Annotated in this window: 40 protein-coding genes, 1 tRNA gene, 1 rRNA gene and 1 pseudogene; 15 read left to right on the forward strand and 28 right to left on the reverse strand. The window is 71.3% G+C overall.

All coding sequences use genetic code 11. The features are described 5' to 3' along the window. Positions 1-126: 126 nt before the first annotated feature. The 6 genes from hflX to miaA all read right to left on the reverse strand — a co-directional run bounded on the left by hflX (position 127) and on the right by miaA (position 8,118). Positions 127-1,620, reverse strand: coding sequence for a GTPase HflX (gene hflX, locus AB0F13_RS26450; protein ID WP_362087249.1), 1,494 nt, complete (start codon positions 1,618-1,620; stop codon positions 127-129). Positions 1,621-1,755: 135 nt separating this feature from the next. Then, the gene (locus tag AB0F13_RS26455) at positions 1,756-3,228 is read right to left on the reverse strand and encodes a M1 family metallopeptidase (protein ID WP_362087252.1); all 1,473 of its coding nucleotides are present in this window, start codon (positions 3,226-3,228) and stop codon (positions 1,756-1,758) included. A 140-nt stretch (positions 3,229-3,368) separates the two neighbouring features. Then, positions 3,369-5,498 carry an HD domain-containing protein gene (locus AB0F13_RS26460; RefSeq protein WP_362087255.1) on the reverse strand — a complete coding sequence of 710 codons (2,130 nt, stop codon included), beginning with the start codon at positions 5,496-5,498 and terminating at the stop codon, positions 3,369-3,371. A gap of 180 nt (positions 5,499-5,678) precedes the next feature. Beyond that, positions 5,679-6,569 carry a diaminopimelate epimerase gene (gene dapF, locus AB0F13_RS26465; protein WP_362087258.1) on the reverse strand — a complete coding sequence of 297 codons (891 nt, stop codon included), beginning with the start codon at positions 6,567-6,569 and terminating at the stop codon, positions 5,679-5,681. Between the two features lie 53 nt (positions 6,570-6,622). Then, a complete protein-coding gene (locus tag AB0F13_RS26470; protein ID WP_362087352.1) occupies positions 6,623-7,072 on the reverse strand; it encodes a hypothetical protein in 450 nt (149 codons plus the stop codon). Positions 7,073-7,179: 107 nt separating this feature from the next. Further along, positions 7,180-8,118 carry a tRNA (adenosine(37)-N6)-dimethylallyltransferase MiaA gene (miaA, locus tag AB0F13_RS26475; protein WP_362087261.1) on the reverse strand — a complete coding sequence of 313 codons (939 nt, stop codon included), beginning with the start codon at positions 8,116-8,118 and terminating at the stop codon, positions 7,180-7,182. 183 nt (positions 8,119-8,301) lie between these two features. Here miaA and AB0F13_RS26480 point away from each other — a divergent pair, with 183 nt between their 5' ends. Then, positions 8,302-8,541: a hypothetical protein gene (locus AB0F13_RS26480; protein WP_362087264.1), complete on the forward strand. Its 240-nt coding sequence runs from the start codon at positions 8,302-8,304 to the stop codon at positions 8,539-8,541. A gap of 32 nt (positions 8,542-8,573) precedes the next feature. Further along, positions 8,574-8,819: an antitoxin gene (locus AB0F13_RS26485; protein WP_362087267.1), complete on the forward strand. Its 246-nt coding sequence runs from the start codon at positions 8,574-8,576 to the stop codon at positions 8,817-8,819. A 145-nt stretch (positions 8,820-8,964) separates the two neighbouring features. Here the strand turns inward: AB0F13_RS26485 and AB0F13_RS26490 are convergent, their stop codons facing one another. Both AB0F13_RS26490 and miaB read right to left on the reverse strand, forming a co-directional pair. Beyond that, on the reverse strand, positions 8,965-9,675 hold the full coding sequence (locus tag AB0F13_RS26490; RefSeq protein WP_362087269.1) for a class III extradiol dioxygenase subunit B-like domain-containing protein: 711 nt from the start codon (positions 9,673-9,675) through the stop codon (positions 8,965-8,967). Between the two features lie 91 nt (positions 9,676-9,766). Beyond that, complete coding sequence (gene miaB, locus AB0F13_RS26495; protein ID WP_362087272.1) at positions 9,767-11,296, reverse strand: tRNA (N6-isopentenyl adenosine(37)-C2)-methylthiotransferase MiaB; 1,530 nt, start codon at positions 11,294-11,296, stop codon at positions 9,767-9,769. A gap of 131 nt (positions 11,297-11,427) precedes the next feature. On the opposite strand from miaB, the gene AB0F13_RS26500 reads away from it, so the two are divergent. After that, a complete protein-coding gene (locus AB0F13_RS26500) occupies positions 11,428-12,426 on the forward strand; it encodes a TAXI family TRAP transporter solute-binding subunit (protein ID WP_362087275.1) in 999 nt (332 codons plus the stop codon). Positions 12,427-12,447: 21 nt separating this feature from the next. Here the strand turns inward: AB0F13_RS26500 and AB0F13_RS26505 are convergent, their stop codons facing one another. Both AB0F13_RS26505 and AB0F13_RS26510 read right to left on the reverse strand, forming a co-directional pair. Then, a complete protein-coding gene (locus AB0F13_RS26505) occupies positions 12,448-13,869 on the reverse strand; it encodes a HAMP domain-containing sensor histidine kinase (RefSeq protein WP_362087278.1) in 1,422 nt (473 codons plus the stop codon). A 14-nt stretch (positions 13,870-13,883) separates the two neighbouring features. Continuing rightward, positions 13,884-14,588: a response regulator transcription factor gene (locus tag AB0F13_RS26510; RefSeq protein ID WP_362087281.1), complete on the reverse strand. Its 705-nt coding sequence runs from the start codon at positions 14,586-14,588 to the stop codon at positions 13,884-13,886. Between the two features lie 255 nt (positions 14,589-14,843). Between AB0F13_RS26510 and AB0F13_RS26515 the strand changes: the two genes are divergently transcribed. The 8 genes from AB0F13_RS26515 to AB0F13_RS26550 all read left to right on the forward strand — a co-directional run bounded on the left by AB0F13_RS26515 (position 14,844) and on the right by AB0F13_RS26550 (position 21,340). Next, positions 14,844-15,620: an amino acid ABC transporter ATP-binding protein gene (locus tag AB0F13_RS26515; protein ID WP_362087284.1), complete on the forward strand. Its 777-nt coding sequence runs from the start codon at positions 14,844-14,846 to the stop codon at positions 15,618-15,620. Between the two features lie 112 nt (positions 15,621-15,732). Next, a complete protein-coding gene (locus AB0F13_RS26520) occupies positions 15,733-16,653 on the forward strand; it encodes a glutamate ABC transporter substrate-binding protein (RefSeq protein WP_362087287.1) in 921 nt (306 codons plus the stop codon). Positions 16,654-16,701: 48 nt separating this feature from the next. Next, complete coding sequence (locus tag AB0F13_RS26525; protein WP_362087290.1) at positions 16,702-17,352, forward strand: amino acid ABC transporter permease; 651 nt, start codon at positions 16,702-16,704, stop codon at positions 17,350-17,352. Continuing rightward, positions 17,349-18,269 carry an amino acid ABC transporter permease gene (locus AB0F13_RS26530; protein WP_362087293.1) on the forward strand — a complete coding sequence of 307 codons (921 nt, stop codon included), beginning with the start codon at positions 17,349-17,351 and terminating at the stop codon, positions 18,267-18,269. Before AB0F13_RS26525 ends, AB0F13_RS26530 begins: the two co-directional genes overlap by 4 nt. 224 nt (positions 18,270-18,493) lie before the next feature. After that, the gene (locus AB0F13_RS26535; RefSeq protein WP_362087296.1) at positions 18,494-20,218 is read left to right on the forward strand and encodes an FAD-dependent monooxygenase; all 1,725 of its coding nucleotides are present in this window, start codon (positions 18,494-18,496) and stop codon (positions 20,216-20,218) included. Between the two features lie 32 nt (positions 20,219-20,250). Continuing rightward, positions 20,251-20,337 (forward strand): putative leader peptide, encoded by an 87-nt coding sequence (locus tag AB0F13_RS26540; protein WP_361520831.1) that lies wholly within the window; start codon positions 20,251-20,253, stop codon positions 20,335-20,337. 89 nt (positions 20,338-20,426) lie between these two features. Continuing rightward, complete coding sequence (locus tag AB0F13_RS26545) at positions 20,427-20,969, forward strand: cysteine dioxygenase (RefSeq protein WP_362087355.1); 543 nt, start codon at positions 20,427-20,429, stop codon at positions 20,967-20,969. Next, positions 20,966-21,340, forward strand: a complete 375-nt coding sequence (locus tag AB0F13_RS26550) for a rhodanese-like domain-containing protein (RefSeq protein WP_362087299.1) — start codon at positions 20,966-20,968, stop codon at positions 21,338-21,340. The genes AB0F13_RS26545 and AB0F13_RS26550 overlap by 4 nt, the downstream gene beginning before the upstream one ends. A 118-nt stretch (positions 21,341-21,458) precedes the next feature. Here AB0F13_RS26550 and recX read toward each other — a convergent pair whose 3' ends face one another. From recX to AB0F13_RS26570, 4 genes are all read right to left on the reverse strand, one after another. Then, the gene (recX, locus tag AB0F13_RS26555) at positions 21,459-22,067 is read right to left on the reverse strand and encodes a recombination regulator RecX (RefSeq protein ID WP_362087302.1); all 609 of its coding nucleotides are present in this window, start codon (positions 22,065-22,067) and stop codon (positions 21,459-21,461) included. 2 nt (positions 22,068-22,069) lie between these two features. Next, on the reverse strand, positions 22,070-23,194 hold the full coding sequence (gene recA / locus AB0F13_RS26560; protein WP_362087305.1) for a recombinase RecA: 1,125 nt from the start codon (positions 23,192-23,194) through the stop codon (positions 22,070-22,072). A 188-nt stretch (positions 23,195-23,382) separates the two neighbouring features. After that, positions 23,383-24,573: an AI-2E family transporter gene (locus AB0F13_RS26565; protein ID WP_362087308.1), complete on the reverse strand. Its 1,191-nt coding sequence runs from the start codon at positions 24,571-24,573 to the stop codon at positions 23,383-23,385. Between the two features lie 68 nt (positions 24,574-24,641). After that, positions 24,642-24,836 carry a DUF3046 domain-containing protein gene (locus AB0F13_RS26570; RefSeq protein ID WP_362087311.1) on the reverse strand — a complete coding sequence of 65 codons (195 nt, stop codon included), beginning with the start codon at positions 24,834-24,836 and terminating at the stop codon, positions 24,642-24,644. An 80-nt stretch (positions 24,837-24,916) separates the two neighbouring features. Between AB0F13_RS26570 and AB0F13_RS26575 the strand changes: the two genes are divergently transcribed. Genes AB0F13_RS26575 through AB0F13_RS26585 form a run of 3 tightly spaced genes read left to right on the forward strand, consistent with a single transcriptional unit; the run spans position 24,917 to position 31,549 of the window. Further along, the gene (locus AB0F13_RS26575; RefSeq protein WP_362087314.1) at positions 24,917-25,855 is read left to right on the forward strand and encodes a hypothetical protein; all 939 of its coding nucleotides are present in this window, start codon (positions 24,917-24,919) and stop codon (positions 25,853-25,855) included. Positions 25,856-25,915: 60 nt separating this feature from the next. Further along, the gene (locus AB0F13_RS26580) at positions 25,916-30,673 is read left to right on the forward strand and encodes an ATP-dependent helicase (RefSeq protein ID WP_362087316.1); all 4,758 of its coding nucleotides are present in this window, start codon (positions 25,916-25,918) and stop codon (positions 30,671-30,673) included. Between the two features lie 42 nt (positions 30,674-30,715). Further along, positions 30,716-31,549, forward strand: coding sequence for a DNA-formamidopyrimidine glycosylase family protein (locus AB0F13_RS26585; RefSeq protein ID WP_362087319.1), 834 nt, complete (start codon positions 30,716-30,718; stop codon positions 31,547-31,549). Positions 31,550-31,706: 157 nt separating this feature from the next. Here the strand turns inward: AB0F13_RS26585 and AB0F13_RS26590 are convergent, their stop codons facing one another. The 11 genes from AB0F13_RS26590 to AB0F13_RS26640 form a co-directional block, all read right to left on the reverse strand. Continuing rightward, a complete protein-coding gene (locus AB0F13_RS26590; RefSeq protein ID WP_362087322.1) occupies positions 31,707-31,988 on the reverse strand; it encodes a hypothetical protein in 282 nt (93 codons plus the stop codon). 57 nt (positions 31,989-32,045) lie between these two features. Beyond that, positions 32,046-32,258: a hypothetical protein gene (locus tag AB0F13_RS26595; RefSeq protein ID WP_362087324.1), complete on the reverse strand. Its 213-nt coding sequence runs from the start codon at positions 32,256-32,258 to the stop codon at positions 32,046-32,048. Positions 32,259-32,376: 118 nt separating this feature from the next. Next, complete coding sequence (locus AB0F13_RS26600; protein ID WP_362087327.1) at positions 32,377-32,847, reverse strand: DNA starvation/stationary phase protection protein; 471 nt, start codon at positions 32,845-32,847, stop codon at positions 32,377-32,379. 173 nt (positions 32,848-33,020) lie between these two features. Next, positions 33,021-33,404 carry a helix-turn-helix transcriptional regulator gene (locus AB0F13_RS26605; protein WP_086566431.1) on the reverse strand — a complete coding sequence of 128 codons (384 nt, stop codon included), beginning with the start codon at positions 33,402-33,404 and terminating at the stop codon, positions 33,021-33,023. A gap of 109 nt (positions 33,405-33,513) precedes the next feature. Continuing rightward, positions 33,514-34,038, reverse strand: a complete 525-nt coding sequence (locus tag AB0F13_RS26610; RefSeq protein ID WP_362087330.1) for a nicotinamide-nucleotide amidohydrolase family protein — start codon at positions 34,036-34,038, stop codon at positions 33,514-33,516. After that, the gene (gene pgsA / locus AB0F13_RS26615; protein ID WP_362087333.1) at positions 34,035-34,661 is read right to left on the reverse strand and encodes a CDP-diacylglycerol--glycerol-3-phosphate 3-phosphatidyltransferase; all 627 of its coding nucleotides are present in this window, start codon (positions 34,659-34,661) and stop codon (positions 34,035-34,037) included. Before pgsA ends, AB0F13_RS26610 begins: the two co-directional genes overlap by 4 nt. Then, on the reverse strand, positions 34,658-36,148 hold the full coding sequence (rimO, locus tag AB0F13_RS26620; RefSeq protein WP_362087336.1) for a 30S ribosomal protein S12 methylthiotransferase RimO: 1,491 nt from the start codon (positions 36,146-36,148) through the stop codon (positions 34,658-34,660). The genes pgsA and rimO overlap by 4 nt, the downstream gene beginning before the upstream one ends. A gap of 127 nt (positions 36,149-36,275) precedes the next feature. Continuing rightward, positions 36,276-37,118, reverse strand: a complete 843-nt coding sequence (locus AB0F13_RS26625) for a RodZ domain-containing protein (RefSeq protein WP_362087338.1) — start codon at positions 37,116-37,118, stop codon at positions 36,276-36,278. A 198-nt stretch (positions 37,119-37,316) separates the two neighbouring features. Beyond that, positions 37,317-40,061, reverse strand: coding sequence for a DNA translocase FtsK (locus AB0F13_RS26630; protein WP_362087341.1), 2,745 nt, complete (start codon positions 40,059-40,061; stop codon positions 37,317-37,319). Positions 40,062-40,167: 106 nt separating this feature from the next. Continuing rightward, positions 40,168-40,857: a response regulator gene (locus AB0F13_RS26635; RefSeq protein ID WP_362087344.1), complete on the reverse strand. Its 690-nt coding sequence runs from the start codon at positions 40,855-40,857 to the stop codon at positions 40,168-40,170. A 244-nt stretch (positions 40,858-41,101) separates the two neighbouring features. Continuing rightward, positions 41,102-46,594: a HAMP domain-containing protein gene (locus AB0F13_RS26640; RefSeq protein ID WP_362087347.1), complete on the reverse strand. Its 5,493-nt coding sequence runs from the start codon at positions 46,592-46,594 to the stop codon at positions 41,102-41,104. Between the two features lie 212 nt (positions 46,595-46,806). Between AB0F13_RS26640 and AB0F13_RS26645 the strand changes: the two genes are divergently transcribed. After that, the gene (locus AB0F13_RS26645) at positions 46,807-49,467 is read left to right on the forward strand and encodes a SpoIIE family protein phosphatase (protein WP_362087350.1); all 2,661 of its coding nucleotides are present in this window, start codon (positions 46,807-46,809) and stop codon (positions 49,465-49,467) included. A gap of 44 nt (positions 49,468-49,511) precedes the next feature. On the opposite strand, the gene AB0F13_RS26650 is transcribed toward AB0F13_RS26645, so the two are convergent. The 3 genes and pseudogenes from AB0F13_RS26650 to rrf all read right to left on the reverse strand — a co-directional run. Beyond that, positions 49,512-49,587: transfer RNA gene (locus AB0F13_RS26650), tRNA-Thr, on the reverse strand. A 47-nt stretch (positions 49,588-49,634) separates the two neighbouring features. Then, positions 49,635-49,775, reverse strand: a pseudogene (locus tag AB0F13_RS26655) (DegT/DnrJ/EryC1/StrS aminotransferase); the annotation flags it as partial. A 183-nt stretch (positions 49,776-49,958) separates the two neighbouring features. Next, positions 49,959-50,049: ribosomal RNA gene (gene rrf / locus AB0F13_RS26660) — 5S ribosomal RNA — on the reverse strand; the annotation flags it as partial.

The raw sequence follows: 50,049 nt of genomic DNA on the forward strand, positions 1-50,049 counted from the left end.
GGGAGTAAACGTCCACTAACACAAAAATACCCACAAACCAGCACACGACCCCCCCCGGGCGTTACCCAAACCACCCCACCCCCCCCGCCCCGACGTCGTCGGGGCGGGCCTCTTGCGTTCGTACGGTCAGGAGCGCGCGGCGGGTACGTACCGCTGCAGCTCCGCGGCGAGTTCCTCGTGCACCCGGGCCTTGAGCAGGGTGCCCTCCGGGGTGTGCTCCTCGGAGATCACCTCGCCCTCGGCGTGGGCCCGCGCGACCAGGGCGCCGTGCGTGTACGGCACGAGGGCCTCGATCTCCACGGCGGGCCGCGGCAGCTCGGCGTCGATCAGCTCCAGCAGCTGCTGGATGCCTTCGCCGGTCCGCGCCGAAACCGCGATCGAGTGCTTCTCGACGCGCAGCAGCCGCTGCAGCACGAGCGGGTCGGCGGCGTCCGCCTTGTTGATCACCACGATCTCGGGCACGTCGACCGCGCCCACGTCGCGGATGACCTCGCGCACGGCGGCCAGCTGCTCCTCCGGCGCCGGGTGCGAGCCGTCCACCACGTGCAGGATGAGGTCGGAGTCGCCGACCTCCTCCATGGTGGAGCGGAACGCCTCGACGAGGTGGTGCGGCAGGTGCCGCACGAAGCCGACGGTGTCGGCGAGGGTGTAGAGCCGTCCGGAGGGCGTCTCGGCCCGGCGCACGGTCGGGTCGAGGGTGGCGAACAGGGAGTTCTCCACCAGCACGCCCGCGCCGGTGAGCCGGTTGAGCAGCGAGGACTTGCCCGCGTTGGTGTAGCCGGCGATGGCCACCGAGGGGACCTTGTTGCGACGGCGCTCCTGGCGCTTGATGTCGCGGCCGGTCTTCATCTCCGCGATCTCCCGGCGCATCTTCGCCATCTTCTCGCGGATCCGCCGCCGGTCCGTCTCGATCTTGGTCTCACCGGGACCACGGGTGGCCATGCCGCCGCCGGACGAACCGGAGCCACCGCCACCCATCTGCCGGGACAGCGACTGACCCCAGCCTCGGAGCCTGGGCAGCATGTACTGCATCTGGGCCAGCGAGACCTGCGCCTTGCCCTCGCGGGACTTGGCGTGCTGGGCGAAGATGTCGAGGATCAGGGCGGTCCGGTCGACCACCTTGACCTTGACTACGTCCTCAAGGTGGATGAGCTGGCCGGGGCTGAGCTCACCGTCGCACACCACGGTGTCGGCGCCGCTCTCCAGGACGATGTCCCGCAGCTCCAGGGCCTTGCCGGAGCCGATGTACGTCGCCGGGTCCGGCTTGTCGCGCCGCTGGACGACACCGTCGAGCACCATGGCACCCGCGGTCTCGGCGAGCGCGGCCAGCTCGGCGAGCGAATTGTCGGCGTCCTGCGCCGTGCCGGACGTCCAGACGCCCACCAGCACCACGCGCTCCAGGCGCAGCTGCCGGTACTCGACCTCGGTGACGTCCTCCAGCTCGGTGGAGAGTCCCGCTACACGCCGCAGGGCCGCGCGCTCGGAGCGGTCGTACTGTTCGCCGTCGCGCTCCCCGTCGATCTCGTGGCTCCAGGCGACGTCCTCTTCCATCAGGGCGTCGGCCCGCAGGCTCTCCGAGAGGCTCTGCCGGTCCTGGGGAAGGGAAGAAGAGGAGGTCATTTGATCCTTACGTCGTGGGTCGGTGCCTGCCCCCGCACCGGGGGCCTCAGGGTCGACAACGTCCGGCGGTGCCCGGAGATTCCCGGGCCGGCCGCCTTGCCGACCCGTCGATCGTCCCACGCTGCCGCGGCGTCGTCACGCGGGTTTCGGGGCGGCCTTCCAGTCGGGGTGCCCGGGCATGGGCGGGGTGTGCCGCCCGTACAGCCAGGGGCGCAGGAACCTGGACTGGTCCTGGCCGGAGACCTCGGTGGCGAGGGCGACGAAGTCGGCGGTACTCGCCGTGGAGTCACGGTGCCGCTGTACCCACGCGCGCTCCAGCCGGTCGAAGGCGGCGGCCCCGATCCGCTGGCGGAGGGCGTAGAGCACGAGCGCGCTGCCGTCGTAGACGACCGGCCGGAAGATGCTGATCTTCTTGCCGGGGACGGGCGGGGTGGGTGCGGCGGGCGGACCGCCGTCGGCACGCATCCTGTCGGACAGCTCGTAGGCGCGGTGCATGCGGTCGGCCAGCTTCCGGCCTGATCTCTCTTCGGCGTACTGCGCCTCGTACCAGGTGGCGTGCCCTTCGTTGAGCCACAGGTCGGACCACACGCGAGGGCTGACGCTGTCGCCGAACCACTGGTGGGAGAGCTCGTGCACCATGACCGACTCGACGTACCAGGCAGGGAAGCCGGGCTTGGTGAACAGGTCCCGCTCGAAGAGCGAGAGGGTCTGCGTCTCCAGTTCGAAGCCGGTCGAGGCGTCGGCGATGAGCACCCCGTAGGTCTCAAAGGGGTAGTGACCCACCTTCTTCTCCATCCATGCGACGTGTTCGGGCGTCTTCGCCGTCCACGTCTCCAGCGCCTTCCGGTCCGCCGAGGGCACCACGTCCCGCAGCTTCAGGCCTCCCGGGCCGCTGTGTTCCGGTACGGCGAAGCGGCCGATGGCGATCTGCGCGAGCTCGGTGGCCATCGGGTGCAGCGTCCGGTACGTCCAGGTGGTCCTCGCCCCTTCGGTCTCGCGCCCGGCGGGCAGCCCGTTGGCGACAACGGTGAGCTCCTTGGGGGCGGTGACCCTGAAGGTGAACATCGCCTTGTCGGAGGGGTGGTCGCTGCCGGGGAAGACCCGGTGGCCGGCGTCGGCCTGGTTGGCCATGACCAGACCGTCCCCGGTAGCTACCCAGCCGCCCTCTCCCTCGCTCCGGGGATCACTGGTGTGGTGGACGGTGACGGTGAACAAGGTTCCCGAGGTCAGCGTGTGCGCAGGAGTGACGACCACGTCCTCCCCGGCGGGGGCGAAGGGGGCGGCCACGCCGTTGACCTCGACCGAGCTGACGGTGCCGTGGGTGAAGTCCAGGTTGAACCGGTCGAGCTTCGCGCCGGCCCGGGCGACGATTCTGGTCACGGTGTCGAGCGGCTGGTTGTTCGCCCGGTAGTCGAAGGAGATGTCGTAGGTGGCGATGTCGTAGCCGGGGTTGCCGAGGTGGGGGAAGAGCCGGTCACCGACTCCCAGCGCCCCGGGGGCCGGCGGGGCCGCGGCCCCGAGGACCAGGGAGGCTGCTGCGACGACGAGGGCGGCCCGGCGGCGCGCGGACCGCCGGCGTCGGGGGGAACGCTCCGGTGAGTGCGACATGCGTCCACCGCTATCAGCGCCCGGCCGCCGACCGGTGGCGGCACGACGCCGTCCCACTCGTACGAGCGTCTCGGATGGTGGTACGAGTGTCGTATCACCCTTACGGGTACGGCGCCGCCCCTTGCGCGGGCCGCCTGCCGCTACAGCGGCGCCGGGGTCACCGAACGGCCCGCCCGCGCGACGTCGTAGACCCCCGGCACGCGGCGCATCGCCCGCATCAGCTCGGGGAGCCGGCCGGCGTCCGGCAGCTGAAGGGTGTAGGTGTGGCGCACACGCTGCTCGTGCGGCGGTTCGACCGCGGCGGAGACGACGGCGGCGCCCGCCGCCGCGATGGCCTCGGTCAGATCGGCGAGCAGATGCCGCCTGCTGAACGACTCGGCCCTCAGGGTGACCCGGTAGTCGCCGGCGCTCCCGCCGTCCTGGCTGCGCCAGTGCACCTCGACCGGCTTGCGACCCGAGGTGACCATCCGGTCCACCACGGGACACGGAGCGCGGTGCACGGTCACCGTTCCCCCACGCACCGTGAAGCCGGTGACCTCGTCGGGCGGCACCGGCGTACAGCAGCCCGCCAGCCGCACGCTCGCGGCCACCGGGCCTCCGCTCCCGGCGACGACGGCGACCGGCCCCTGCGTGGCCGGCGCGACGACCCGGGAGGCGGCCCGCGGGGGACCGGGGACAGGCGGCGCGGGCGGGGTGGGTGCGGCCGGTTCCTGGGCATGGGTGGCCAGCCAGCGGCCGATGGCGATGCGGGCCGCGGGCGTACGGGCGTGCTCGAGCCAGTCGGGGGACGGTCCGCAGGCGGCGTCCGCGGACATCAGCAGGTGCAGGGTGTCGCCGTCGCGCAGGACCGTGCTGAGCGTCGCCAGCCGGCCGTTCACGCGCGCGCCGATGCAGTGGTGCGCGCCCTCGCCGTACTGCGCGTACGCCGCGTCGACGCAGCTGGAGCCGGCCGGCAGGCCGATCGTGCCGCCGTCGGCGCGGAAGACGGTCACCTCGCGGTCCTGGGCCAGCTCGTCGCGGAGGGAGGTCCAGAAGGTGTCGGGGTCGGGAGTGGCGCGCTGCCACTCCAGCAGCCGGGAGAGCCAGCCGGGACGGGTGGGGTCGGCGCGCTCGCCGTCCGCGGCGTCGGGCGCCTCGGGGGCGGCGTAGGGGTTGCCGAGGGCGATGACGCCGGCTTCGGCGACGCGGTGCATCTGGTGCGTACGGATGAGGACTTCGGCGGCCTGCCCGCCCTCACCCGCGATGGCGGTGTGCAGGGACTGGTAGAGGTTGAACTTCGGTACCGCGATGAAATCCTTGAACTCCGAGATGAACGGTGTGAAGCAGGTGTGCAGCTCGCCGAGTACCGCGTAGCAGTCGGCGTCCTCCCCGACCAGGACGAGGAGTCTGCCCAGGTCGGAGCCGGTCAGCTCGCCACGCTTGAGGCGCACGCGGTGCACGGAGACGAAGTGCCTGCGGCGGACGATCACTTCGCCGGAGATGGCCGCCTCGCGCAGGACCGCCCGTACGCTCGCCGCCGTCGCCTCCAGCGGGTCCGGGCGACCGGCGTGGGCCAGGACGAAGTCCCGGGTGCGGGTGTACTCCTCGGGGTGGAGGATCGCGAAGACCAGGTCCTCCAGCTCCGTCTTGAGCGCCTGGACCCCCAGCCGCTCCGCGAGCGGAATCAGCACGTCGCGGGTGACCTTGGCGATCCGCGCCTGTTTCTCGGGGCGCATGACACCGAGGGTGCGCATGTTGTGCAGCCGGTCGGCGAGCTTGATGGACATCACGCGGACGTCGTTGCCGGTGGCCACGAGCATTTTGCGGAAGGTCTCGGGCTCGGCGGCGTTGCCGTAGTCCACCTTCTCCAGCTTGGTGACGCCGTCGACCAGGAAGCGCACCTCCTCGCCGAACTGCTCGCGGACTTGATCGAGCGTCACCTCGGTGTCCTCGACGGTGTCGTGCAGCAGGGAGGCGGTCAAGGTGGTGGTCTCGGCGCCCAGTTCGGCGAGGATCAGGGTGACGGCGAGAGGGTGGGTGATGTACGGCTCGCCACTTTTGCGCATCTGGCCGCGGTGGGACGATTCCGCGAGGATGTAGGCCCGGCGCAGGATGTCGAGGTCCGCACCGGGGTGATGGGCGCGGTGGACCTTGGCGACGTGGTCGATGGCATCAGGGAGCCTGCCGCGGGCCCCGGAGCCGCTGAGCGCCGCACGCCCGAGCCGTCTCAGGTCGATGCGGCGGCCGCGCCTGCGGCCGGGAGCACCGGTGTTCGTGGCCTCTGCGCTCATGGGCACCTCCGGCAGCGTCGACCGGCGGTCGGCTCACGCCGCCGGACCGGTGCTTGATGCTACCGAGCCCATCACGCAGTGCTCACCCGCTCTCGCCCAGAGTGAAACGGATCACCCATTCGAGCGAGCGCGTCGGGAGTGTCGGCGACGCCGCCGGGCGGCGGTGCCAAGAGGTGGGCCTCAGGCGGTGACCGCGGCGAACCAGGCGGCGTCGAGGACGCCCTCCGCGACGATGGCGGCGGGCCCGGTCATCTCGACCGTGCCGTCGGGGCTCTCGCTGATGACCAGGCGTCCGCCGGGCAAGTCGACGGTGTACGTGACGGGGTGACCGAGCACGGCCGGGTCGGCGCCGTCCCGGCGGGCCGCCGCGACCATGACGGCGCAGGCGCCCGTTCCGCAGGAACGGGTCTCGCCGGAGCCGCGCTCGTGGACCCGCATCGCGACGTGGCGCGGGCCCCGGTCGACGACGAACTCGACGTTGGCACCGTCCGGGTAGGCGCCGGCGGGGCTGACGGCTGGGGCGGTGAACAGGTTTCCGGCGTCGGCGAGGTCGCCGACGAAGGAGACGGCGTGGGGGTTGCCCATGTTGACGTTGCGGGCGGGCCAGCTGCGCTCGCCGACGGCGACGGTGACCTCGCCCTCCGGGAGCACGGCCCGGCCCATGCCGACGGTGATCTCGCCCGGCTCGCCGTCGGGCCCGGTTTTGGCGATGTGCGCGTGGCGGATGCCGGCGCGGGTGGCGATGGGGAGGTCGCCCTCCTCGGCGAGGCCCGCCCGCTGGAGGTAGTGCGCGAAGACGCGTACGCCGTTACCGCACATCTCGGCGATGCTGCCGTCACCATTGCGGTAGTCCATGAACCACTCGGCCTCGGCGGCCATCCCGCGCGCCTCGGGGTGCGCGGCGGAGCGCACGACGCGCAGCACGCCGTCCGCACCGATGCCCGCCCGCCGGTCGCACAGCCGCGCGACGGCGGCCGCGGACAGCTCGATGCGGCCGTCGTGGTCGGGGATGATCACGAAGTCGTTCTCGGTGCCGTGACCCTTGAGGAAGGAGATCTGCGCGGTGCTCACTCTTCGATGGTACGGGTGGCCTGTGACAGCGCCTCCCGCCGGGCCCGCGAGGCTCAGCGCAGGCGTGCCACGCGCCAGACGGCGAGGACGACCGCCACGGCGACGACGGCCGTGTACAGGGCGACGTACCGCCAGTCCGGGCGACGGCCGGAGCCGCGCGGCGGCATGCCGGGCCAGGTGTAGCCGACGCGGCGGGCCGCCATCACACCCCAGCCCGCGGCGCAGCAGCTGATGAGCAGGCCGAGCATGGCCACGACCGGGCCGCCGTCGCCGAACTCGAAGGCGAGCGGGAAGGCGAACATCAGCGAGCCGCTCGCGGCGAGCATGACAATCGGGGCCAGCTGCCAGACACGCAGCCTGCGCTGCGGGCGCAGCTCCCGGAACGACGCGGGCGCCGCGCTGCCGGGCGCGGTCTCCTCGGTGTCCTCGGGCCCGTCCGGACTCAAATCTTCCGGTTCGCCGAGCGGCGGCTGCTGCGGTCTGTCACGAGGGCCGGCCTCCATCGCCACGCGCCCTCCCAACCCGGACTTCACGGCTCGATCGAAGCTCGATGATGGCACGCCGGAGGATGCCTGCACGGCACACGGAGCGTCCCGATGCCATCACGTGATCAGGCTGTAATAGCCCGTTCGACCAACGACAGCGCTCGGCCGGGGAGTTCCGTCCGCTGATCGGCCGCTCCGCTCAGCCAATGGACGCGCGAATCCCGCCGGAACCACGAGTCCTGACGGCGGGCGAATCTCTTGGTGGCCCTTACGGTCTCGGCCCGCGCGGCCTCCTCGGTGCACTCCCCCGCGAGGAAGTCGAGCACCTGCTGGTAGCCGAGCGCGCGCGACGCCGTGCGCCCGTCGCGCAGTCCTTCGCGCTCCAGCGCGCGCACCTCGTCGACGAGCCCGTCCTCCCACATACGGTCGACCCGGACGGTGATCCGCTCGTCGAGCTCGGGGCGCCCGACATCCACGCCGATCTGCAGGGCGTCGTAGACAGGCTCTTCACCCGGCAGGTTCGCGGTGAAGGGGCGGCCGGTGAGCTCGATGACCTCCAGGGCGCGGACGATGCGTCGGCCGTTGCCCGGCAGGATCGCGCGGGCGGCGTCGGGGTCGGCGGCGCCCAGCCGGGCGTGCAGCGCCCCCGGTCCGTGCTCCGCCAGCTCCTCCTCCAGCCGGGCCCGTACGGCCGGGTCGGTGCCGGGGAAGTCCATGGCGTCGATGGTGCCCTTGATGTAGAGCCCTGAGCCCCCGACGAGCACGGGGGTACGGCCCTCGGCGAGGAGCCGGTCGATCTCCGCCCGGGCCAGCCGCTGGTACTCGGCGACACTCGCGGCCTCCGTGACGTCCCAGATGTCGAGCAGATGGTGCGGCACGCCCTGGCGCTCCCCCACCGTGAGCTTGGCCGTGCCGATGTCCATGCCCTTGTAGAGCTGCATGGAGTCGGCGTTGACGACCTCACCGCCCAGGTGCTGGGCGAGGGCGACGCCGAGATCCGACTTGCCGGCTGCCGTGGGGCCGACGACGGCGATGACCTGAGGTGCGGGAGCTGCGTTTCTCACCCGCTCAGTGTCCCAAACCTCCGGCGCACCCCACGAACGAGCGACGTGACGCGACGCCGACGGGTTCGTTGCCTGTTGCGAGGTTCCGAGAGCCGGTTCGCGGACCGGTGTCCGCAAGCGGCGCCATGGGACGCCCCGGACGACGCGGGATTTCGCTCACACCAGTAAGGTAATGGAGTAGATATGGGCGTGTTTTCAAGGATTCTCCGTAGGTCGTCCTCGACGTCAACGGAAGAGGCCGCGACTGCCACTCAGACGGCGGAATCCACCGACGCCGCCGAGGCGGCCGAGGCGAAGCCGGAGGAGGAGACGGCCAAGGCCGAGGACACCGCGGACGAGGCGGCCGAGGGAGTCGAGATCCCCAAGCAGCAGTCCGCGGAGAAGGCGGCCGACAGCGAGGCCGGTGAGGGCGCCCGCAAGTAAGTTTTGGCAAGGTAGGACGAGGGGCGGTCACCATGGGCCTGATGGACAATCTCAAGGCCAAGCTCGGCCCGTTGAAGGGCAAGGTCGGCGACCTCGCGCAGCAGCACGAGGGCAAGATCGAACACGGGCTGGAGAAGGCCGCACAGGTGGTCGATGCGAAGACCAAGGGCAAGTACAGCAGTCAGATCCGGACCGGGACGAGCAAGGCCAAGGACGCTCTCGGCCGTCTTGCCGAGAAGGAGCGCAAAGACGGCGGTGCGGACTCCAGGACTCCGTGACGCCTCGTCCTGATCCCTCGTCGGCGAACGGCCGTGGAGCCCGCTCCACGGCCGTCGCCGTGCCGGGCCGGTTCAGGTGGCCCGGACAGGGGCCAGTACGTCCCGACGGCCGCTCCGGGTCGTCTCCCACCCGGCCGTCGTCCCGCTACGACCAGCCGGCGACGTAGTACCCGACGCCGTACGGCGCCCCCTCGTACAGCAGCTGCCCATGCAGTCCCGCGCCCTCTCCGGCGCCCGCCAGAACCTGCCAGGGCGCGCGTCCCGCGGCCTTCAGCTCGTACGCCAGCTCCGCGTCCAGCGCTGCGAGCGCGGCGGTGTCGGCGGCACCCAGCGCCCGCACCGCACCGGCGTCGAAGGACTCGGCGCGCTCGTCGAGGTAACCCGGGGCCTTCAGGGTCCGGCAGGCACTGCCGTCGCCCATCACGAGGAACGCGACCCGCTCCGTACCCCCGGCCAGCTCCCGCCCGGCGGCCAGGCAGCGCTCGGCCTCCAGCTCTTCCCCGACACCCAGGCCCTCCACGGGCGCGGCCGCCCAGCCCGTGCGCTCCAGCAGCCAGGCCGCGACGGCCAGGGACTGCGGCAGTTCTCCCTCACCGGCGGGGTCACCCTGCCCGAGCCGAACATCGAGGTCCACACCGAGGCTCCGGAAGGAGCCGGTGGCGCCCTGCGGGTGCGGCCCGCGGCCGCGCAGACCGGCGGGGCCGAGGACGACCAGCCGGTCGGGACGGGCAGCAGCCAGCACGGCCACCGCGTCGAGGCAGGCGGCCCGCAGGCCGTCCAGTTCGGATGCGGCCCCGGCGGCCACCTCGGGGACGAGGAGGGGCGGACAGGGACATACGGCAGCGGCGACGAGCATGGCGCGAACGATACGCCCCGCCGTGCGCCCGCTGCTCGAGCGGGCCCGCGGCGGGGCGTGGAATCGGCCAGGCGGGAGCCGGGCGGCGACGTCAGTCGCAGCCGCAGCCCGTGGCGGCCGGGGCGGGCGTCGGCGCGGGCGCGCCGATCGTGGGAATGCCCAGCATGACGCCGGCCTGCTTCGGGGCCGCGGCGGCGGTGCGCTTCTCCCACGCGTCGCCCGCGCGCGTGCGGCGCACGGCCCTGGCGGGGCCTTCGGCGAGCAGGTGGTGCGGGGCGGCGTAGGTGATCTCGACGGTCACGACGTCGCCCGGGCGCACCGGCTCGTCGGGCTTGGTGCTGCGCTGATCGTTCAATCCTCGCAGGCTCGGATTGAAATGCACGAGCCGGTTGTCGGGCGCGCGGCCGGAGAGGCGGTGCGTGGCGCCGTCCTTGCGTCCCTCACCCTCGGAGACCATGACCTCCAGGGTCCGGCCGACCTGCTTCTTGTTCTCGTCCCAGGAGATCTCCTCCTGGAGGGCGACGAGACGCTCGTAGCGCGCCTGCACGACCTCCTTGGGGATCTGGCCCTCCATGGTCGCGGCCGGGGTGCCCGGGCGCTTGGAGTACTGGAAGGTGAAGGCGTTCGCGAAGCGCGCCTCGCGGACCACGTGCATGGTCTGCTCGAAGTCCTCCTCGGTCTCGCCGGGGAAGCCCACGATGATGTCGGTGGAGATGGCGGCGTCCGGCATGGCGGCGCGCACCTTCTCGATGATGCCGAGGAAGCGTTCCTGGCGGTACGAGCGGCGCATGGCCTTGAGCACCGTGTCCGAACCGGACTGCAGCGGCATGTGCAGCTGGTGCATCACATTCGGCGTCTCGGCCATCGCGGCGATCACGTCGTCGGTGAAGTCGCGCGGGTGCGGGGAGGTGAAGCGGACGCGCTCCAGGCCCTCGATCTCGCCGCAGGCGCGCAGCAGCTTGGAGAACGCCTCACGGTCACCGAGGTCCGAGCCGTACGCGTTGACGTTCTGGCCCAGCAGGGTGATCTCGCAGACGCCTTCGGAGACCAGTGTCTCGATCTCGGCGAGGATGTCGCCGGGCCGGCGGTCCTCCTCCTTGCCGCGCAGCGCCGGAACGATGCAGAACGTGCAGGTGTTGTTGCAGCCGACGGAGATGGAGACCCATGCCGCATAGGCGCTCTCACGGCGCGTAGGCAGCGTCGAGGGGAACGCCTCCAGCGACTCGGCGATCTCGACCTGTGCCTCTTCCTGGATGCGGGCGCGCTCCAGCAGCACGGGCAGCTTGCCGATGTTGTGCGTGCCGAAGACGACGTCGACCCAGGGGGCCCGCTTGACGATCGTGTCGCGGTCCTTCTGGGCGAGGCAGCCGCCGACGGCGATCTGCATGCCGGGCCGCTTCGTCTTCATCGGGGCCAGCCGGCCGAGGTTGCCGTACAGCTTGTTGTCGGCGTTCTCCCGCACCGCGCAGGTGTTGAAGACGACGACGTCGGCGTCGCCCTCGGCGGTGCCTTCGGGCGCGCGGACATAGCCCGCGTCCTCCAGGAGGCCGGACAACCGCTCGGAGTCATGGACGTTCATCTGGCACCCGTAGGTGCGCACCTCGTATGTCTTCGCACTCATCTCAATCGACCAGGGTACGTGGTCGCCAGGACACCCCGCCTCCTGCCTTGTCCCCCTCCGGCCCCGGGCCCGTCCCCCCGCTCGCGCAGGAGGCCTGGCCCGCACGGGGCGCGGCTGGCAGGATCCGACCCATGGCCCCCCGACTCCCGCGCCCCGGCAGGCGCCGCACCGCACGGGCGGGCGCGGCGGCCGCCGCCGTGCTCGCGCTGCTCATGTGGTGGCTGCTGCCCCAGGGCGGGGGCCCGTCGCCGAGTGGCCGGATCTCGGTGGCGACGGGGGTTCCGACCGGGGTGTACGCGAAGTACGGCGACCTCCTCAAGCGGGACCTGGCACAGGATCTGCCGGCCCTGGAGGTGCGGCTCCGGCGCAGCGAGGGCTCGCTGGACAACCTGCGGCAGCTCACGAGCGGCCGGGTGGACTTCACTCTGGCCACTGCGGACGCGGTGGCCATGTATCGCGACAGCCGGCAGCCCGGCGCTGAGCGGCTGCGCGCGTGTGCGCGGCTGTACGACGACTACATGCAGCTGGTGGTGCGCAAGGACTCGCCCGTGAAGTCGACGCGGGACCTCAAGGGGCTGCGGGTCGGAGTGGGCGCCGACAGCTCGGGCGTGCAGCTGATCACCAAGCGGCTGCTGAAGGCCGCCGGACTGGACTTCGAGAAGGACATCACGCCGGTACGGGTCGGCATCGACCGGATGCCGGGACTGCTGGACAAGGGAGAGCTGGACGCCTTCTTCTGGTCCGGTGGACTGCCCACCAACGCCGTGCAGTCCCTCGGGCGGCGGCTGCCGATCCGGCTGGTCCAGCTCGGCGATCTCATCGGTCCGCTGCACGCCCTGGGCGAGGAGGCGCGGTTCTACCGGGCGGCCATGATGCCGGCGGACGCCTATCCGGAGCTGCGCGCCACCCAGGTCGTCAAGACGATCGCGGTCGCCAATCTCCTCGTCACCGTGGACGACACCGACGCCGACCTCACGGAGAGCATCACCCGCACGGTGATCAAGAGCCGTGATCGCATCGGCGTCAGGGTGCACGCCGCGCAGAAAGTGGACCTCCGCACGGCCATCTTCACCAATCCGCTGCCGCTGCACGCGGGCGCCCGCCGCTATTACGTGTCGGTCAAGCCCTGAAACCCTTCCGGGGCGCAATGGTCAGCCGGCGTGCGGGGCGGCCGTCCCGGCGTCGCGCGGCACGGCGATCGTCGCGCGCAGCCCGGTGGGCTCGTTCGGTTCGTAGGTGAGGGTGGCGCCGCCCGCGGCGAGAAGGGCGCGCGAGATGGACAGTCCGAGGCCGGAGCCGGAGACGTTCTGGTGACGGTTGCTGCGCCAGAAGCGGTCTCCGATGCGGGTGAGCTCCTCCTCGGTCAGCCCGGGGCCGCCGTCGGCGACGGCTATGTGGACGCGGTCCGTGACGACCTCGACGGTGACCTCGACGCGGGCGTGCTCGGGCGTGAACTTCAGCGCGTTGTCCACGACCGCGTCGAGGGCGCTGGAGAGGGCGATGGGGTCGGCCCAGCCGGTCACGGCGGACGGCCCTCTGTAGGTCAGAGCGACCCGCTCGCGGTCGGCGACCGGTGACCAGGCACCCACCCGGTCGGTGACGATCTCGGCTATGTCGGTCAGCTGGGCGTCACCGGCGGCGTGCTCGGCCAGCGCCAGGTCCAGCAGGTCGTCCAGGACCCGGGCCAGCCGTTTGCCCTCGGCCTGTACAGAGGCGACCTCGTCGTGCCGGTCGGGCAGGTCCAGGGCCAGCAGGTCGATGCGCAGCAGCAGGGCGGCGAGGGGGTTGCGCAGTTGGTGCGAGGCGTCGGCGACGAAGGCGCGCTGCTGCTCCAGGACGTCCTCGACGTTGTCGGCCATCTCGTTGAAGGAGCGGGCGAGGCGGCGCAGTTCGGGCGGGCCGCTGTCGGCCGCGACGCGGGAGTTCATCCGGCCCGTCGCTATGCCGTGGGCCGCGACGTCGAGGGTCCGTACGGGCTTGAGCACCCACCCGGTGAGCCGGAAGGCCGCCAGCACGGCGACCAGCATGGCCGCGGTCTCACCGGCCGCCAGCAGCAGCCATTCGTGCAGGATGCGGGAGCGCAGCTGCCCGGTGGGCGAGTCCGTGACGACGACCGCGACGACGTCGCCGTCGCGGATGACGGGCGAGGCGACGGTGAGGCGGCCACGCCGCCAGGGCCAGACCTGGCCGGGGTCGCGGCTGCGGCGCCCCGCGAGCGCCTCCTGGAAGGCCCGTCTGCCCTCCCCGGCGGGAGGCAGCGTCCAGTCGGCGGGGGCGACGGCCATGGCCTTGCCGCTGCGGTAGAAGACGCCTGCTCTTATGCCGTACAGGTCCTGGTACCGGGCGAGCTCGGAGCGCAGGATGAAGAGCCGTCCGTCTCGCTCGTCGGCCGGCTCGAAGGGCTGGGCGGTGACGTACTGGGCGAGGGAGGCGAACCGGGCGGTGTCGTCGATGCGGTCGACGACCACCTGCTGCTGTTGCACGGCGGCCATGCCGGCGGCGAGCGGGAAGCCGAGGGCCAGCAGGACGCCCGCCATGAGGACGATGAGCAGGGGGAGGAGTCGGGTGCGCACTGGCTCGTACGTCCTCAGGCCGGGACGACGATTTTGTAGCCGACGCCGCGGACCGTCTCGATGAGTGCGGGCATCCGCAGCTTGGAACGGAGCGAGGCGATGTGTACCTCAAGGGTGCGCCCCGTCCCCTCCCAGCTGGTCTGCCACACCTCACTGATGATCTGTTCCCGGCGGAAGACCACGCCGGGGCGCTGGGCGAGGAGCGCCAGCAGGTCGAACTCCTTGCGGGTGAGGGGGACGGCGATGCCGTCCACGGAGACCCGGCGGTTGGGGACCTCGATGGTCAGGGGCCCCAGGAGCAGCGCGTGCGGGCCGGCGGGGTCGTGGGACTGGTCCTGCGCGCTCTCGGTGGGCGGGGTGCGCCGGGCGACGGCGTGGATGCGGGCGAGCAGCTCGCCCGTGTCGTAGGGCTTGACGACGTAGTCGTCGGCACCGAGGTTCAGGCCGTGGATCTTGGAGCGGGTGTCGGACCGGGCGGTCACCATGATGACGGGCGTCGCGGCGCGTTTGCGGATCTTGCCGCAGACCTCGAAGCCGTCCTGGTCGGGCAGGCCGAGGTCGAGCAGGACGACGGCGAACGGTGCGCCCGTGTCCGGGAGCAGCGCCTGCAGGGCCTCCTCACCACTACGGGCGTGGGTGACGTCGAACCCGTGCCGGGCCAGCACGGCCGACAGGGCCGCGGCGACATGGTCGTCGTCCTCCACGAGCAGCAGTCTCATCGGCCCCCTCCGGGCGGTGGTGCGGCAACACCGCATCCACGCCCATGGACGCCGGGCGCGTCAAGGGGTTCCCGCCCGTCCGGGGGCTTCCGTTATGCAGCCGGTACGCCCGTGCATCCCTGTCGTGGCTGTTGACGCAGAGTGTCCCTTTGAGGCCGGATCGTTATGCTCAATTTCAGCTCAGATGTAATGACGCTGGTCGTTGCGGCTCATTAGGGTCCTCCCCAACCGAAGAGGACGGAGCGAGGAACGCCGATGAGCGAGGTATCGGTGACCAAGGACGTGGCGCCTGCCGCGGACGCACTGGTCGTCCTGAACAAGGTCAACAAACACTTCGGCGCGCTGCATGTGCTCCAGGACATCGACCTGACCATCACACGGGGCGAGGTCGTGGTCGTCATCGGGCCGTCGGGATCCGGAAAGTCGACATTGTGCCGCACGATCAACCGGCTGGAGACGACGGATTCCGGTTCGATCAGCATCGACGGGAAGCCGCTGCCCCAGGAGGGCAGGGAGCTCGCACGGCTGCGCGCGGACGTCGGCATGGTCTTCCAGTCCTTCAATCTCTTCGCCCACAAGACCGTGCTGGAGAACGTGACCCTGGGGCAGGTGAAGGTCCGCAGGAAGGACCGCAAGGAGGCCGAGGCCAAGGCCCGGGCGCTGCTCGACCGGGTCGGAGTGGGCGCGCAGGCGGACAAGTACCCCGCACAGCTCTCCGGCGGACAGCAGCAGCGGGTGGCGATCGCCCGGGCGCTGGCCATGGACCCGAAGGTGATGCTCTTCGACGAGCCGACCTCGGCCCTTGACCCGGAGATGATCAACGAGGTGCTGGAGGTCATGCAGCAGCTCGCCCGGGACGGCATGACGATGGTCGTCGTCACGCACGAGATGGGCTTCGCACGCTCGGCCGCGAACCGCGTGGTGTTCATGGCGGACGGCCGGATCGTCGAGGAGGCGCAGCCGGACCAGTTCTTCAACAACCCGCGCAGCGACCGGGCGAAGGACTTCCTGTCGAAGATCCTGCATCACTGACGCATACCCCGGCCGCCCCCCTTCTCTTCTCACCACTTCACCGCTGCTTCTCCCGCCACCCCGCCACCCCGACGCCCCGCAGACGCAGGCGCAGACGCAAAGGATGTTCTTCATGAAGCTCCGCAACACCGCTGCGGCGGCCATCGTGGTGCTGGCGCTCGCCGCGACCTCGACCGCCTGCGGCAAGTCGGGCAGCCCCGACGACAAGGACGGCGACAAGCCCAGTGGCGGCACGTCGGCGGCGGCGCTGCCGCAGTACAAGGTCAACACCGCTGCCGACGTCAAGGACTCGCCCGTCTTCGAGAAGATCAAGGGCAAGGAGATCACGATCGGCACCAAGGCCGATCAGCCCGGCCTCGGTTACGAGAACCCCGGCACCAAGAAGCGCTCCGGCTTCGACGTGGAGATCGCCCGCATGATCGCGGCCGACCTCGGCTTCGACGAGGCGCACATCAAGTTCAAGACCGTGCCCTCCGAGGCGCGTGAGACGCAGATCGCCAGTGGCGGCGTCGACCTGTACGTCGGTACGTACACGATCAACGACGAGCGCAAGAAGCAGGTCGGCTTCGGCGGCCCGTACTACGAGGCGGGCCAGGACCTGCTCGTCAAGGCGGACAGCGACATCAAGGGCCCGGAGGACCTCAAGGGCAAGAAGGTCTGCTCGGCGACCGGCTCCACGCCGCTCAAGCGGATCAAGGAGGCCAAGTACGACGTCGCCGAGGCCAAGGCGCAGCAGGGCTACCAGCTCTGTGTGCAGGACCTGGTCAACGGCTCGGTCGACGCGGTCACCACGGACGACTCGATCCTCAAGGGCTACGCGGCCGAGAACAAGGGCGCGCTGAAGGTCGTCGGCAATCCCTTCTCCAAGGAGCCGTACGGCGTCGGCCTGAAGAAGGAGGACGCGGCGCTGCGCGAGGCGGTCAACAAGGCGATCGAGGCGCACGTGCAGAACGGCGACTGGAAGAAGGCCTACGACGCCACGCTGGGCCTCTCCGGCTCGGGCGCGACTCCGCCCAAGATCGAGCGCTACTGACCGGCGATCGGTGCCGCATGACCGCCACGCGATTTCCGGAGAAGTGACTTGAACGTTCTGTCGGACAACTTCGCGATGTTCCGCGAAGGTTTCCTCGGCACCGTCGAACTGACGGCGCTCAGCGCGCTGCTCGCCCTGGTGCTGGGCACCCTCGTCGCGGCGTTCCGCGTCTCTCCGGTGCCCGCGCTGCGCGCCTTCGGCACCGCATGGGTGACGCTGCTGCGCAACACCCCGCTGGTGCTGCTGTTCCTGGCCGCGACCCTGGGGCTGCCGGCGCTGGGCCTGAAGGGCTGGGACTCCTTCTGGCTCGCCGTGATGGCTCTGGGGTGCTACACCTCGGCGTTCATCTGCGAGGCCATCAGGTCCGGTATCAACACCGTGCCGGTGGGCCAGGCCGAGGCGGCCCGCTCCCTCGGGATGACCTTCAACCAGACCCTGGGGCAGATAGTCCTGCCGCAGGCCGCCCGGACGGCGATACCACCCATAGGCAGCCTGATGATCGCCCTGGCCAAGAACACGGCGATCGCCTCGGGCTTCAACGTCAGCGAGCTCGGTTCCGTGCAGAAGACCCTCAACGCGGCGGCGGGCTACGACATTTACGTGATCTTCCTGTGGATCGCGATCTGCTACATCATCATCACGTTCACGATCAGCGGCCTCTTCCGGCTTCTGGAGAACCGACTGGCGGTGGCCCGATGAGCGGCAGCGTCCTCTACGACGTCCCCGGCCCCCGGGCACGGGCCCGCAACAGGGTCTACGGCATCGTCTCCATCGCCGCCATCGTCGGCCTGCTGGCCTTCATCGTCTACAAGCTGGACGACACCGGCCAGTTCCAGGCCGGGCTGTGGGACGACTACGAGTACGCCGACACCCAGCAGCGCATCGTCGACGGCCTGCTGACGACGCTGAAGACCTTCGCCGTCGCGGCGGTCCTCTCGCTGGTGCTGGGCACGGTGCTGGCCACCGCCCGGCTCTCCGACCACAAGCCCGTCCGCTGGGCGGCGACGGTGGCCGTGGAGTTCTTCCGGGCCATGCCGCTGCTCATCATGATCTTCCTGCTGTACGCGGCCGTGTTCACTTCCGACCCCATGTGGGCCCTGGTGATCGGGCTGACGCTCTACAACGGCTCGGTGCAGGCGGAGATCTTCCGCTCCGGGATCAACGCCGTGCCCAAGGGCCAGAGCGAGGCGGCGTACGCCATCGGGCTGCGCAAGACGCAGGTGATGACCACCGTCCTGGTTCCGCAGGCCGTCCGCTCGATGCTCCCGTCGATCATCAGCCAGCTCGTGGTGACCCTGAAGGACACCTCGCTCGGATTCATCATCCTTTACGAGGAACTGCTCTTCGTCGGCAAGGCCTTCGCCCAGCAGACCCCGCCCGTGAACGGCGTCTACGCCTTCATCCCGATGGTGATCGTCTTCGGTTCGATCTACATCCTGCTGTGCCTGGCGCTGTCGTCCGTCGCCACCTGGGTCGAACGGCGCACGAAGCGTTCGCGCAAGGGCAGTCCGCCGCCCATGGCCGCCACCGGCGCCGCCCTGATGGCCGATCCCTCGCACGGAGCCGTCGCGACGGACGGCGGCGCCTCCGGCGCGGGCGGGGCCGACAACGGGTGAGCCCCGGCAAGGTGACGCCCCGTCGGCCCCGCCGGGCCGGCGGGGCGCACGCTCGCGGCGCGCCGTGGCGACGCCGCTGATCACTTGACGCACGCAGCGGCAATGGGTTGCATACGTGCTGTGAGCGCGCACCGTTTTCCCCCTGCCAGTCCCTGTACGTCCCGTACGCACCACGCGCGCGAGGCCTTCGCCGCCGTTCGCCCCAGGGGCCGGGGAGCTGCGCCGTGGACCCGGTGATCGTCGTCGGGGCCGGCCCGGTCGGGCTCACCCTCGCTCTCGCCCTGGCCAGGTACGAGGTGCCCGTCACCGTCCTGGACGAGGCACCGCCCGAGGCCACGGGACAGGAGGGCCGCCGCCTTGCCCGCACGGCCGTCCTGCGGCCGGAGACCGCCGCACTGCTGGAGCGGCTGGGGTGCGCCACGACGGAGGGCACCCGGTGGATGGGCTGGCGCACGATGCGGCGCCGGGCCGAGGTGGCACGGGTGCCGTTCGCCGCACCGGCCGGCAGCGTGAAGGATGAGGAGCAGGGGGAACCCGGGCCGTCCGGGGAGGCCCGCTCCGGCGAGGACGCCGGAGCCGTGGAAGCAGAACCGTCTCCGCTGCACCTGCCCCAGCACGCCCTGACCCGGGAGTTGCGTGCCGCGCTCAGCGACGAGGCGGACGTACGCATCATCCAGGACAGCCGGCTGACCGTCCTCAAGCAGGACTCCTCCGGCGTGACCGTGCACACCAGAGGCGACAACGGCACGGTGTGGCGGGCGAGTTACCTGGTCGGCTGCGACGGCGCCCGGTCGGTCGTGCGCAAGCTGCTGGGCGCCCGCTTCCCCGGCCGTACGGCCGTCGAGCGGTACGCGGTCGCCGCGCTCCGCGCCGAACTGCCGTGGCCGGGCGAGGCCGTCCTGCACCGGTCGCCGCCGCGCGGCGGCGAGGTGACGGCGCGTCCACTGCCGGAGGGGGTGTGGCGGCTGGACTGGCTGCTGCCGCCCGACGGCCAACTGGTCACCCCGGACGCACTGCTCGCCCGGGTGTGCGACGCCCTCTCCCTCTGGTGCGGGGAAGTGCCGGCGTACGACCTGCTGGACACCGGTGTGCACGCCGTGCACCACCGCCTCGCGCGCCGCTGGCGCAGCGGACGCGCCTTCCTCGCCGGGGACGCCGCCCATCTGCTCGGGGCGATGGGCACCCAGGGGCTCGACGAGGGGCTGCGCGACGCCGGGAACCTCGCCTGGAAGCTGGCTCTGGCCTGGCATCACGGAGCCTCGGACGTGCTGCTCGACAGCTACCAGGCGGAGCGGCGGGAGGCGATCGCGGCCCGGCTGCGCGCCGCCGACCGGACCTTGCCGACGGTACGCGGGGAGGGCGGGTGGCGCGCGGTGCGCCGGACCGTGCTGCCGGGCGCGGCGCGAAGCCACGACATCCTGCTGACCGATGGCCATCTGGGGCGCGGGCTGCTGGGCGCGCCCCAGGCCCACACCCGCACGCCGCTGGCGCCGGCCGCGCCACCGGCCGGCTCGGTCCTGGTGGGCACCGCTGTGGGAGCGCCGGTCGCGGATGTGCCGGTGACGGCGCCGGACGGCTCGGAGAGTCGGCTGCACGACCGGCTGGGCGGAGAGCTGCTGGTGGTGCTCGTCGCGCCGGGCACGGGCGTGTGGGAACGGCGGCACTGGCTGGGGGCCGGTCTCATGCCCCGGCTGGCCGCGGCCGTCTCGGCGCTGCCCATGCGGGCGGAGCTGCTGGTGACCGAGGGGTATCCGGGTGCGGACGCGCACACCGTGCTGGTGGTGCGGCCGGACGGCCATCTGGTGGCGGCGCTGGCGGGAGTGCGGCCGGCGGAGCTGTTCGCGTGCGCTGACGCGGCACGGGGCGGGGCGACGCCGGCCACGGTGGCGGCGCCCGCGGGTGAGAGGCGACCTGATGAAGCCACCAGTGAGGCTACGGCCAACCGTTGACCCGCCTGGACCGCCATGGTTGACTCCGGAGCGTGACTGACAGCGGCGCGCGCTTCTGGCGGAGGGTCCATCTGGACCTCGTCCGCTATGCGGGCTGTGTCTGTCGTCCGTCCTGCTGATCCGCTTCCTCCCCGCGCGGCCTGGCGTCGACCGCCGCGTGCTCCTTCGCGATCACTCAGGACGGTCCCCTGTGTCTCTCCCCGCGCACATCTCCGCCGCCTCCTCCTCTTCCGGTGTTCCGGGGCCCGCTGCTCCGGGCGCGCCTTCGGAGGCCGATCTCCTCGACTTCGTCCGCCGGACGGCGGCCGACACCGTGCTCGTCGCCTCACTGCCCCTGGATCCGCAGGGCCGTACGTGGATCCGGCTGGAGGGGCCGGGCGGCAGCGAGGCCTGGCTGATCAGCTGGCCGCCGGAAAGCGGCACCGGCTGGCACGATCACGGCGGCTCGCACGGTGCCTTCGCCACGGCCGCCGGACGGCTCACCGAACAGTCCTTCGCCGCGCGGCTGCCCACCGAGGGCTGGACGCTGCTGGAACTGGCCGACGGCATCGACCGTGAGCGGCAGCTGGCGGACGGCGGCGGGCGGGGGTTCGGCCCGCACCATGTGCACCAGGTCTTCAACGCCTCGTCCGAGTTGCACGCCGTGTCCGTGCATGCCTACTACCCGCCGCTGCCGCTGATGCGGCGCTACAGCCGCAGTGGCCGGGTGCTGCGACTGGAGCAGGTCGAGTGGCCGGAGGAGTGGGCATGAGGGTCGAGGAACTGCTGGCCGCCGCCCGCGCGGGCCTCGACCGCCTCGGCCCGGCAGAGGCCGCTGCCGTGCAGGCTTCTGGCGGCCTACTCGTCGACATCCGTTACGCGGCGCTGCGGGAGCGTGACGGGGCGATCCCGGGGGCGCTCGTCGTGGAGCGCAATGAACTGGAGTGGCGGCTGGATCCCGCCTGCGACCATCGCGCGGCGGAGGCCACCGGTCATGACCTGCCGGTGGTCGTGATCTGCAACGAGGGGTACGCGTCGTCCCTGGCTGCGGTCTCCTTGCGCCAGTTGGGCCTGCGGCATGCGACGGACGTGGTGGGCGGTTTCCAGGCATGGCGGGCGGCAGGGCTGCCGGTGAGGCCCTGAACAACGGCGGTCCTTGCCCTGCCCGCCCTTCGCGCAAGCGGGGCTCGGCCCGCCTCCTGCTCCGCGCACCGTCCCGGCCGACGCCGGGAGCTGCCCTGGACGAGCCGGAACAGCTCGTCTAGACCTCCGGCAGGTAGTGATCCAGCAGCTCGGGGTCGTCGCCCTCCTCCTCCAGGGCCCGGCGCACCACGCGCAGGGCGAGACCCTCGCCGTATCCCTTGCGGGCGAGCATCCCGGCAAGGCGTCGGAGCCGCTTCTCCCGGTCCAGCCCACGGGTCGAGCGCAGCTTGCGCTCGACCAGCTCGCGGGCCGTGCGCTCCTCCTGCTCCGAGTCGAGCCGGCCGACGGCCTCGTCGATCAGCGTGGAGTCCACGCCCTTGGTGCGCAGCTCGAGCGCCAGGGCGCGGCGCGCCAGCCCCCGGCCGTGGTGCCGGGACTCCACCCAGGCCTCGGCGAACGCCCCGTCGTCGATCAGCCCCACGTCCTCGAACCGCGACAGCACCTCAGCCGCGACGTCGTCCGCTATGCCGCGTTTGGCCAGGGCGTCCGCGAGCTGTTTGCGCGTGCGCGGTGATCCGGTGAGCAGGCGCAGGCAGATCGCCCGCGCCTGCTCCTCCGGTGGCGGTGGCGCTCCACCCCCGGCCCTCGACGGGGAGGGGGCGCCACCGCCCGTACGGTCGTCCACGTGCGGCTCGACCGGCCCGGGCCACTCGCTTCGCTGTGTCACCGCTAGCTCTTGACGGCGGCCTTGGCGGCCTTCCCCGCGGGCTTGGACGCCGGGGCAGGCACCGACTTGGCCGGGTCACCCGAGGCGGCTCCCGCGGCGTCCGCACCGGGCTCGCCGGCCGGGGACTCGGGCCTGACGCCCACGCCCAGCTTCTCCTTGATCTTCTTCTCGACCTCGTTGGCGAGGTCGGGGTTGTCCTTGAGGAAGTTGCGGGCGTTCTCCTTGCCCTGGCCGAGCTGGTCGCCCTCGTAGGTGTACCAGGCGCCGGCCTTGCGGATGAAGCCGTGCTCCACGCCCATGTCGATCAGGCCGCCCTCGCGGCTGATGCCCTGGCCGTAGAGGATGTCGAACTCGGCCTGCTTGAAGGGCGGCGCGACCTTGTTCTTGACGACCTTCACTCGGGTGCGGTTGCCGACGGCCTCCGTGCCGTCCTTGAGGGTCTCGATGCGGCGGATGTCCAGACGTACCGAGGCGTAGAACTTCAGGGCCCGGCCACCGGTCGTCGTCTCCGGGGAGCCGAACATGACGCCGATCTTCTCGCGGAGCTGGTTGATGAAGATCGCGGTGGTCTTGGACTGGTTGAGCGCGCTGGTGATCTTGCGCAGCGCCTGGCTCATCAGCCGGGCCTGGAGGCCGACGTGCGAGTCGCCCATCTCGCCCTCGATCTCCGCACGCGGCACCAGGGCGGCGACGGAGTCGATGACGATCAGGTCGAGGGCGCCGGAGCGGACCAGCATGTCCACGATCTCCAGCGCCTGCTCGCCGGTGTCCGGCTGGGAGAGGATGAGGTTGTCGGTGTCGACGCCCAGCGCCCGGGCGTACTCGGGGTCGAGGGCGTGCTCGGCGTCGATGAAGGCGACGGTGCCGCCCGCCTTCTGCGCGTTGGCCACGGCGTGCAGGGTGAGGGTGGTCTTACCGGAGGACTCCGGTCCGTAGACCTCCACCACGCGGCCGCGCGGCAGTCCGCCGACGCCGAGGGCGACGTCGAGAGCGGTCGACCCGGTGGGGATGACCTCAATCGGCTCGTTCGGCCGGTCGCCGAGGCGCATCACGGCGCCCTTGCCGAATTGCCGTTCAATCTGTGCGAGTGCGGCGTCCAGCGCCTTCTCACGGTCGGTGCCTGCCATGGGTTCCACCCGGTTTGCTTGAGTCGATCGCTTCACGTCCACGACGCTAACGCCTGCCACTGACAATGCGCCCGGGCGTCGCCCCGGCCTGTGGATAACTCGGCTCCGACCGGCCCGGAAGACCCATAAGAATGGATGTTCGATTTTGCTGTCAAGCGCGCCACTCCGCCCCGCGCGGCGGTCCCGCATCAGCGCCTTCGCAGGGCCCTGAGCAACCGGACGAACAGCGAAGGACGGTCCCCCTCCGCCCGCCGCCGACCGGACCCGTCCGGCTCGTCGGCATCCGTCGCGACCTCGTACCGCTTCACATAGACCCCGAGGAAAGCCTGCAGCGTCGCGGTCGCCGGGATGGCGATCAGAGCGCCCACCGCGCCGAGCAGCGCGGTGCCCGCGACCACCGAGCCGAAGGCGACGGCCGGGTGGATGTTGACGGTCCTGGCGGTGATGCGCGGCTGGAGCACGTAATTCTCGAACTGCTGATAGACCACGACGAAGCCGAACACCCACACCGCGTACCAGGGATTCACGGTGAAGGCGAGCAGGATCGGCAGGGCACCGGCGAGGTAGGTGCCGATGGTCGGGATGAACTGCGACACCAGACCCACCCAGACGGCGAGGGCCGGTGCGTAGGGCACGCCCAGGATCTCCAGCAGCACGTAGTGCGCGACGCCGGAGATCAGCGCCATCAGGGCGCGCGAGTAGATGTAGCCACCGGTCTTGGTGACCGCGAGCTCCCAGGCGCGCAGCACCTCGGCCTGCCGGTGCGGCGGCAGCAGCGAGCACAGGGTGCGGCGCAGCCGGGGGCCGTCGGCTGCGAAGTAGAACGAGAAGAGCAGGACCGTCAGCAGCTGGAAGAGCCCGCCGAGGACGGTGGCCGAGACGTCCAGCACACCGCTGGCGCTGTTGCGCACGTACTTCTGCAGCCAGTCCGAGTGCAGGACGCTCTCCTGGATCGCGACCCGGGACAGGCTCGTGCGGAACGTCCGGTTGATCCAGCTGATCACCGAGTCCAGGTAGGAGGGGAAGTTCTCCACCATGGTCTGGATCTGCCCGGCGAGCATCGAGCCCAGAAGCGTGAAGAAGCCGACGAAGGCGATGGTCACACCCAGGAACATCAGGCCTGTCGCGATGCCGCGACGCATGCCGCGGGCAGCCATCCGGTCCACCGCCGGCTCGATGGCCAGCGCGACGAAGAAGGCGATGAGGATGTTGATGAAGAGGCCGATGAGCTGATGGAACGCCCAGCTGGCCAGCTGGAAGCAGGCGAAGAGGGCGAGTGTCACCACCACTGCCCTGGGCAGCCAGCGCGGCAGGCGCAGGCCGTCGTCGGGCCGGGGTGGTCGGGGACTGTCCGGGGCGGTGTCGTCTGTCGCTGCCACGGAGCAAGTGTGGCCTATCGGACGAAATGAGTAACGGACCGTCCGGCGGCCTGCGAGCGGGGCGGCGGTCAGCGCCTGTCTTCGGGGACCTCCATCGCCCTGCACACCGCGCGCCAGACGTCCTTGGCGTTCCAGCCGGCGTCCAGCGCCTGGTGCACGGTCCTTCCGCCGAGTTCGGACATCACATGATCGCGCGCGAAGGAGTCGGCGTACACCGCGCCGAAATAATCCGCCATCCGCTGCCAGAAGACCGTCAACCGCATGGTCCAAGTATCCCGCCCCTGAGAGTGCAGCCGCGCACGAGCCGCTGACCGGGGACACTTCGCGCCCTACGGTCTTGTGCATGGCCCCATCCGGAGCATCCGCTGTCGCCCGCGCCGAACACTTCGTCTGGCTCACCGCCCGTGTCCTGGAGCAGCGCAGATTCGCCTACCACTTCCTCGGTGGCAGCGCTGACGCCGTCGAGGCGGCGCTGACCGCGTACGAAGGTGACGACGGGGGCTTCGGCCACGCCCTGGAACCGGATCTGCGTGGTCCGGTGAGCCAGCCGCTGCACACCGCGCACGCGCTGCGCGTGCTGGACGAGATCGGCCGGTGCCGCGACCGCCGGGTGGAACGCGTGTGCCGCTATCTGACGGCGGTCTCCACACAGGACGGCGCGCTGCCCGCGCTCCACCCCTCGCTGCGCGGCTATCCGGCGGCCCCGTGGATCCCGGTGGTGGACGATCCGCCGAGCGATCTGCTCGCCACGGGGCCGGTGGTGGGCCTGCTGCACCGCAACGAGGTGTGGCACGCGTGGCTGTTCCGGGCCACCGACTTCTGCTGGGCCGCGATCGACGCCCTCGGCAGGGGGGCGAGGACGCACCCGTACGAGGTGGAGGCGGCCGTCGCCTTTCTCGACGGGGCGCCGGACCAGCGGCGCGCCGAGGTGGCGGCCGACCGGCTCGGGCGGACGGTCCGGGAGCAGCGGCTGGCCGTCCTCGACCCCGCGCGGGCCGCCGACCACCCCGTGCCGGAGGGGTACGCGCCGGGCGAGCACCACTTCCCGCACGACTTCGCGCGGACTCCCGGCTCCCTGGCCCGGCGCTGGTTCACCGACGCCGAGCTGGCCAGGTCGCTGGAATTTCTCGCCGCCGCGCAGGAGGAGGACGGCGGCTGGCCGATCCGCTGGCGGGCGTGGGCGCCGGGCACGGTGCTGGAGTGCCGGCCGATGGTGACCATCGAAGCGCTCCTGACCCTGCGGGCGCACGGCCATGCCGTCCAGTCTCCTGAGCACGCCTGAAAACCGCCGCTGACCTGCCCGTCCGGGGCATTGTCAGTGGGGCGGTGCACGATGGGGTGCATGGCGGACGACACAGCAGCTGCGACGGCGGAGGACCCGGCCCGGGCCCTCGCCACGTTCTCCCCCGCGACCCGCGCCTGGTTCACGGGGGCCTTCACCGCACCCACGGCGGCCCAGGCGGGAGCCTGGCGGGCGATCGACGAGGGCTCGGACGTACTGGTCGTCGCGCCCACGGGCTCCGGCAAGACGCTGGCCGCCTTCCTCGCCTCCCTGGACCGGCTGGCGAGCACCCCGCCGCCGGCCGACCGCAAGAAGCGCTGCCGCGTGCTGTACGTCTCCCCGCTCAAGGCCCTCGCCGTGGACGTCGAGCGCAATCTGCGCAGTCCGCTCACCGGCATCCGCCAGGAGTCCCTGCGGTTGGGCCTGCCCGAGCCGGAGATCCGCGTCGGCATCCGGTCCGGCGACACGCCCGCCACCGAGCGCCGGGCGCTGGTCACCCGCCCGCCGGACATTCTGATCACCACCCCCGAGTCGCTCTTCCTGATGCTGACCTCCGCCGCGCGGGAGGCGCTCACGGGCGTGGAGACGGTGATCCTCGACGAGGTGCACGCCGTCGCCGGGACCAAGCGCGGTGCGCATCTGGCGCTCTCCCTGGAGCGCCTCGACACCCTGCTCGCCCGCCCTGCCCGGCGCATCGGGCTGTCCGCGACGGTACGGCCGGTGGACGAGGTGGCGCGGTATCTGTCGCCGCAGCGCAGGGTGGAGATCGTCCAGCCGCCGTCCGGCAAGGAGTTCGACCTTTCGGTCGTCGTCCCGGTCGAGGACCTGGCCGAGCTCGGCGGCTCACCGGTGCAGGAGGGCGGCGACGGCAAGGAGAAGCCGTCGATCTGGCCGCACGTCGAGGAGCGCATCGCCGATCTCGTCCAGGCCCACCGCTCCACGATCGTCTTCGCCAACTCGCGCCGCCTCGCCGAGCGGCTGTGCAACCGCCTCAACGAGATCGCCTACGAGCGGACCACCGGCGAACCCCTGCCCGAACACCACTCCCCCGCCCAGTTGATGGGTGGCTCGGGTCCGGCCAAGGGCGCACCGCCCGTCATCGCCCGCGCCCACCACGGCTCGGTCTCCAAGGAGCAGCGGGCACTGGTCGAGGAGGACCTCAAGGCGGGCCGGCTGCCGGCCGTCGTCGCCACCTCCAGCCTGGAACTGGGCATCGACATGGGCGCCGTGGATCTGGTCGTCCAGGTCGAGTCGCCGCCGTCGGTCGCCTCCGGGCTGCAGCGGGTCGGCCGCGCCGGGCACCAGGTCGGCGCGGTCTCCACCGGCGTCGTCTTCCCCAAGTACCGGGGAGACCTGGTGCAGGCGGCCGTGGTGACGGAACGGATGCGGCAGGGGGCCATCGAGTCGCTGCGCGTGCCGGCCAACCCGCTGGACGTGCTCGCCCAGCAGATCGTCGCCATGGCGTCCATGGACACCTGGGACGTGGCGGAGCTGCTGGCCCTGGTGCGGCGCGCGGCCCCCTTCGCGTCGCTGCCGGAGTCCGCCTACTCCGGCGTTCTCGACATGCTCGCCGGCCGCTATCCGTCCGACGCCTTCGCGGAGTTGCGGCCGCGCCTGGTCTGGGACCGCACGGCCGACACGGTCGCGGGGCGCCCCGGGGCGCAGCGGCTCGCCGTCACCTCCGGCGGCACCATCCCCGACCGGGGCCTCTTCGGCGTCTTCCTGGCCGGGGCCGACCCGAAGAAGGGCGGCGGCCGGGTCGGGGAGCTGGACGAGGAGATGGTCTACGAGTCGCGGGTCGGCGATGTGTTCACCCTCGGCACCACCTCCTGGCGCATCGAGGACATCACCCGCGACCGTGTCCTCGTCACCCCGGCCCCCGGCATTCCCGGCCGGCTGCCGTTCTGGAAGGGCGACCAGCTGGGCCGCCCCCTGGAACTCGGCCGGGCGCTGGGCACCTTCCTGCGGGAGATCGGCGGCCTGACGTCCGATGCGGCCCGCGAGCGCCTCACCGCCGCCGGGCTCGACCGCTGGGCGGCCGACAACGTGCTGTCCTACCTGGACGAGCAGCGCCGTGCCTGCGGCCATGTGCCCGACGACCGGACGATCGTCGTCGAGCGCTTCCGTGACGAGCTGGGCGACTGGCGGGTCGTCGTCCACTCGCCCTTCGGCGCCCAGGTGCACGCCCCCTGGGCCCTGGCCCTCGGCGCCCGTCTCTCCGAGCGGTACGGCATGGACGCCCAGGTGATGCACGCCGACGACGGCATCGTTCTGCGCCTGCCCGACGCCGACATCATGGGACTGGACCTGCTCGACGCCGACCCGGCCCGGCAGGGCACGGAGTACGACAGCGAGCAGTCCCCCCTCGGAGCCGCCGACGTCACCTTCGACAAGGGCGAGGTCGACCGGATCGTCACCGACCAGGTCGGCTCCTCCGCCCTGTTCGCCTCCCGCTTCCGGGAGTGCGCCGCACGCGCCCTGCTGCTGCCGCGGCGCAACCCCGGCAAGCGCACCCCGCTGTGGCAGCAGCGCCAGCGTGCCTCCCAGCTCCTGCAGGTCGCGGGCGAGTTCGGCTCGTTCCCGATCGTCCTGGAAGCCGTGCGCGAGTGCCTCCAGGACGTCTTCGACGTCCCCGGCCTGACCGAGCTGATGGGCGACGTCGAGGCCCGCCGGGTCCGGCTGGTCGAGGTGACCACCCCCGAGCCGTCGCCGTTCGCCCGCTCGCTGCTCTTCGGCTATGTCGCCCAGTTCCTGTACGAGGGCGACTCGCCGCTCGCCGAGCGCCGCGCCGCCGCGCTCTCCCTCGACTCCCGGCTGCTGGCCGAGCTGCTGGGCCAGGCCGAGCTGCGCGAGCTCCTCGACCCCCAGGTGCTCACCGAACTGGAGCACGAGCTGCAGTGGCTCACCGCGGACCGCAGGGCCAAGGACGTCGAAGGCGTCGCCGACCTGCTGCGCCTCCTCGGCCCGCTCACCGATGCCGAGCTCGCCGAGCGCGGCGCCGAGCCGCCGTGGGCGAAGGAGCTGTCCGAGGCGCGCCGCGCCATCCGTGTCCGCATCGCCGGCCGCGACCACTGGGCAGCCGTCGAGGATGCCGGACGGCTGCGGGACGCCCTGGGAACGGCCCTCCCCGTCGGCGTGCCCGAGGCCTTCACCGAGCCCGTCAAGGACCCCCTCGGCGACCTCCTCGCCCGCTTCGCCCGCACCCACGGCCCGTTCACCTCGGCTCAGGCCGCCGCCCGCCTGGGCCTCGGCACGGCCGTGACCGACGGCGCACTGCACCGCCTGACGGCCGGCGGCCGCATCGTCCAGGGCGAGTTCCATCCCGCCGGCATCGGCCAGGAGTGGTGCGACGCGGCCGTGCTGCGCAGGCTGCGCCGCCGCTCCCTGGCCGCGCTGCGGCACGAGCTGGAGCCGGTGCCCCCCGCCACCCTCGCCGCGTTCCTCCCCGCCTGGCAGCACATCGGCTCCCACGGCCTGCGCGGCATCGACGGACTGCTGCGTGCCGTGGAGCAGCTGCAGGGCGCACCGGTACCCGCCTCCGCCCTGGAGAAGCTCGTCCTGCCCGCCCGGGTGACGGACTACTCCCCCGCGATGCTCGACGAGCTCACCGCCTCCGGCGAGGTCGTGTGGGCCGGGGCCGGCGCGCTGCCCGGCAAGGACGGCTGGGTCTCCCTGCTGCTCGCCGACGCGGCCCCGCTGCTGCTCCCCGCCCCGCACCCGCTGGAGCTGTCCCCGCTGCACCAGTCGGTGCTCGACGCTCTGTCGGGCGGCTACGGCCTGTTCTTCCGTCAGATCGCCGACCGCGTGCGCGCGGCCGATCCGGCTGCCGGTGAACCGGCCGGAGCGGACGCCCTGATCGCCGAGGCCCTCTGGGACCTCGCCTGGTCCGGCCGCCTCACCAACGACACGCTCGCCCCCCTGCGCTCGTTCCTCGGCTCCGGCCGCACGGCGGGTTCCACCGCGCACCGCGCCAAGCGTGCCGTTCCGCGCGGCCGTTACGGCGCCTTCACGGGCAGGCCGAGCCTGGCCGGCCTGGCGGCCCGGAGCACTGCTTCCCGCAGTGGCCCGCCAACGGTCGCGGGCCGCTGGTCGCTGCTTCCGCAGCGCGAGCCGGACGCCACCCACCGGGCGCACGCTCTCGCCCGGACGCTCCTGGACCGGCACGGCGTGGTGACCCGCGGGGCCGTTGCCGCGGAGGGGGTGGAGGGCGGCTTCTCCGCCGCCTACCGCGTGCTCTCCGTCTTCGAGGAGAGCGGGCAGGCCCGCCGCGGGTACGTGGTCGAGGGCCTGGGTGCCGCACAGTTCGCCATGGACGGCGCCGTCGACCGGCTGCGCGCCGCAGGCACGGCCCGGGAGCGGTCCGGTGGCGTCCCCGCCGCCCCGTGGGACGTCCGGCCCCCGGCGGCGCAGTCCGCCCGCCGCCGGAGCCTCGTCCTTGCCGCCGCCGACCCGGCCAATGCCTACGGTGCCGCCCTGCCCTGGCCCGAGCCGCCCGCCGGTGCGGCCCACAAGCCGGGCCGCAAGGCCGGTTCCCTGGTCGTTCTCCTCGACGGCGCCCTGGCGCTCTATATGGAGCGCGGTGGGAAAACCTTGCTCGCCTGGCCCCAGCAGGAGGGCACCGACGCCGCGAGCGGTGACGACCCCGGGCTGCGCGAGGCGGCGGCGGCCCTGGCCGAGGCGGCCCGCGCGGGCGCCCTGGGCACGGTCACCGTCGAGCGTGTCAACGGCTCCCCGGCCCTGTCGTCGCCGCTGGGCCCCCTCCTGGAGTCGGTGGGCTTCCATGCCACGCCGCGAGGGCTGCGCCTGCGCGCCCCCTGAGCGAGGCCACATCATGGACCGTAGGCTCAAAGGAGACGTCCTATGCCCGAAGGGGACACCGTCTGGCGCACCGCGCGGGACCTGGACCAGGCCCTGACGGGCGAGCCGCTGATCCGCTCCGACCTGCGCGTGCCCAAGCTCGCCACCGTCGACCTCACCGGCCGTGCGGTCCTGGAGACCCTCCCGCGAGGCAAGCACCTGCTCACACGTGTCGAGGGCGGCCTCACCCTCCACTCCCACCTCGGCATGGACGGCTCCTGGCGGCTCCAGGCACCCGGCCGGCGCCTCAGCGGGGGCCCGCAGCACCAGATCCGCGCCGTCCTCGCCACGGCCGCCCACACGGCGGTCGGCTACCGCCTGCCCGTCCTGGAACTGCTGCGCACCGCCGACGAATCCGTGGTCGTCGGCCATCTCGGCCCGGACCTGCTGGGCCCCGACTGGGACGCCGAGGAGGCGGTCCGCCGCCTGCTGGCCGATCCCGGCCGCGCCATCGGCGAGGCCGTCCTCGACCAGCGCAACCTCGCGGGCATCGGCAATGTCTACAAATCCGAGCTGTGCTTCATGCTCCGGGTGTCCCCCTGGCTGCCCGTCGCGGCCCTCCCCGACCCCCGGCGCCTGGTGACGCTGGCCAGAAAGCTGCTGGAGGTCAACAAGTCCCGCACCGCCCGCATCACCACCGCCGATGCCCGCCCTGACCGTCACCTGTGGGTCTACGGACGCGCCGAAAAACCCTGCCGCCGCTGCGGCACCCCGGTCCTCGCGGCGGGCCAGGGCCCGGCGCCCCAGGAGCGGATCACGTTCTGGTGCCCTCACTGCCAGCCCGGCCCTCCGCCGTCCACCGACCGGCCGCTGGACTCCGGTACACCGAACGAGTGAACGGGGGGTGGGGAGCACGGTCCGGGTCAGCCCCGGACCGAACCGAGGCGAGAGCAGTCCTTCGTCGGTCCCGGACCGAACAAGGGCCGGAGAGCAGTCCTTCGTCAGCCCCCGGACCGAACCGGAGCCGGCATCCCAGCCCCGCGCCAGCCCCATTTCAGCGTGCCCTGCGCCACCGGCTCCGCCGCGCACCTCGCGCATCCGTGCCTCGGTCCCTCGGCACGCAGTGCACCGGCAGCAGGCTCAGCCCCCACCCGCCGGTGGCGACGAGCCCCTCCAGGAACCCCGTCCGGCCCGGCTGCGTGAGCAGCCGGAACACGGCCCAGCACCACAATCCGCCCACCAATCCGCCCGCCACGAGCGCCACCACCCGGCCGACCGGCCGCGGGCGCCGTGGGCGACGTGGGCGCCGGTGTCCGGGGACATCGCTGCGGACCATGGCTGCCTCCTTCGGGCCGACAAGGGAGTGCGCACCCCCGCAGGCCCCGCAGGGCCCTCAGCCGGCGTCCTCGCCACGGAACCGGGCCAGCTCCCGCTCGAGCTCCGCGATCTCGCGGTCGCGGCGGTGCAGCTCGACGATCACCCGCTGCTCGCCCTCGTGCACCCCTTCTTGGTAGACCGCCCGCACGAATGCCCCAGCGGTGGCCTGATCGAGGTCCGAGACCACCATGAGCTCTTTCGTGAAGCGGATCACCGGGTGCTCGCTCATGTCACCAGGAGACCCCGCGGGGACCGCCCCCGCCACCCGTGACGCGCCCCCGGCAGCCGGAGGCGGGCCTCTTCGGGCGGCGGGGCCAGGCCTTTGGCCACCCGGAGCCGCCCGAAGGTCAGGCGTTCTCGGCCTGGAACATCCAGTGGTGCTTCTCGAGATCGCCTGTGAGACCGATGAGGATGTCCTGCGTGACCGGGTCCGGCTCGGCCGTCGCCCGAATGCGTTCGCGCATCCTGATGATCACGGCGCCGAGGGCCTCGACGAGGGTCCGTACGGCCTCCGTGTCCTTGGTCCAGCCGCCGCCGATCGCGTCGATGCCACTGGTCTTCGCAACGGTCTCGGCCCGCCCGTCCGGGGCGATGCCCAGCGCCGAGGCGCGCTCGGCCACGGTGTCCGTGTGCACACGGGCGCTCGATACGACCTCGTCGAGCTGGAGGTGGACCGAGCGGAATCGAGGACCCACCACGTTCCAGTGGACCTGCTTGGCCACGAGCGAGAGGTCGACGAGATCGACGAGCGCGCCCTGGAGCGCATCACCGACGATCTTGCGGTCCTGATCGGACAGAGGACTCTTCACGACGGACATCCGCTTCCTCCTGTTCAAGGCATTGATTCGGTTACTCCGCGTTTCCCACCACGGCACCACCATGGCATGGCACACCGGTGCCGTGCAGAGCGGAAAACGCAGAGACCCCGGTCAGAACTTCTGACCGGGATCCCGAACGTGAAACACATGCCTTCAGGCTCTGTCAGCCTCTCTCAGGCCGCGACCACATCCACGGCCTCCGCGGGGGCCTTGATGGTCACGCGCTCCCCCGGAACGCCCGTTACGGACGTCACGGACACCGAATTGAACATCGGCCGCATCGGCGCGGGTACCGGCTCGCTCGCCGCCGCCGACTGCGCCAGCTCGGCGAGCGACAGCTCGTCACTCACCTCGCGCATGACCTCGGACATCCGAACGTCCAGAGCGTCGCAGATTGCGGAGAGAAGCTCGGAGGACGCCTCTTTCTGCCCGCGCTCGACCTCGGAGAGATAACCGAGCGAGACCCGGGCGGACGAGGAGACCTCGCGCAGAGTGCGGCCCTGGCGTTGGCGCTGCCGACGCAGCACGTCACCCAGCAGGCGACGGAGCAGAATCATCGGTGGCTCCCTCCTTGGACCGCGAATCCGGTTCCTTCACGCCCCACCGTACCGCCTCGGGGTGCGGCCGTGCGGGGAGCTATGTCGTGTTCACTCAGGGCTGCAAACATCAATTCCCCCCGTTGTGTTCCGTATCCTTTGCCCTCGCGTTCCCCGTCAGTTCGCGCACAAGCAGCGCGAGGACCGCCCGTACGCTCCCGGCCCGGATGACCGCCCGGTTGCCGTCCAGGGAGAGCTGCTGTACGGACCCCGCGCCCCGCGGACCCGCGACGGCGACGAAGACGGTGCCGACGGCCTGGCCGTCCTGCTCGTCGGGTCCGGCCACCCCGGTCGTGGCGATCCCCCAGTCGGCGGCCAGCAGGGTGCGTACACCCCGCGCCATCTGAAGGGCGACCTCCGCGTCGACGGCGCCTCGCGCATCGAGCAGCGGCCCGTCCACACCCAGCACGTCGCGCTTGACTTCGGTGGCGTAGGCCGTGACCGAGCCGCGCACACTGCGGGAAGCCCCGGCGGCCTCCGTCAGCGCGGCCGTGACCAGGCCGCCCGTGAGCGACTCGGCGGCGGCCACCGTCTGCCCCCGCTCCAGCAGCGCCGCCAGCACCTCCCCGGCGCCGCCACCCCCCACCGTGCTCATCGCACGGACTCCCGGGACCGTCCCGCCCGGCGCATCTGCACGGCCTGCTTGATGTAGTCGAGGCCGGTGAAGACGGTCAACGCGACGGCGAGCGCCATCACCCAGAAGCGCAAGGTGGCCAACGGCCCGGTCAGCGCCAGGATGTACATCCCTACGCCGACGCCCTGCGCGAGCGTCTTCATCTTCCCGCCGCGGGAGGCCGGGATGACGCCGTGCCTGATGACCCAGAACCGCATCAGCGTGATGCCGATCTCGCGGAAGAGGATCACGCCCGTCACCCACCACGGCAGGTCATCGAGGACGGAGAGGCAGATCAGCGCCGCGCCCATGATCGCCTTGTCCGCGATCGGGTCGGCGATCTTGCCGAAGTCGGTGACCAAGTTGTACGCCCGCGCCAGGTGGCCGTCGAACAGGTCGGTGATCATGGCTACGGCGAACGCGGCCCAGGCGAAGGAGCGCCAAGCCGGGTCGTAGCCGCCGTTGTGAAGCATCAACAAGACAAACCCGGGCACCAGGAGCAGTCGCACCATGGTGAGGATGTTGGCGATGTTCCACAACCGGGCCGGACGCACGCCCGTCGCCGGAGCCGGACCTCCTGCGGCGGAGGCCGGGAGTCCGCTCATCTGCCCGCCTCCTCGGTACACCCGCCCTCGATTCCGAGCGGTTCGGCGACGAGGTCGACACCCTCGCTCGCCACCACCTTCGCCACGACCGTACGGCCGGGTGCGGGCGCTTCCACGCCATCGGACCAGGTGAGCCGCACCTGGCCGTCGGTCTCGGGCGCCTGGTGCGCCGCGCGGCCGATCACGCCGTCCTCGTCGTCGACGCGGTCGACCAGTACGTCGATCGTCTCACCGATGCGCTCCTCCGCGCGCTGCGCGGTGAGCTCCTCGGCCAGCCGCGAGACGCGGGCCAGCCGCTCGGCGACGACGTCGGGGGCGAGCTTGTTCTCGTACGTGGCCGCCTCGGTGCCGTCCTCGTCGGAGTAGCCGAAGACGCCGATGGCGTCGAGGCGGGCCCCGGTCAGGAAGCGCTCCAGCTCGGCGACGTCCTCCTCCGTCTCGCCGGGGAAGCCGACGATGAAGTTGGAGCGGGCACCCGCCTGCGGCGCCTTGGCGCGGATGGCGTCCAGGAGCTCCAGGAAGCGGTCGGTGTCGCCGAAGCGGCGCATCGCGCGCAGCACGCCGGGCGCCGAGTGCTGGAAGGAGAGGTCGAAGTAGGGCACGACCTTGTCCGTCGAGGTCAGCACGTCGATCAGGCCGGGCCGCATCTCGGCCGGCTGCAGGTAACTGACCCGGATCCGCTCCAGGCCCGGGACGGCCGCCAGCTCGGGCAGCAGCGTCTCCAGCAGGCGGATGTCGCCGAGGTCCTTGCCGTACGAGGTGTTGTTCTCGGAGACCAGCATGACCTCCTTGACGCCCTGCTCGGCCAGCCAGCGCGTCTCGCCCAGCACGTCGGAGGGGCGGCGGGAGATGAAGGATCCCCGGAACGAGGGAATGGCACAGAAGGAGCAGCGCCGGTCGCAGCCGGAGGCGAGCTTCACGGAGGCGACGGGGCTGGACCCGAGCCTGCGGCGCAGCGGGGCCCGCGGCCCGGAAGCAGGCGCCACGCCCTCCGGCAGGTCAGCGGGCGGGGTGTCCTGGGCGTGCCCCGGAAGGGCCACGTCGGACGCCTGCTGACGCTCGGCGGGGCTGATCGGCAGCAGCTTGCGCCGGTCACGCGGGGTGTGGGAGGCGTGGACGCCGCCGGAGAGAATGGTCTGGAGCCGGTCGGAGATGTCGGCGTAGTCGTCGAAGCCGAGGACGCCGTCGGCTTCGGGCAGCGCCTCGGCGAGCTCCTTGCCGTATCTCTCGGCCATGCAGCCCACGGCTACGACGGCCTGGGTCCGGCCCTGGTCCTTGAGGTCGTTGGCCTCGAGGAGGGCATCGACGGAGTCCTTCTTGGCGGCCTCGACGAAACCACAGGTGTTGACGACGGCCACATCGGCGTCGGCGGCGTCCTCGACGAGGTCCCAGCCATCCGCCGCCAAGCGGCCTGCCAGCTCCTCCGAGTCCACCTCGTTACGGGCGCAGCCAAGTGTGACAAGAGCGACGGTACGGCGTTCGGGCATAGGGCTCAGCCTACTTTGTCCCGGCACCGCATCCGTTGCCGAGTGGCCGGCAGGTGCGGAGAGCCTGATCACCCGGCGGCTCTCCGGACCCGCTCGCGCGCCCGTGTTCTGGAGGTTCCGGCGCTGGTCAGCCCGCCGAAGGGTCTCCCCTGGTGTAGGTCAGGCGCTGGACCTGGCCGTCGTCGCCCAGGTTCTTGACCTCTTTGCCGTTCACGAACAGTTGTACGGCCCCGGCGTTGCCCAGTACCAGGTCGATGCGCTTGCTGTCGGTGAAGGTCTTGGAAGCGCCCTGCTTGAGCACGCCCTCCTCCATCAGCTTGCCGTTGTGGTCCTTGGCGGACATCCAGGTCTGGCCGTTGTCGGCGGTGAGCTTGACGGTGACCTTGTTGGCCGGGACGCCGGCGATGGCGCTGGCCGATGCCTCCGCCTTGGGGTCGGAGGACGCCTTTCCGGATCCGGCCTTGCCCGGTGCCGCCGCGGACGGCTTGCTGGTGACGGGATCGGCCGAGACCGGCCCGCTCTGCGACCCGCCGCCGTTGAAGAGCGTGAAACCGACGAAGCCGACGACGGCGACGATCGCCGCGACCATCGCGGCCGTCCAGTTGGGCCGCCGGGGCTCGGGCCGGATGCGCTCGGCGTCGAAGAGCGGGGCAGCCGGAGTAGGTGCGGGCCGTCCGCCGTGCTCGGCGTCGTACTGCGAGACGAGCGGGGCCGGGTCGACGCCGACGGCGAGCGCCAGTGTGCGGATGTGCCCCCGGGCATAGACGCGTCCGCCGCAGCGGGTGAAATCGTCCTGTTCGATCGTGTGGATGATCGGGATGCGTACGCGGGTGGCCGAACTGACTTCTTCCACGGTCAGTCCGGCGTTGATTCGGGCCTGCTGAAGGGATCGTCCGACGGAGGGCCGGTCATCCTCCGACTCTGGCTCTGGCTCGGGCTCTGATGACTCTGATGAGTTGCCGATGGACACGTGGGCGCCTTTCGAGCGTGCAGCCACCTGCTGGAGATTCAGTCTAGGGGGGATGCGAAACGGTCGGGCAAGCGGGAAGCCGGACTTTGTAGGCCATCAGAATGCTCAGTGGTAACGCCAGCGGCACATCGCCCCTCCCCCCTCGCTCAACTCTGCTCGGGCCCGAGAGAAACGGTCGGTCAGGGATCTTTCCAGCTGCTACGGCTGGTCCTCCCCGCGGATGATCGCGAGGACACCGTCCAGCTCGTCGGGCTTGACCAGCACGTCGCGGGCCTTGGAACCCTCGCTGGGCCCCACGACGCCGCGCGACTCCATCAGGTCCATGAGCCTGCCCGCCTTGGCGAATCCCACACGCAATTTTCGTTGCAGCATCGAGGTCGAGCCGAACTGGGTGGAGACGACCAGCTCGGCCGCCTGGCACAGCAGGTCCAGATCGTCCCCGATCTCCTCGTCGATCTCCTTCTTCTTCGCCGTGCCGACCGTGACGTCGTCGCGGAAGACCGGTGCCATCTGGTCCTTGCAGTGCTTGACGACGGCCGCGACCTCTGCCTCCGTCACGAATGCGCCCTGCATGCGGATGGGCTTGTTGGCCCCCATCGGCAGGAAGAGGCCGTCGCCCTTGCCGATGAGCTTCTCGGCACCGGGCTGGTCGAGGATGACCCGGCTGTCGGCGAGCGAGGAAGTGGCGAAGGCGAGCCGGGAGGGGACGTTCGCCTTGATGAGGCCGGTGACGACGTCGACGGACGGCCGCTGGGTGGCCAGCACCAGGTGGATGCCGGCGGCGCGGGCGAGCTGGGTGATCCGGACGATCGAGTCCTCGACGTCACGCGGCGCCACCATCATCAGGTCGGCGAGCTCGTCCACGATGACCAGCAGGTACGGGTACGGCGACAGCTCCCGCCCGCTGCCCTCCGGCGGCTTGACCTTCCCGGCGCGCACGGCGGCGTTGAAGTCGTCGATGTGCCGGAAGCCGTAGGCGGCCAGGTCGTCGTAGCGCAGGTCCATCTCGCGCACCACCCACTGCAGGGCCTCGGCGGCCCGCTTGGGGTTGGTGATGATCGGTGTGATCAGGTGCGGGATGCCCTCGTAGGCGGTCAGCTCGACGCGCTTGGGGTCGACCAGCACCATCCGCACGTCCTCGGGCGTGGCCCGGACCATGATCGAAGTGATCAGGCAGTTGATGCAGGACGACTTTCCGGAGCCGGTGGCGCCGGCCACCAGGACGTGCGGCATCTTCGCGAGGTTGGCCATCTCGTAGCCGCCCTCGACGTTCTTGCCGAGCGCGACGAGCATGGGGTGATCGTCTCCGGCGGCGTCCGCCAGCCGCAGCACGTCACCGAGGTTGACCATCTCGCGGTCGCTGTTGGGGATCTCGATGCCGACGGCGGACTTGCCCGGGATGGGGCTGATGATGCGGACGTCCGGGCTGGCGACGGCATAGGCGATGTTCTTGGTGAGCGCGGTGATCCGCTCGACCTTGACGGCCGGACCCAGCTCGATCTCGTACCGGGTGACCGTCGGGCCGCGGGTGAAGCCGGTGACGGCGGCGTCGACCTTGAATTCGGCGAAGACGTTGGTCAGCGAGGCCACTATGGCATCGTTCGCGGCGCTGCGGGTCTTGCCCGGACCACCGCGCTCCAGCAGGTCCAGCGAGGGCAGCGAGTAGGTGATGTCCCCCGCGAGCTGCAGCTGCTCCGCCCGCGCGGGGAGGGCCCCGGCCGGTTCGGGGGCGGGTCTGGTCAGGTCCGGCACCACACCGGCACCGCGGCCGGCGCCCTCCTCCGCGGCCGCGGCCTTGCGCCCGGCGCGGGCGGTGGGCACGGCGCCGCCCGCCCGGCCGTTCTCCGTCGTCACACCGCTGCTGAGGTCGGCGACGAGCGGGGTGGGCGGAATGCCGTGCAGGACGGCGCCGTCGAGGGAGGCCGCGGCGGCCGCGGCGAGGTCCACCGCGTCCGGCTCCCGGCCCGCCGGGGGTTCCACGGGCTTGCGCCGGGGTGCGCGGCGCCTGTCCAGCGCCTCCTCCTCGGCGCGGCCGGGGTCCCCGGCGGCGGCGCTCCGGCGCGGCCGCCGGGCGGCCGGGCCCGCACGCCACTCCTCGCCGTACCCGGCGTAGCCCTCGGCGTCCTCCGGCCCGTACTCGTCGGGGTGCGGCTCGATGACGCCGAGCCGGATCCCCAGCTGCCGCAGCCGCCGGGGGATGGCGTTGACCGGGGTCGCGGTCACCACCAGAAGGCCGAAGATCGTGAGCAGGAGCAGCAGCGGTACGGCCAGGACCTCGCCGACCGTGAAGAGCAGGGGCTTGGAGGCCGCCCAGCCGATCAGCCCCCCGGCGTCCTGCAGCGCCTGCGAGCCGTCGCCGCGGCCGGGCGAACCGCAGGCCACGTGGACCTGCCCGAGGACCCCGATGACCAGCGCCGACAGGCCGATGACGATCCGTCCGTTGGCCTCCGGCCGCTCGGGGTGGCGGAACAGGCGGACCGCGATGACGGCGAGAAGTATCGGTACGACCAGGTCGAGGCGGCCGAAGGAGCCGGTGACGAGCATCCGGATGAGGTCGCCCACGGGACCGTCGAGGTTCGACCAGGTGCCGGCGGCGACGACGAGGGCCAGGCCGAGGAGCAGCAGGGCGAGGCCGTCCTTGCGGTGCGCCGGGTCCAGGCCCTTCGCGCCGCGCCCGACGCCGCGGAAGAGGCTGCCGGCGCCGTGCGCCAGGCCGCGGCCGACGCGGCGGGCCCCGCCGGGTGCGCGCTTGGGTGCCGCCTTGGCCGGGGCCTTCCTGGCGGGCGCCTTGCGCGCGGGCGCGCGGCCCGCGGGCTTGGGGGACGGCTTCTTGGCGGGCGCCTTGGCGGGGGCTTTCCTGGCGGCGCCCCCCGGGCGTCCGGCGCGCTGCTGGGAGTTGCCCGCCGTGCTCTGGGAACCCTTGCCGGACGTACGTGAGGCCATGGTGCCGAGATTACCGTTGTCGGACGTGCGGTACACCTGCGGCCAGGCGTTCACCCATTCGTGTCGCGGTGCCGTGGTGAAGCCGGTGACGCGGCGTCAAGAGCGGTCAGCCCGGGGAGGGAAGCGGGCTCGCGCCACTGCCCGCGCCCGGCTCCAGCGCGTCCAGCGCGCGCCGCAGACCGGTGAGCTTGCGCTCCAGATGGGCGGCGGTGGCGACCGCCGCGGCGTCGGCGGACTCGTCGAGCTGCTTGGAGAGCGCCTCGGCCTGCTCCTCGACGGCCGCGAGCCGCGCGGAGAGCTCGGCGAGCAGCCCGGCGGGCTCCTGCGGCTCGACCACCCCGCTCCGGCCGGACTGGCCGCCGCTCTCCAGCTGCAGCCGCAACAGGGCCGCCTGCTCGCGCAGCTGGCAGTTCTTCATGTACAGCTCGACGAAGACCGAGACCTTGGCGCGCAGCACCCAGGGGTCGAAGGGCTTGGAGATGTAGTCGACCGCGCCCGCCGCGTAGCCGCGGAAGGTGTGGTGCGGACCGTGGTTGATGGCGGTGAGGAAGATGATCGGGATGTCCCGGGTCCGCTCCCGCCTCTTGATGTGCGCGGCGGTCTCGAAGCCGTCCATGCCGGGCATCTGAACGTCCAGCAGGATCACCGCGAAGTCGTCCGTCAGCAGCGCCTTGAGCGCTTCCTCCCCTGACGATGCCCGTACCAGTGTCTGATCGAGCGCCGAGAGGATCGCCTCGAGCGCCAGCAGATTTTCCGGCCGGTCATCGACCAGGAGGATCTTGGCCTTCTGCACCATGGCCCGTCCTCCTCGCCCCGGCAGTGCACCGGGCGCCGCCCCAGGGGACGACTCCCATGCGCCGCCCGTCCTTGTGCCGGTCATGGTAGCCGCACCCCGCCTGTCGCCACACCCTGTCACCGCGATGTCACTGTGCACGTAGCAGAAACGCGGTGGGGGACCAGAAGGTTCCCCGAATACCGCGCTCCCACACGTCCTCGGCCACACTCAGTCAGCAGACCGTCAAATAGTGAACGAGATTCCGTCACTCTGCGCGCATCCACTGCTCCATCACCGTCAGAAGATGATCTGTATCGACTGGTTTGGTGACATAGTCGGATGCTCCGGCGTCGATGCTCTTCTCCCGGTCGCCCTTCATCGCCTTCGCCGTCAGCGCGATGATGGGCAGCCCCGCGAACTGCGGCATCCTGCGGATCGCCGCCGTCGTGGCGTAACCGTCCATCTCCGGCATCATGATGTCCATCAGGACCACCACGACGTCGTCGTGCTGCTCCAGCACCTCGATCCCCTCGCGCCCGTTCTCCGCGTAGAGCACCGACAGGCCGTGCTGCTCCAGCACGCTGGTGAGGGCGAAGACGTTGCGGATGTCGTCGTCGACGATCAGCACCTTCTCGCCCTGGAAGTTGCCCTTGAAGCCGCTGTGCGCCGCCTCCCCCGCATGCCGGTGCGCATCGCTCAGCCACGGCTCCGGCTGCCCGGCATCGCCCCCGCGCCCCCGCGCGCCGGCCACCGCCGACTCCCCATGCCCGGCCTGGGCCAGAGCAGCCATCTGCCCGGCCGCCTGGGCGGCCCGGCGGCGGCGCAGGAAGAGCCCGGCGGCCTGGCGCGCGGGCGAGACGTCGCCCTCCGTCCGCCCGTCGCCGGACGCCCGCAGCGGGGTGCGGTCGGCAGTGCCGTCCCCCTCCAGCTGCGGATAGCCGTGCGGCGGCAGCTCGCCCGGGCTGAGCGGCAGGTAGAGCGTGAAGGTCGAACCCCGGCCCGGCTCGCTGGCGGCGTGGATCTCACCGCCCAGCAGCCGGGCGATCTCCCGGCTGATGGACAGCCCCAGGCCCGTACCGCCGTACTTGCGGCTGGTCGTGCCGTCCGCCTGCTTGAACGCCTCGAAGATGACCCGCATCTTGCTCTGCGCGATGCCGATGCCGGTGTCCGTGACGGAGAAGGCGATCATCTCGGCGTCGGCGTCGCGCAGCGAGCCCGCCTCCAGCAACTGCTCGCGGATGCTGTCCGGCACATCCGGGCCGGCCGGCCGGATGACGAGCTCGACCGCACCCGTGTCCGTGAACTTCACCGCGTTCGAGAGCAGGTTGCGCAGCACCTGCAGCAGCCGCTGCTCGTCGGTGTGCAGCGTGGCAGGCAGCTCCGGCGAGACCCGCACCGAGAAGTCCAGGCCCTTCTCCGCCGTCAGCGGCCGGAAGGTGGCTTCCACGTAGTCGACGAGCTGGACCAGCGCGATCCGCGTCGGGCTGACGTCCATCTTGCCCGCCTCGACCTTCGACAGGTCCAGGATGTCGTTGATCAACTGCAGCAGGTCCGAGCCTGCGCCGTGGATGGTCTCGGCGAACTCCACCTGCTTCGGGGAGAGATTGCCCTCCGCGTTGTCGGCGAGCAGCTTGGCCAGGATCAGCAGCGAGTTGAGCGGGGTGCGCAGCTCGTGCGACATGTTGGCCAGGAACTCGGACTTGTAGCGCATCGAGACCGCGAGCTGCTCGGCCCGCTCCTCGAGCACCTGCCGGGCCTCTTCGATCTCGGTGTTCTTGACCTCGATGTCGCGGTTCTGCCGGGCCAGCCGGTCGGACTTCTCCTCCAGCTCGGCGTTGGAGATCTCCAGCGCCTTCTGCCGGTTCTCCAGCTCCGCCGAGCGCTCGCGCAGCTGCTCGGTCAGCTCCTGCGACTGCTTGAGCAGCTTCTCCGTCTTGGTGTTGACACTGATGGTGTTGACGCTGGTGCCGATCATCTCGGCGATCTGGCTGAGGAAGTCCTTCTGGATCTGCGCGAACGGCTGGAAGGAGGCCAGCTCGATCACACCGAGGATCTGGCCCTCGAAGAGCACCGGCAGCACGATGACGTGGGCGGGCGGCGCCTCGCCCAGCCCGGAGGCGATCTTCAGATAGCCCGGCGGCACGTTCTCCACCAGGATGGTGCGCTTCTCCTTCGCCGCCGTGCCGATGAGCGACTCGCCCGGCCGGAAGGACGTGGGCATCGAGCCCATCGAGTAGCCGTAGGAGCCGAGCATCAGCAGCTCGTACGCCTCGTCGTCGAGCTCCGCCTCCTGCGGGCCCGTCTGCATCGCCAGGAAGAAGGCGCCGTGCTGGGCGGAGACCACGGGCGTCAGCTCGCTCATGATGAGCCCCGCGACGTCCTCCAGATCGCGACGGCCCTGCATCAGGCCGGAGATCCGGGCGAGGTTGCCCTTGAGCCAGTCCTGCTCCTTGTTGGCCAGGGTGGTCTCACGGAGGTTGGCGATCATCGTGTTGATGTTGTCCTGGAGCTCCAGGATCTCGCCCGCCGCATCGACATCGATCTTGAGGTTGAGGTCGCCGCGGGTCACCGCGGTGGCCACCTCCGCGATGGCCCGCACCTGCCGGGTCAGGTTGCCCGCCATCTCGTTGACGGACTCGGTCAGATCCCGCCATGTGCCGTCCACGTCGCGCACCCGCGCCTGCCCCCCGAGCTGGCCCTCGGTGCCCACCTCGCGGGCCACCCGGGTCACCTGGTCGGCGAAGGACGACAGCTGGTCCACCATCGTGTTGATGGTCGTCTTCAGCTGGAGGATCTCACCGCGCGCGTCGATGTCGATCTTCTTGGTCAGATCGCCCTGCGCGATGGCGGTGGTCACCATCGCAATGTTGCGCACCTGCCCGGTGAGGTTGGACGCCATCGAGTTCACCGACTCGGTGAGGTCCTTCCACGTACCGCTGACACCCGGCACCCGCGCCTGGCCGCCGAGGATGCCGTCGGTACCCACCTCACGGGCCACCCGCGTGACCTCGTCCGCGAACGACGACAGCGTCGTCACCATGATGTTGACGGTGTCGGCCAGCTGCGCGACCTCACCGCGCGCCTCGACGGTGACCTTCTTGGTCAGATCGCCGTTGGCGACCGCCGTCGCCACCTGCGAGATGTTACGGACCTGGCTGGTCAGGTTGTTCGCCATCAGGTTGACGTTGTCGCTGAGGTCCTTCCAGATGCCGGTGACGTCCCGCACCCGCGCCTGACCACCCAGCTGACCCTCGGTACCCACCTCACGGGCCACCCGCGTGACCTGCTCGGCGAAGTCCGACAGCTGGTCCACCATCGTGTTCACTGTGGTGACCAGCTCGAGGATCTCGCCCTTGGCATCGACGGTGATCTTCTTGGAGAGGTCGCCCTTGGCAACCGCCGTGGTCACCTCGGCGATGTTGCGCACCTGCGAGGTCAGGTTGTTGGCCATGAAGTTGACCGACTGCGTGAGGTCCTTCCAGGTGCCCGAGACACCCTGCACCTCCGCCTGACCGCCCAGAATGCCCTCGGTACCCACCTCGCGGGCCACCCGCGTGACCTGGTCGGCGAAGGAGGAGAGCTGGTCCACCATCGTGTTGAGGGTGTTCTTCAGCTCCAGGATCTCGCCCCGGGCATCCACATCGATCTTCTGCGACAGATCACCGCGCGCCACCGCCGTGGCGACCTGCGCGATGTTACGGACCTGCGTGGTCAGGTTGCCGGCCATGCCGTTGACCGAGTCGGTGAGATCACGCCACACACCCGCCACACCCGGCACCTGCGCCTGACCGCCGAGCCGGCCGTCCGTACCCACCTCCCGGGCGACGCGGGTCACCTGCTCGGCGAAGGCGGACAGCTGGTCGACCATCGTGTTGATGGTGTTCTTCAGCTCCAGGATCTCGCCCCGGGCATCCACATCGATCTTCTGCGAAAGGTCGCCACGCGCCACCGCCGTGGTCACCTGGGCGATCTGCCGCACCTGCGAAGTGAGGTTGCCCGCCATGAAGTTGACGGAGTCGGTCAGCTCCTTCCAGGTGCCGCTGACGCCGTCCACCCGGGCCTGGCCGCCGAGCCGTCCTTCCGTACCGACGTCCCGGGCCATCCGCGTGACCTGGTCGGCGAAGGACGAGAGCTGGTCCACCATCGTGTTCACGGTGTTCTTCAACTGCAGCATCTCACCGGACACATCGACGGTGACCTTCTGCGAGAGGTCGCCGTTGGCGACGGCCGTGGTCACCTGCGCGATGTTGCGCACCTGGCCGGTCAGGTTCCGGAAGGCCGTATTCACCGAATCGGTGAGGTCCTTCCACGTACCCGCCGCCCCCGGCACCTGCGCCTGACCGCCGAGTTCACCCTCGACTCCGATCTCCCGCGCGACCCGCGTGACCTCGGCACCGAAGAACTGCAGCTGGTCCACCATCCCGTTGACGGTGTTCTTCAGCTCCAGCATCTCCCCGGCCGCGTCGACCGTGACCTTCAGGCCCAGATCACCGTTGGCGACCGCCGTGGTCACCAGCGCGATGTCCCGCACCTGGCCCGTCAGGTTCCGGAAGGCCGTATTCACCGAATCGGTGAGGTCCTTCCACGTACCCGCCGCACCCGGCACCTGCGCCTGACCGCTCAGCCGCCCCTCGGCGCCGACCTCACTGGCGACCCGCGTGACCTCGTCCGCGAACGTACGCAGCGTCTCGGTCATCTGGTTGACCGTCTCGGCCAGCTGCGCCACCTCGCCCCGCGCGCTCACCGTGACCTTCTGCGACAGGTCGCCGTTCGCGACAGCCGTCGTGACCTGCGCGATCCCACGCACCTGGGCCGTGAGATTGCCCGCCATCAGGTTGACCGAATCGGTGAGGTCCTTCCAGACCCCCGCCACACCCGGCACCTGCGCCTGACCACCCAGCTCACCCTCGGTACCCACCTCACGGGCCACGCGCGTGACCTCGGAAGCGAAGGAGGACAGCTGATCCACCATCGTATTGACGGTGTTCTTCAGCTCCAGCATCTCCCCGGCCACATGGACGGTGACCTTCCGGGAGAGATCGCCCTTGGCGACCGCCGTCGTCACCAGCGCGATGTCACGCACTTGAGCGGTGAGCCGGGACGCCATCGTGTTGACGGAGTCGGTGAGGTCCTTCCACGAACCGGACATTCCGCGCACCCGGGCCTGGCCGCCCAGCTTGCCCTCGGTACCCACCTCGCTCGCCACCCGCGTCACCTCGTCGGTGAACGCCGACAGCTGGTCCACGAGCCCGTTGACCGTACGCCCGACCTTGAGGAACTCACCGCGCAACGGGTGCGCCGACCCGTCGGCCCCCTGGGAGCGCAGATCCATCCGCTGCTCCAGATCGCCCTCGGCGACCGCCGACAGCACCCGGCCCACCTCGGACACCGGCCGCACCAGATCGTCGACCAGGGCGTTCGACGCGTCGATCGCCGCCGCCCAGGCCCCCTCGCAGGCGCCGACCTCCAGCCGCTCCGCGAGCTTGCCCTCACGACCGACCACCCGGCGCACCCGCGCCAGCTCGCCCGTGAGCTGCAGATTGCGGTCCGCCACCTCGTTGAAGACGGCGGCGATCTCGGCCATCACACCGTCGCCGGAGACCGTCAGCCGCTTGCGCAGGTTCCCGTCCCGCATCGCCTCCAAAGCCGACCGCAGCCGGTTCAGGGCAGCCGTATCCACCTCGGTCGTCCCGTTGGCCCGGGACCGTCCGCCCTTCGCGCGCGTGCTCACGCCCCGCGCCGCTGCGCCAGACTCCACCGTGTCCCTCCCGCTGGGTCGATCATTCCTCGTCGGGCTTCCGCTTCAAGCTTTCCCAGTGTTTCACCCTGGCCCAACCAGGCCATAACAGTCGGCAGCATCGCACACGGTCCACCGGCACCCCCAAGGTGGAATCCCTGTGCACCGGGATCCGCACACACGGCGGAGGTAAGTAACCTGGCAACCGGCCAGGCAATGGAGGGGCGCTGCACATGTGTGAGCAGATCGCCGAGACGTACACGAGGAGACCTGTGATCACCGCGCGGGCTGCCGCCACCTTCGAGCCGGTCGGACGCTCGGTCGCCGCCGCCCGGGCCTTCGTCCGGGACACCCTCCAGGGCTGGGGCTTCCCCGACGTCATCGACGACGCCGTCGTCCTGACCAGCGAACTCGTCACCAACGCCGTCGTCCACGCCGGCACCGCCGCCGACGTCCTGTGCGTACGCATGAACAGCGGCGTACGCGTCGAGGTCGCCGACCGCTACCCCGAGCGCGAGCTCCCCGTGCAGAGCCCCTCCCGCCACTTCGGCGGCGTCGACCGGGAAGGCGGCCGAGGACTGCTGCTGTGCGCCGCCCTGGCCGGCCGCTGGGGCGTCGAGTACAGCGCCACCCGCAAGACGGTCTGGTTCCGCCTGGACCTGCCCGACCGCCCCGCAGGCACCCGCTCCGCCGGCCCGGCCCTGCCCGCCGAGGCCCTGCCGCTGGCCGACGCCCGCGTCCGCGTAGCGGTCATCCAGATCGACCGCACCGGCGGCATCAGCGCCTGGAACGAGGACGCCCACGAACTCTTCGGCTTCCCCGCCGACCAGATCATGGGCAAGCCGCTGACGGACCTCGCGGCCTGGCCGCACACCCCCGGCACCTCCACCGGCATCGCCGAGGCCCTGCGCCTCTCCCGCTGGGAGGGCTCCTACGGCATAAGGGCCGCCAACGGCCGGATCATCCCCGTCTACGCCTCCCACCTGCGCGTCCGCGACAACACCGGAGTGCCCTCGACGGTCTGCCTGCTCGTACGGGACGACGAGCGCGCCGTCCTGCAGAGCCCCCAGCGCGCCCCGGCACCCGACGCGGCCGCCGCCGAGCGCGGCTCCTCGAGCGACCCCTTCGAGGTCTTCATCGGCTCCCCCGCCCCCGACGACCTCGACGGACTCCTCCAGCGCACCGTCGAGCGGGCCCGCGACATGCTCGACGGCGACTCCGCCTACCTCCTGCTCGCCACCGACGACGAGACGGAACTGGAGGTACGCGCCTCCACAGGCCTGCCGTCCGCCCGCCAGCGCTTCGCCCGCGTCCCCGTGGAAGCCGGCACGGGCCGCTACGGCTCCGCCCGGATGCCGGCCGTCCACGACGACCTCAGCGCCGTTCCGGGCGCCGTGCCGCTCCTCGCCGACACCGGTATGCGCTCGGTCGTCACCGTGCCGCTCAAGGTCGAGGGCCGCCTCACCGGCTCGCTGGGCGTCGCCGCCGAATCACCGCGCCGCTACGGCAACGAAGAGGCCCTGCGCCTGCAGTTCGCCGCCGACCGCATCGCCCTCGCCGTCGAGTCCGCCCGCCTCGGCGAGCTGGAACGGCTGCGCCGCGGGTCGCTCTCCTTCCTCGTCGAGGCCTCCGACCTGCTCGCCGGCACCCTGGACCGCGACCAGACCCTGGCCCTCATGGCGCAGATGACCGTCCCGACCCTGGCCACCTGGTGCGCCGTCTACACCATCGCCGACCAGAGCTCGGAGCCGGAGCTCTCCTACGTCCTGCACGAGGACGAGGACCGCATCGACGGCCTCAAGGCCCTCCTGTCCAAGGTCCCCCCGCCCGAGCCGGTCCCCACCCCCGGCGCCCGCGTCTGGGCCGCCCCGGCCGAAGCCGCCCACTCCTCGGCACTGCGCACCTCGCTGCGCAGCCTCGGCCTCGCCGACGCCACCGGCCGCATTCCCGGCCCCGGCACCTCGCTGGCCACGGCGGCGGCCGTGGGCGGCGAGACGGTCGTCCTGCCGCTGGTGGCCCGCAACCGCGTCATCGGCATGCTCACCCTCGGCAAGCCCACCGACGACCACTTCCGCCAGGAGATCCTCGAACTCGCCGAGGACCTCTCCCGCCGTGCCGCCCTGGCCCTGGACAACGCCCGCCTCTACAGCGAGCGCACCGCCATCAGCCAGAGCCTCCAGCGCAGCCTGCTCCCGCCGGAGCTGCCGGAGGTCCCCGGCGTGGAGGTCGAGGTCATCTACCGCGCCGCCGGGGAAGGCAACGAGGTCGGCGGCGACTTCTACGACCTCTTCCCCATCCGCGACGGCGCCTACGGTTTCGCCATCGGCGACGTCTGCGGTACGGGCCCGGAAGCGGCGGCCGTCACCGGCCTGGCCCGGCACGCCCTGCGGCTGCTCGCCCGTGAGGGCTTCGGCGGTCCCGCGGTGCTCGAACGGCTCAACGCGGCCATCCTGGACGAGGGCGCCCGCAGCCGCTTCCTCACCCTTCTCTACGGGGAGTTGTGGCCGCAGCCGGACGGCAGCGCGCTGCTGAAGGTCGTCTGCGCCGGTCACCCCCTGCCGCTGCGCCTACGGCAGGACGGCAGCGTCGAGGCCGCGGCGGATCCGCAGCCGCTGCTGGGCGTCATGGACGACCTGGAACTCTTCGAACAGACCGTCACGCTGGACCCGGGTGATGTGCTCCTGTGCGTCACCGACGGCGTCACCGAACGCCGTGAGGGCGCGCGCATGCTCGGCGACGACGGCCTGACGGATGTACTGGCGACGTGCACGGGCCTTACCGCGGGGGCGGTCGCCGCACGCGTCCTCCGCGCGGTCGAACGTTTCGCCGCGGAGCCCGCGTCCGACGACATGGCCATTCTCGCCATGCGGGTACCGGAGCATCAGGACGTCTGAGGAAACGAGAAAGGCCCCCGCCGAATGGCGGGGGCCTTTCTCGATGGAGCCCCAAAACGGAATCGAACCGTTGACCTTCTCCTTACCATGGAGACGCTCTGCCGACTGAGCTATTGGGGCCGGCAACGAGATAAAGCATACCCGATGCTCGTAGGTCCTTTTGACGGTCAGGCGGCGGCCGCGGGCAACAACCCTCCGAGCGCATTGCACACCGACACCAGCCGGTGCAGCTCACGCGCCGACATCCCCGCGCCGACGGGCAGCGCAAGGCACTCGTCGGCGGCCCGCTCCGTCTCGGGCAGCCACAACCTGGGCACGATGACTTCGTCGCATGCTCCCACTCCTGCCGTCTTGAGCAACTCCGCTGTCCCCATGCGCGGATGATGCCCAGGCGACGTTAACGCGGCATGACGCCGCACAGTTCATCGTGAAAACAAAAAAGCTCTGATGTATGAACCGAGGTCCATACATCAGAGCTTTTTTGAATAATTGTTCGGCGGCGTCCTACTCTCCCACAGGGTCCCCCCTGCAGTACCATCGGCGCTGAAAGGCTTAGCTTCCGGGTTCGAAATGTAACCGGGC

The organism is Streptomyces sp. NPDC026206 (genome assembly GCF_040638465.1).
GTDB lineage: Bacteria > Actinomycetota > Actinomycetes > Streptomycetales > Streptomycetaceae > Streptomyces.

Bases quoted from the DNA above. Each gene is read 5' to 3' on its own strand.
- hflX (WP_362087249.1), bottom strand. From the start codon at position 1,620: ATGACCTCCTCTTCTTCCCTTCCCCAGGACCGGCAGAGCCTCTCGGAG.
- AB0F13_RS26455 (WP_362087252.1), bottom strand. From the start codon at position 3,228: ATGTCGCACTCACCGGAGCGTTCCCCCCGACGCCGGCGGTCCGCGCGC.
- AB0F13_RS26460 (WP_362087255.1), bottom strand. From the start codon at position 5,498: ATGAGCGCAGAGGCCACGAACACCGGTGCTCCCGGCCGCAGGCGCGGC.
- AB0F13_RS26470 (WP_362087352.1), bottom strand. From the start codon at position 7,072: ATGGAGGCCGGCCCTCGTGACAGACCGCAGCAGCCGCCGCTCGGCGAA.
- AB0F13_RS26480 (WP_362087264.1), top strand. From the start codon at position 8,302: ATGGGCGTGTTTTCAAGGATTCTCCGTAGGTCGTCCTCGACGTCAACG.
- AB0F13_RS26485 (WP_362087267.1), top strand. From the start codon at position 8,574: ATGGGCCTGATGGACAATCTCAAGGCCAAGCTCGGCCCGTTGAAGGGC.
- AB0F13_RS26490 (WP_362087269.1), bottom strand. From the start codon at position 9,675: ATGCTCGTCGCCGCTGCCGTATGTCCCTGTCCGCCCCTCCTCGTCCCC.
- miaB (WP_362087272.1), bottom strand. From the start codon at position 11,296: ATGAGTGCGAAGACATACGAGGTGCGCACCTACGGGTGCCAGATGAAC.
- AB0F13_RS26500 (WP_362087275.1), top strand. From the start codon at position 11,428: ATGGCCCCCCGACTCCCGCGCCCCGGCAGGCGCCGCACCGCACGGGCG.
- AB0F13_RS26510 (WP_362087281.1), bottom strand. From the start codon at position 14,588: ATGAGACTGCTGCTCGTGGAGGACGACGACCATGTCGCCGCGGCCCTG.
- AB0F13_RS26515 (WP_362087284.1), top strand. From the start codon at position 14,844: ATGAGCGAGGTATCGGTGACCAAGGACGTGGCGCCTGCCGCGGACGCA.
- AB0F13_RS26520 (WP_362087287.1), top strand. From the start codon at position 15,733: ATGAAGCTCCGCAACACCGCTGCGGCGGCCATCGTGGTGCTGGCGCTC.
- AB0F13_RS26530 (WP_362087293.1), top strand. From the start codon at position 17,349: ATGAGCGGCAGCGTCCTCTACGACGTCCCCGGCCCCCGGGCACGGGCC.
- AB0F13_RS26550 (WP_362087299.1), top strand. From the start codon at position 20,966: ATGAGGGTCGAGGAACTGCTGGCCGCCGCCCGCGCGGGCCTCGACCGC.
- recA (WP_362087305.1), bottom strand. From the start codon at position 23,194: ATGGCAGGCACCGACCGTGAGAAGGCGCTGGACGCCGCACTCGCACAG.
- AB0F13_RS26570 (WP_362087311.1), bottom strand. From the start codon at position 24,836: ATGCGGTTGACGGTCTTCTGGCAGCGGATGGCGGATTATTTCGGCGCG.
- AB0F13_RS26575 (WP_362087314.1), top strand. From the start codon at position 24,917: ATGGCCCCATCCGGAGCATCCGCTGTCGCCCGCGCCGAACACTTCGTC.
- AB0F13_RS26580 (WP_362087316.1), top strand. From the start codon at position 25,916: ATGGCGGACGACACAGCAGCTGCGACGGCGGAGGACCCGGCCCGGGCC.
- AB0F13_RS26585 (WP_362087319.1), top strand. From the start codon at position 30,716: ATGCCCGAAGGGGACACCGTCTGGCGCACCGCGCGGGACCTGGACCAG.
- AB0F13_RS26590 (WP_362087322.1), bottom strand. From the start codon at position 31,988: ATGGTCCGCAGCGATGTCCCCGGACACCGGCGCCCACGTCGCCCACGG.
- AB0F13_RS26595 (WP_362087324.1), bottom strand. From the start codon at position 32,258: ATGAGCGAGCACCCGGTGATCCGCTTCACGAAAGAGCTCATGGTGGTC.
- AB0F13_RS26600 (WP_362087327.1), bottom strand. From the start codon at position 32,847: ATGTCCGTCGTGAAGAGTCCTCTGTCCGATCAGGACCGCAAGATCGTC.
- AB0F13_RS26605 (WP_086566431.1), bottom strand. From the start codon at position 33,404: ATGATTCTGCTCCGTCGCCTGCTGGGTGACGTGCTGCGTCGGCAGCGC.
- AB0F13_RS26610 (WP_362087330.1), bottom strand. From the start codon at position 34,038: ATGAGCACGGTGGGGGGTGGCGGCGCCGGGGAGGTGCTGGCGGCGCTG.
- pgsA (WP_362087333.1), bottom strand. From the start codon at position 34,661: ATGAGCGGACTCCCGGCCTCCGCCGCAGGAGGTCCGGCTCCGGCGACG.
- rimO (WP_362087336.1), bottom strand. From the start codon at position 36,148: ATGCCCGAACGCCGTACCGTCGCTCTTGTCACACTTGGCTGCGCCCGT.
- AB0F13_RS26630 (WP_362087341.1), bottom strand. From the start codon at position 40,061: ATGGCCTCACGTACGTCCGGCAAGGGTTCCCAGAGCACGGCGGGCAAC.
- AB0F13_RS26635 (WP_362087344.1), bottom strand. From the start codon at position 40,857: ATGGTGCAGAAGGCCAAGATCCTCCTGGTCGATGACCGGCCGGAAAAT.
- AB0F13_RS26645 (WP_362087350.1), top strand. From the start codon at position 46,807: ATGTGTGAGCAGATCGCCGAGACGTACACGAGGAGACCTGTGATCACC.